Origin of the sequence: Burkholderia savannae, from assembly GCF_001524445.2 — a bacterium.
GTDB classification, from domain to species: Bacteria; Pseudomonadota; Gammaproteobacteria; order Burkholderiales; family Burkholderiaceae; genus Burkholderia; species Burkholderia savannae.
The window spans coordinates 3885621-3941287 of sequence record NZ_CP013417.1 but is presented as its reverse complement, the minus strand read 5'-3'; the positions used below and the strand labels follow the sequence as shown (position 1 = coordinate 3941287).

Below are 55667 nucleotides of genomic sequence, written 5' to 3'. Positions count from 1 at the left end.
ACGAGCGACGGCAAGCAGATTTACGAGGAGGGCTGCCTGTCGGTGCCCGGCGTCTACGACGAAGTCGAGCGGCCGGACCGGGTGCGCGTGCGCGCGCTCGACGAGAAAGGCGAGCTGTTCGAGGTCGATTGCGAAGGGCTCCTCGCGGTGTGCATCCAGCACGAGATGGATCACCTGATGGGCCGCGTGTTCGTCCAGTATCTGTCGCCGCTCAAGCAGAACCGGATCAAGACGAAGATGAAGAAACTCGAACGCGCGATGTGACGCGCGCGGCTGCTTCCCGATTCATTTGCACATGACACATTCACTGCGAGTCATTTTCGCCGGCACGCCGGAATTCGCCGCGGCGGCCCTCGCCGCGATCCATCACGCCGGCTTCCCGGTGCCGCTCGTGCTGACGCAGCCCGATCGCCCGGCCGGGCGCGGGATGAAGCTGCAGGCAAGCGCGGTGAAGCGCTATGCGCTCGAGCACGGCATCGCGGTCGCGCAGCCGCCGTCGCTGCGCCGCGCGGGCAAGTATCCGGCCGAAGCCGCCGCCGCGCTCGATTTGCTGCGCGCGACGCCGCACGACGTGATGGTTGTCGCCGCATACGGCCTTTTGCTGCCGCAGGAAGTGCTCGACCTGCCGCGCCACGGCTGCATCAACATCCACGCGTCGCTGCTGCCGCGCTGGCGCGGCGCGGCGCCGATCCATCGCGCGATCGAGGCGGGCGACGCCGAAACCGGCGTCACGCTGATGCAGATGGACGCGGGCCTCGACACGGGCGCGATGCTGCACGACGCGCGCGTCGCGATCGCGGCCGACGACACGACGGCGACGCTGCACGACAAGCTTGCGGCGTCGGGCGCGCGCCTCATCGTCGATGCGCTCGCCGAGCTCGAGCGCGCAGGCTCGCTCGTGTCCACGCCGCAGCCCGCCGGCGGCGTCACCTATGCCGAGAAGATCGGCAAGCACGAGGCGGCGCTCGACTGGCGCAAGCCGGCCGCCGTGCTCGCGCGGCAGGTGCGCGCATTCGACCCGTTCCCGGGCGGCGCGGGCACGCTCGACGGCGCGGCGCTCAAGCTGTGGGCGGCCGATGCGGTGCCGGCGCATGGCGGCGCGGCGCCCGGCACGATCGTCGAAGCGGGGCCGGACGGCGTCGTGATCGCATGCGGCGACGGCGCGCTGCGCGTCACGCAACTGCAGAAACCGGGCGGCAAGCGCTTGCCTGTGCGCGAGTTTCTCGCGGGCGCGCCGCTCGTGGCCGGGCAGCGCTTCGTATTGCCCGACGCCGCGTAATTTCGTCGCCCGAGAACATTCCATCGGAATCGCGCGCGCCGCGCAATCGGCCGAACGGCCAGGTCGCGCGGCGTCGGGCGCACGCGTAGAATTCTTTGACATCAGCATCGAGGGATCGGCATGTTCGGCATCACCCATCTTGGCTTGTTCGTGGCGGCAGTCTTCCTGTTGAACGTCACGCCGGGGCCCGATACCGCGTACATCGTCGGCCGCAGCGTCGCGCAAGGGCGCGGCGCGGGGCTCATGTCCGCGCTCGGCATTTCGGCCGGCTGCTGCGTGCATGTGCTCGCATGCGCATTTGGCCTGACGGCGGTGCTTGCCGCGTCGGCTACCGCGTTTACGGTCATCAAGATCGTCGGGGCGGCCTATCTCGTCTACCTCGGCGTGCGCCTCATTTTCTCGAAGCAGGAACCGGCGGCCGAGCAGTCCGCCGCGCGGCGCGGCGCGGACAAATCGCTGCGCCAGCTGTTCACGCAAGGGTTCCTGACCAACGTGCTGAATCCGAAGGTGGTGCTGTTCTTCGTGTCCTTCTTCCCACAGTTCGTGTCGGCGGACAGCGACCACAAGGTGCTCGCCTTCCTCACGCTCGGCGCGGTGTTCCTCGCGATGAGCACGGTGTGGTCGTGTACCGTGGCGTGGGTCGCGGGCACCGTCACGCGGCGCTTCGCCGGCAAGCCTGGTGTGAAGAAATGGCTCGACCGCGGCGTCGGCAGTGCGTTCGTGGGCCTCGGCGTCAAGCTCGCGACGTCGACGCGCTAAGGATTGAATTTTCTCGAAACGCTCTTATCTAACAAATCGCTTACAATCACGCGCCGCCGATGAGCGTGCGGCGCGATCCCCGCAGACGGATAAGGAGTGGGAAACATGTTCAATTGGGTCAAAACGGCGATGCTGATGGCCGCGATCACGGCCCTGTTCATCGTGATCGGCGGGATGATCGGCGGATCGCGCGGGATGATGATCGCGCTGCTGATCGCGCTCGGTATGAATTTCTTCTCGTACTGGTTCTCGGACAAGATGGTGCTGCGCATGTACAACGCGCAGGAAGTCGACGAGACCACGGCGCCGCAGTTCTATCGGATGGTGCGCGAGCTCGCGACGCGCGCGAATCTGCCGATGCCGCGCGTCTACCTGATCGACGAAGCCCAGCCGAACGCGTTCGCGACCGGCCGCAATCCCGAGCATGCGGCTGTTGCCGCGACGACAGGCATCCTGCGCGTGCTGTCCGAGCGCGAGATGCGCGGCGTGATGGCGCATGAGCTCGCACACGTGAAGCACCGCGACATCCTGATTTCGACGATCTCCGCGACGATGGCGGGCGCGATCTCGGCGCTCGCGAACTTCGCGATGTTTTTCGGCGGGCGTGACGAGAACGGGCGTCCGGCCAATCCGATCGCGGGCATCGCAGTCGCGCTCCTCGCGCCGATTGCTGGCGCGCTGATCCAGATGGCGATTTCGCGGGCGCGCGAGTTCGAGGCGGACCGCGGCGGCGCGCAGATTTCGGGCGATCCGCAGGCGCTTGCTTCGGCGCTCGACAAGATCCATCGCTATGCGTCGGGCATTCCGTTCCAGACGGCGGAACAGCATCCGGCCACCGCGCAGATGATGATCATGAATCCGTTGTCGGGGGGCGGGCTGCAGAACCTGTTCTCGACGCACCCGGCCACCGAGGAGCGGATCGCGCGGCTGATGGAAATGGCGCGCACCGGCCGCTTCGATTGACGACCGTCATCGCGCGGCGACGCACTCGCGAAGGGGCGTCGCGGCGGTAGCAATTCCTGACGCGCTTTCGCGCGTCGGACGATCGGGCAAACCCCGCATGCCTTGAGCTGCGGGGTTTGTCGTTTTCGGCGAGATGGCTGCTTGGTCGATGCCGCAAAGAGCGCCTTGCGAGCGGCCGAGGATTGTGTCGATACTGCGCCAACCGCGCCAACCGCGCCAACCGCGCCAACCGCGCCAACCGCGCCAACCGCGCCAACCGCGCCAACCGCGCCAACCGCGCCAACCGCGCCAACCGCGCCAACCGCGCCAACCGCGCCAACCGCGCCAACCGCGCCAACCGCGCCAACCGCGCCAACCGCGCCAACCGCGCCAACCGCGCCAACCGCGCCAACCGCGCCAACCGCGCCAACCGCACCAACCGCACCAACCGCACCAACCCGAGTCCCACTCCCCCGGCACGCTACAATATCCCGCTGACCGGCCCAGAGCCGGCCACCGGCACCTCCCTACCATCGCCCGGCGCCATCGCGCGCTGCGGACACTGCTGATCCGATGACCCAGACTCGCCCTTCTCGTTCCCGCGCATCCGGCGCGCCCGCTCGCGCCCCGCGCCTGTCGATGCTGCATCTCGTCCCCGATTCGCTCGGCTTCGCGCTCGACGGCGCCGCGCAAGCGGTCGACGCGGTCAGTCGCGGCGCGGCGCTGCCCGCCGCGCTCGCCGCCGTCCAGGCGTCGTTTGCCGACGGGGCGCAAGCGGCGGCGCGCGGCGCGATCCAGGACATCGCGTATCGCGCGGTGCGCCGTCGCGGCACGGCTGAATGGCTGATCGCGCAATTCGTCGCGAAGGCGCCGCATGCGCATGTGCATGCGCTTCTCGTCTGCGCGTTCGCGCTCCTCGTCGACGACGACGAACACGCCGCGTACGCGCCTTTCACCGTCGTCGATCAGGCGGTGAGCGCGATCGGCGCGCGCCGCGAGTGCTCGTTCGCGAAGGGGCTCGTCAACGCGGTGCTGCGCCGGTTCCTGCGCGAACGGGCCGCGTGGCTCGAGCGGATGCAGTCCGATCGCCGCGCACGCTGGAACTACGAGACGTGGTGGATCGACGCGGTCGAGCGCGCATGGCCCGACGCGTGGCAGCGCATTCTCGCCGCGGGCGACGCCCCCGGCCCGCTGACGCTGCGCGTGAACGCGCGCCGCATGACGGCCGACGCGTATCTCGATCTGCTGCGCGCCGAGCGGATCGACGCCGAGAGGATCGGCCGGCACGCAATACGACTCGCGTCGCCGCTGCCGGTCGAGCGCATTCCGGGCTTCGCGGACGGCGTCGTGTCGGTGCAGGATGCGGGCGCGCAGCTCGCGGCCGAATCGCTCGGCGCGCGCGACGGCATGCGCGTGCTCGACGCGTGCGCGGCGCCCGGTGGCAAGACGGGCCATCTTCTCGAGCTCGCGGACGTCGAAGTCGTCGCGCTCGAAAGCGATTCGGCGCGCGCGCCGCGCATCGGCGAAAATCTCGCGAGACTGTCGCTCGTGGCCGACGTGCGCGTCGGCGATGCGGGCGATCCCGCGCAATGGCACGACGGCCGCCCGTTCGACCGGATTCTCGCGGACGTGCCGTGTTCCGCGTCGGGCATCGTGCGCCGTCATCCGGACATTCGCTGGCTGCGCCGCGCGGCCGACATTCCCGCGCTCGTCGCCGAGCAGCGCCGCATTCTCGCCGCGCTCTGGCCGCTCCTGAAACCGGGCGGCGAGCTGCTGTATGCAACCTGCTCGATCTTTCCGGAAGAGGGCGAGCAGCAGGCGCGCTGGTTTGGAGACGCCCATCAAGATGCGGTACGATTGGACGCGCCCGGGCAGTTGCTGCCGCAGGGGGCGTCAGGCGGGGCGCCGGCCGTCGGGGGATCGGGCGAGCCCGGCCGGCATGTCGATCACGACGGATTTTTCTACGCGCGCTTTCAGAAACGGTGACGATCAAACGCTTCTTTCCACTCCGGCTCGCGGCCGTGCTCTGGGCCGCGCTGACGCTGTGTCTCGCTGCCGTTCCCTCCGCGCACGCCGATCCGATCGCCGTGCAGCGCGCGTCGCTGCAGTCGGACGGCAACGGCTGGAGTCTCGACGCGCGTTTCGACTTCGAGCTCAACAGCAGCCTGGAGGATGCGGTCAACAAAGCCATCCCGCTTTATTTCACGACCGATTTCGAACTGAGCCGCGCGCGCTGGTATTGGTTCGACGAGCAGCCGGTGTCGGTGTCGCAGACGATCCGTCTGTCGTTTCAGCCGCTCACGCGCGAATATCGCGTGTCGACGGGCGGCTTGCAGCTCGGCTTTCCGACGCTGAAGGAGGCGCTCGCGGTGGTCAAGCACGTGACGTCCTGGCATGTGATCGACAAGAGCCAGGTGCGCCCGGGCGAAACGTACACGGCGTCGGTGCGGATGCAGCTCGACACCGCGCTGATGCCGAAGCCGTTCCAGGTCGACGCGGTGAACAACCGCGACTGGAACCTCGTTTCCGATTGGAAGCGCTTCACTTTCACGGCGGCCGAACGTGCTAAGTAAAATGCGCGTCCGCCGCGCGACGAGCGGAAAGAGCCTCCTCATACGCGTGATCGTGTCGACCGTCGCGATCACGGCGATTCTGTTGCTCGTGCTGCTCGCGGCCGCGAGCGCGAACACCGAGTTCTTCGATCGCTACTACTCGTGGCTCTACTCGGCGAACATCATCGTCGCGCTCGTGTTCATGCTCGTCGTGCTCGGGCTCGTCGGGATGATCGTCGCGCGGCTGAGGAAAGGCAAGTTCGGCACGCGGCTGCTCGCGAAGCTCGCGGTGTTCTTCACGCTCGTCGGCGTCGTGCCGGGCGGGATCATCTATATCGTGTCGTATCAGTTCGTGTCGCGCAGCATCGAGTCGTGGTTCGACGTGAACGTCGAGACGGCGCTCACCGCGGGCCTGAATCTCGGCCGCGGGATGCTCGACACGTCGCTCGCGGATTTGCAGACGAAGGCGCGCCTGATGGCCGAGCAGCTCGCGAGCGCCGACACCAACACGAACGGCACGACGCTCACGCTTCTGCGGCTGCGCGAGCAGATCGGCGTGCAGGACGCGACGATCGTCGAGCCGGGGCGCAGCACGGGCGCGTCGCCCGACGTGCACATCGTCGCGCAGGCGTCGGGCAACTTCGCCGCGCTGATCCCGGACGACATGCCGACGCCGCTGATGCTGAGCCAGGCGCGCGAGCATGGCGGCTATGCGGCGATCGAAGGCGAAGTGGACGGCGATCCGCACGCGCACGGCTCGAAAGGCGCGCTGCGCCTGCGCGTCGTGCAGCGCATTCCCGATTCGTCGACGTCGCTGCTGCAGCCCGACGAGCGCTTCCTGCAGCTCACGCAGCCGGTGTCGCCGACGCTTGCGCGCAACGCCGACGCGGTGCAACGCGCGTATCGCGAATATCAGGAGAAGGCGCTTGGCCGCAGCGGGCTGCGCAAGATGTACATCGGCACGCTCACGCTCGCGCTCTTCCTCGCGACGTTCATCGCGATGATGATCGCGCTCGCGCTCGGCAACCAGCTCGCGCGGCCGTTGTTCCTGCTCGCGCAGGGCACGAAGGAGGTCGCGGAAGGCGATTACACGCCGAAGCGCGAAATCAAGACGCGCGACGAGCTCGGCTTCCTCACGCAGTCGTTCAACGCGATGACGCGGCAGTTGTCGGAGGCGCGCCTCGCGGTCGAGAAGAACCGCGTCGCGCTCGAGCATTCGAAGACCTACCTCGAGAGCATTCTCGCGAACCTGACGGCGGGCGTGTTCGTGCTCGACCGCCAGTTCCGCCTGACGACCGCGAACCGCGGCGCCGAGCGGATTTTCCGTCAGCCGTTCAATTCGCTGATCGGCACGACGCTCGATCAGGTCGGCGTCGTCGCGGAATTCGGCGCGATGGTGAGAAAGGCGTTCGCCGATCGCGAGGCGGCGGGCCGGGGCAGCGGCGAGGATCGCGGCCACTGGCAGCAGCAGTTCGCGGTCGAGGTGCCGGGCGAGGCCGATCCGCTGACGCTGCTCGTGCGCGGCACGCGGCTCGTGTCGACGGCGGCCGCTCCGGGGCAGCCCGACGATCCGCAGACGTCCGGCTACGTCGTCGTGTTCGACGACATCTCCGACGTGATCTCCGCGCAGCGTTCGGTCGCATGGGGCGAGGTGGCGCGGCGGCTTGCGCACGAGATCAAGAATCCGCTCACGCCGATCCAGCTGTCGGCCGAGCGCCTGCAGATGAAGCTTTCCGACAAGCTCGCGCCGCCCGACGCCGACGTGCTCAAGCGCGGCGCGACGACGATCGTCAATCAGGTGGCCGCGATGAAGCGGATGGTCGACGATTTCCGCGATTACGCGCGCACGCCGCCCGCGGTGCTCGTCAATCTGCAGCTCAACGATCTGGTGAGCGAAGTATTGACGCTCTACGGCGTCGGCGAAGGCAAGAACACGATCGTCGTCGAGCAGGCGCCGCTTCCCGTGATCCGCGGCGATGCGACGCAACTGCGTCAGGTGATCCACAATCTGCTGCAGAACGCGCAGGATTCGGTCGCCGACGTCGAGCATCCCCGTGTGTTGCTCGAAACCAAGACAGTAGAATATGGCGATCCCGACGCGGACGGCAAAACGCGGGTCGCGGTTCGGTTGACCGTCTCGGACAACGGTCCGGGTTTTCCGGCGCGCATCCTGACGCGCGCGTTCGAGCCTTACGTGACGACGAAGGCGAAGGGTACGGGGCTCGGTCTCGCGACGGTGAAGAAGATCGTCGACGAGCATGGCGCGCGGATCGATTTGCGCAATCGCATGCACGGCGACGTCGTGGAAGGCGCGCAGGTCTCGATCCTGTTCCTGCAACTCGCGGACGATGCGGCGGGCGCCGGGGGCGGAGCGAACGGCGGCACGGCACCCGCCAAGACAAGAGCAACTGTGCAGACAAAGGCAGCGTAAATGGCAACCATCCTGGTGGTAGATGATGAAATGGGCATCCGGGAATTGCTCTCGGAGATCCTCAGCGACGAAGGGCATGTCGTCGACGTAGCGGAGAACGCGCAGGCCGCGCGCGACTACCGGCTGCGGCATGCGCCCGATCTCGTGCTGCTCGACATCTGGATGCCCGATACCGACGGCGTCACGTTGCTGAAGGAGTGGGCGAGCCAAGGACAATTGACGATGCCCGTCATCATGATGTCGGGGCACGCGACGATCGACACGGCCGTCGAGGCGACGAAGATCGGCGCGCTCGATTTCCTCGAGAAGCCGATCACGCTGCAGAAGCTGCTGAAGTCGGTCGAGCACGGCCTCGCGCGCGGCGCGGCGCCGCTGCCCGCGAGCACGGCGGCGAAGCCGGCGGCGGGGCCGTCGTCGGTCGCGTCCGCGGCCGCGCTGCCGACGTTCAACGACGACGCGTCCGCGGCGTTCGAGGGCCAGACGACAGCCGCGATTCCGTTCGACATTCCGCTGCGCGAGGCGCGCGACGCGTTCGAGCGCGCGTACTTCGAATATCACCTCGCGCGCGAGAACGGCAGCATGACGCGCGTCGCGGAGAAGACGGGCCTCGAGCGCACGCACTTGTACCGGAAGCTGAAGCAGCTCGGCGTCGAGCTCGGCAAGAAGCCGGCCGAAGGCGCGGTATAAATTTTTGCGCAAAGGGCTTGATCGGTGTTTTGCGCATTGCTATAATCTTTTTTCTTCGTGGCCCGGTAGCTCAGTTGGTAGAGCAGCGGATTGAAAATCCGCGTGTCGGTGGTTCGATTCCGCCCCAGGCCACCAGCAGTATTCCACCCCAAGAATCGCCAGATTCTTGGGGTTTTTCGTTTGTGGAGCGGCATGTCCGGCCTTCGGCCGATTTTGGGGCGGCGTGATAAAATCTCCGTCGACTCAAAGACTTAGAGGGCTTGAGGGCGCGCCCGAGCGGCGCCGCAAGTCCTTTTTTGTTTCGGCGCCCGAGCACGGCGCGAGAGCGTGCGCCGCCGCAGCGCGGCGCGATGAGCGACATAAGCGCCGCGCCGTTTCGGGCCGCGCGCTGCTGCCTATACTGGGTGGGCCGGCACTGCCGGCGCGCGTCGGGCCGCCGGCGCGCTCGCTCATCATTCACGGAGTATCACGGTGATTCGGACAGACGCTAAGAACGGCGCGCTCGTATTGTTTTCCGGCGGCCAGGATTCGGCCACGTGCGTTGCCTGGGCGCTCGAGCGCTATCAGAGCGTCGAGACGCTCGGCTTCGATTACGGCCAGCGTCATCGCGTCGAGCTCGAGTGCCGCGAGGGCGTGCGCGACGCGCTGAAGCGGCGTTTTCCGCAGTGGGCGCACAAGCTCGGCGACGATCACATGATCGATCTGTCGGTGCTGGGCGCGATCAGCGACACCGCGATGACGCGCGCGATCGAGATCGAGACGGCGTCGAACGGCCTGCCGAACACGTTCGTGCCGGGCCGCAATCTGCTGTTCGTGACGATCGGCGCGGCGATCGCGTATCGGCGCGGGCTGCGCGCGCTCGTCGGCGGCATGTGCGAGACCGATTTCTCCGGTTACCCGGATTGCCGCGACGACACGATGAAGGCGCTGCAGGTCGCGCTCAATCTCGGCATGGATGCGCGCTTCGTGCTGGAGACGCCGCTGATGTGGCTCGACAAGGCCGATACATGGCGGCTTGCCGAGCAGCTCGGCGGCCAGCCGCTCGTCGAGTTGATTCGCGTCGAGACGCACACGTGCTATGTCGGCGAGCGCTCGGAGCTGCACGACTGGGGTTTCGGCTGCGGCGAGTGCCCGGCGTGCAAGCTGCGCAAGCGCGGCTACGAGGCGTATCTGCGCGGCGAAAGCGTGACGGAGGCGCCCGTCTGAGGCGCGCGGCGCTCGCGTGGGTGCGCGGGTGCCGGTGGGATTCATCGAGTAACGGAAGGCGAACGGCGCAAGCTGGAACGAAGCGGCATGACGTACACGGTCAAGGAAATCTTCTATACGTTGCAGGGCGAGGGCGCGAACGCCGGCCGTCCGGCCGTGTTCTGCCGGTTTGCCGGCTGCAATCTGTGGACGGGGCGCGAAGAGGATCGCGACGGCGCGGTGTGCCGTTTCTGCGACACCGATTTCGTCGGCGCCGACGGCGAGAACGGCGGCAAGTTCAAGGATGCGGAATCGCTCGCGGCGAAGATCGCGTCGCTGTGGCCGCCAGGCGAGGCGCATCGCTTCGTCGTCTGTACGGGCGGCGAGCCGATGTTGCAGCTCGATCAGCCGCTCGTCGACGCGCTTCACGCGGCGGGCTTCACGATCGCGATCGAGACGAACGGTTCGCTGCCCGTGCTCGAATCGATCGACTGGGTCTGCGTGAGCCCGAAGGCGGACGCGCCCCTCGTCGTCACGAAGGGCAACGAATTGAAGGTGGTGGTGCCGCAGGACAACCAGCGCCTTGCCGATTACGCGAAGCTCGACTTCGACCATTTCCTCGTGCAGCCGATGGACGGCCCGTCGCGCGAGCTCAACACGAAGCTCGCGATCGACTGGTGCAAGCGCCATCCGCAGTGGCGGTTGTCGATGCAGACGCACAAGTACCTGAACATTCCTTGAGCCATACGCCTCATTCATCGTGCTGATTACCCGAAAACTCGAATTCGACGCGGGCCACCGCATTCCCGATCACCGCAGCCAGTGCCGCAATCTGCACGGGCATCGCTACGTGCTCGAAGTCACGCTGCGCGGCGATCTCGTCGAGACCGAGGGCGCGCCCGACCGCGGGATGGTGATGGATTTCGCCGACGTGAAGGCGCTCGCGATGGAGCACCTCGTCAGCAAGTGGGATCACGCGTTCCTCGTCTATGCGCGCGACGAGGTCGTGCGCTCGTTCCTCGAGAAGATGGCCGATCACAAGACGGTCGTTCTCGACCGGATTCCGACCGTCGAGAATCTCGCGGCGATCGCGTTCGACATCCTCGCGAACGTGTATGACGCGCATTACGGCGTGAATTTGCGGCTCGAGCGCGTGCGTCTGTACGAGACGCCGAACTGCTGGGCCGACGTCGAGCGCGAATCGCGCGCGTGATGCGGGCGGCGCGCGGCGCGATTGCGCCGTTGCGCGCGCTTCGACATGCATGCCGCACCGCGCGGCGGCCGATTGCGCCGCGCGTATCCTTTTCTTCGCCGAACCTGTCGGCTTCTCCGATTCCGCCGCGAGTCGCCCGGTCTTGCGCCGATATTCTCCGAATCCGCGTGCGGGCCGCGATCACGGTATGATCGACTCGTGAATCGTCCGCCGCGACGAACGAGCCGCGCCCCCGCCTGTTGCGGCGCAGCGCCCCGCCCGGCGGCCGCTTGCCCCCTCTTCCGAATCGCAGTCCGCTCGTGCGCAGCACGACAGGAGGCCGCCGATGAGCACGCTCACCAATTCCCTCAAGGCGCGCCTGCGCGACGGCGACGAGCCGCTGCTCGGCCTCTGGCTCACGCTCGCGAGCGCGGCGGCGACCGAGGCGCTCGCGCATGCAGGCTTCGACTGGCTGTGCATCGACATGGAGCATGCGCCGAACGATAGCCGCGACGTCGCCGCGCAGCTGCGCGCGCTCGCCGCCGCGCATTTGCCGAGCGAGCCCGTCGTGCGGGTGCCGGCGCGCGAGCCGTGGCTCGTCAAGCGGGCGCTCGACGCGGGCGCGCGCACGCTGATGTTTCCGAACGTCGAGACGGCCGACGAGGCCGCGCACGCGGTGCGGCTCACCCGCTTTCAGGCGCCCGATGCGCCGGACGGGCTGCGCGGCGTCGCGGGTATCGTCCGCGCGGCCGCGTACGGGATGCGGCGCGATTATGTGCAGACCGCGAACGCGCAGATCGCGACGATCGTGCAGATCGAATCGGCGCGCGGGATCGACGACGCCGAGCGGATCGCGGCGACGCCGGGCGTCGACTGCGTGTTCGTCGGGCCTGCCGATCTGTCGGCGAGCCTCGGGCATCTCGGCGATACGAAGCATCCGGACGTCGCGGCGGCGCTCGAACACGTGCTCGCGGCCGGACGGCGCGCCGGCGTGCCGGCCGGCATCTTCGCCGCCGACGCGGCGGGCGCGCGCCAGTATCTCGAAGCCGGCTTTCGCGTGATCGCGCTGTCGGCGGACGTCGTGTGGCTGCTGCGCGCGACGCGGCAGGCATTGCAGGAGGTGCGGGGATGAACGGGAAGCGTCGCGGCGCGCCGTGGTTCGCGCGCACGCGGCATGCGCATCGCGGCGCGGCGGTCGGCTCGCTCGTCGTCGCCGCGGCGTTCGGCGCGGCGTTCGGCGCGGCGGCGGGCGGCGCGTTCGCGCAGGCGTCGGGCGCGCAGAAGCGGCCGAATCCGGAGCGCGAGACGGAATCGGCGGTCGCCGACTACAACGCGGGCAATCTGCGCGCCGCGCTCGTGCAGTTTCACGACGCGGCGACGCGCGGCAACCGCCTCGCCGCGTTCGATTACGCGATGATGCTGATCACGGGCGAAGGCGTGACGGCGAACGTGCCGGAAGGGCTGCGCTGGCTCAAGCGCGCGGCCGACGCGGGCATGTCGCAGGCGCAGTACGTGTACGGCCGGATGCTCGACGACGGCGAGTTCGTCGCGCGCGATCCGGCGGCCGCGCACGGCTGGTTCCTGAAGGCCGCGCGGCAAGGGCACGTACAGGCGGAGCTCGCGCTCGCGAACCAGTTTCTCGACGGGCGCGGCACGCCGCGCGACAACCGCCAGGCGTTCGAATGGTACAAGCGCGCGGCCGATGCGGGCGAGCCGGTCTCGCAATACGTGACCGCGTCGTTCTACGAGCGCGGCGGCGACGGCGTCGTGCGCAATCTCAACATCGCGCGCGCGTACTACGCGGCGGCCGCCGCGCAAGGCGACGACGCCGCGGCGCTCAAGTACCGCGAGCTGACGGCCGTGCTGAAGGCGGGGCCGGGCGGCGCGTCGGCGCCGAAGGCGCCGGCTCCGTCGAATTGATCGCGCGGGGAACCGCGAATCGACAGAGCATTCGAACCGGCGAACGGCGAACGGCGAACGGCGAACGGCGAACGGCGAACGGCGAACGGCGAACGGCGAACGGCGAACGGCGAACCCGCGAACCCGCGAACGACGAACCGAGAACCGAGAACCGAGAACCGAGAACCGAGAACCGAGAACCGAGAACCGAGAACCGAGAACCGAGAACCGAGAACCGAGGTCCGCTCGACTTCGAGGCTTACCCGTTCGACATCGCGACACGCCGACGGCAACGGCACGCCGTCCAGCGGCCGTACATCGCCTCGAGCCGCCCCATTCACCGCGCCGAGCGCCGCGCCCAGCGCCAGCCCGAACCGAAGCGGCACATAAAAAAGCGGCGCATCGCGCGCCGCTTCGATCAGCTTTTCATCAGCCGTTTCTGCCGTCCGACGCTCATGATGAGCCCGACGGCGATGCCGAGCGTCGTGAGCGCGGTGCCGCCGTAGCTCATGAACGGCAGCGGCACGCCGACGACGGGCAACACGCCGCTCACCATCCCGATGTTGACGAACGCGTAGACGAAGAACGCGAGCGTGAGCGAGCCGGCGAGCAGCCGCCCGAACAGCGTCGCGCCCTGCGCGGCGATGTAGAGCCCGCGCACGATCAGCGCCATGTAGAGCGTGAGCAGCACGAGCCCGCCGACGAGCCCGAATTCCTCGGAAAACACCGCGAAGATGAAGTCGGTGTGCTTTTCCGGAATGAATTCGAGGTGCGCCTGCGTGCCCTTCAGATAGCCCTTGCCGAGCGGGCCGCCCGAGCCGATCGCGATTACCGCCTGGATCGTGTGGAAGCCCTTGCCGAGCGGGTCGGACGTCGGGTCGAGCAGTGTGCAGACGCGGTGCTTCTGGTAGTCGTGCATCAGCGGCCAGACGACGTCGGGCTGGCAGATGCGCTCCTCGAACACGGCGATCGAGCCGACCGCGATCACGCCGGCAACGAGCACCGGCACGATCAGCTTGAACGACAACCCCGCCAGATAGATCACGAAGAGGCCCGCCGCGAATACGAGGACGGCGGTGCCGAGGTCCGGCTGCTTCGCGATCAGCCCGACGGGCACCATCAGGATCACGAACGCGACGACGAAGTCGTACCAGCGCAGGCTGCTTTCGCGGCGCTGGTAGTACCACGCGAGCATCAGCGGGGTCGCGATCTTGAGGATCTCGGACGGCTGGATCACGACGCCGACGTTCAGCCAGCGCTTCGCCCCCTTCTTCGTCATCCCGAATAGCGCGACCGCGACGAGAAGCGCGACGCCCAACGAATAGAGCGGCACCGCGAAGCGCATCAGCGTCTGCTGCGGGATGTTCGCGATCACCCACATCAGCACGAACGTCAGCATGATGTTGCGCAGCTGGTCCTCGACGCGGCCGGGCATGTCGATGCTCGCGCTGTAGAGCGTGACGATGCCGACGCACAGCAGCAGGAACACGATGAGCGCGAGCGGCCGGTCGAAGCCCTCGAACATCTGCTTGATCTTGTCGAGCGAGGCGCGCTTGTCGAATTGCATGCCTGTCTCCGTTACTCGTCGATGCCGCCCGCCGCCGGCTTGGCGGCGGTGGCGGCGCGGTTGTCGTCCCTCGGGGACTTCCGTTGGTCGGCTGGCGCGGCGGCGGTGGTCGCGGCGTCGCTCGCCGGCGCGCGGCGCGGCTTGCGCGGCGGCAGCCGGCGGGGCGCGGGCGGCGCGCTCGCGGCGCTGCCGGCCGTGGCGGCCGCGCTCGACGCACCGCCGACGGCGCTTGCTGCGCCCATCGCGCCCGTTGTGCGTCCGCTCGCGCTCCCTTGGCCGACATCCGTCCCGCTCGCGCCCGACGTCGAGTCCGCCCCGCTCGCCGCCGCGGGCGCCGGCAGCGGCAGCGCCCTGAAACCGGCCGCGACGCCGACGGGCCTCGTCGCGTCGCCGATCACGGGCGCGTTGACGGGCTCGGTCGCCGACGCGGCCGCCGCGACGGCCGCCGCTTCCGTCGCCGGATTCTTGCGGTCGAGCAGATGGAAATCGAGCACCCGCCGCGCGATCGGGCCCGCGGACTGCGCGCCCCAGCCGCCGTTCTCGACGATCAGCGCGATGGCGATCTGCGGATGGTCGACGGGCGCGTATGCGATGAAGAGCGCGTGGTCGCGCAGATGTTCGGCGAGCAGGTGCCCGCGGTAGTTGCCGCCCTGCAGCGAGAACACCTGCGCGGTGCCGGTCTTGCCCGCAGCGAGATACGGCGCGCCGCGGAACACCTTGTACGCGGTGCCGGACGGGCTCTCGACCACGTTCTCCATCCCGCGCTTCACGACGTCGAGATCGTTCTGCTTGAGCGGGATCACGCCGCTTTCCTTCGGCACGGTCAGGTGCCGCGCGCGCGAGATCGGGTTCTCGATCTCCTTCACGAGGTGCGGCTTCATGATGACGCCGTTGTTCGCGAGCGTCGCCGTCGCGTGCGCGAGCTGCAGGATCGTGAACGAGTTGTAGCCCTGGCCGATCCCGAGGCTGATCGTCTCGCCGTCGAACCACTTCTGCTGCGCGGCCTTCTTGAACGTCTTCTTCTTCCATTCGGGCGACGGCAGAATTCCGCGCGCCTCGCCCTGGACATCGATGCCCGTCAGCTGGCCGAAGCCGAACGGCTTCATGAAGTTCGCGATCGCGGTCACGCCGAGATCGCGCGCGAGCATGTAGAAGTATGTGTCGTTCGACACCATGATTGCCTTGTTCATGTCGACCCAGCCCTGGCCCGAGCGCACGTCGTTACGGAACGTGTGGCCGCCGAACGTGAAGTAGCCGGGGTCCTGGAAGCCCCAGCCGGGCGTGCGCTTGCCGAGCGAGAGGCCCGCGAGCGCCATGAACGGCTTGTACGTCGAGCCGGGCGGATAGGTGCCGTGCAGCGGGCGGTTCAGCAGCGGCTTGTCGGGCGAGTTGTTGAGCTCGTCCCAGGTCTGCTGGTCGATGCCGTCGACGAACGAATTCGGATCGAAGCTCGGCGACGACACGAACGCGAGCACGTCGCCCGTCTTCGGCTCGATCGCGACGAGCGCGCCGCGCTTGCCGGCGAACGCCTGCTCGGCGACCTGCTGCAGCCCGATGTCGATCGACAGCACGAGGTTGCTGCCGGGCGTCGCCTGCGTGCGCGACAGCGTGCGCACGGGCCGCCCGCCTGCCGTCACCTCGACTTCCTCGAAGCCCGTGATTCCGTGCAGTTCCGTCTCGTAGCTCTGCTCGACGCCCACCTTGCCGATGTAGTCGGTGCCCTTGTAGTTGTTCGCGTCGCGGCGCGGATCGTAGGTTTCCGGATCGCTGTCGTTCTCGTCGCTCATCGCGTCGATCTTGTCCTGGTCGCGCTTCGAGATCCGGCCGATGTAGCCGATCACGTGCGCGGCCGTCGGGCCGAGCGGATATTGGCGGAACAGGCGCGCGCGCACGTCGACGCCCGGGAAGCGCCAGCGCTGCGCGGTGAAGCGCGCGACTTCGTCGTCGCTCAGGCGCGTGCGGATCGGCAGGCTCTCGAAGTTCTTCGAGTCTTCCTGCAGCTTCTTGAAGCGGCGGCGGTCGCGCGCGTCGATCTGCACGACTTCGGAGAGCGCGTTGATCGTGTTTTCGAGCGTGTCCGTGAGCTTCGACGGCGTGATTTCGAGCGTGTACGCGGAGTAGTTCTTCGCGAGCACGACGCCGTTGCGGTCGGTGATGATTCCGCGGTTCGGGACGATCGGCGCGACCGAGATCCGGTTCTCCTCGGCCTGCAGCGCGTACTTGCCGTGCTGCCAGACTTGCAGGTAGAAGAATCGCGCGGCGAGCAAGCCGAAGCAGACGAACACGAACACGCCCGCCGCCGCGACGCGCAGGCGGAACTTCGAGAGCTGCTGTTGAGTGTCCTTGAATTCGGTCATGCGATTACGGATGAAGGGGCGCGCTTTCGCCTCCGCGCCGGCGCGCCGGACATTGCCGAACACGGCCGGCGCGGTGCGCCCGCCAGGCCTGCGCGAGCCGCCGGGCCGGCGCGCTGCGGCCGCGGTGCGCAGGCGGCGAGCGGGCGGGCGGTTGGTCGGCGGGCGTTCAACGCGAAAATCCTGGCGGCGCGGCGCGTCAGATCGGCCGCGTGTCGTCCGGGTCGACCGGGCGGCGCTGCGGCATCAGCAGCAGCTGGCTCGCGATCGGCCACAGCGCAGCTTCGACGAAGCCGTCGACGAGATAGCTCCAGCCGGGGAACGCGGCGCCCATCAGCAGCCGGATCACGAACGGCACGAGCTGCGCGATCACGAGCAGCGGCGCGACGTAGAAGATCTGCACGCCAAGCGGCAGCCACAGCACGCGCCGGTGGATCGTGATCGCGCCGTACGACAGCAGCGTGTACGCGAGCGCGTGCTCGCCGAGCAGGCCCGCGTCGTGGACGTCCATCAGGATGCCGAGCATGAACGCGACGCCCATGCCGACCTTGCGCGGCTGATGGATGTTCCAGAACAGCACGACGAGCGCGACGAAATCGGGCACGCCCGGAATCCGCCCCCACGGCATCAGGTTCAGCAGGAACGCGGCCGCGAGGCTGAAGACGATGAAGTACGGGTTGACGGGCTGCAGGATGTACTGAGGGCGGCTCATCGCGGCGCTCCTTGCGACGGCGCGGCCGCGGGTTTGAGCGGCGCGGCGGGCTGCGCCGCGCCGGCCGGGCGATTCTGGGCGGCCGCGGGCGGCGGCACCGCAGGCTTCGCGCCCTTGTCCGTGCCCTTGCCCTTGTCCGCGCTTTTATCGGCGGCCTTCGCGTTCTTGTCCGCGCCCTTCGCCGCCTTCTTGCCCTTCGCCGGCTTCGCGTCGCTCGCGGCGTCGTCGGTGGCGGGCCGCGGCGGGATGTCGTTGCGGTAGTGCAGCACGAGCATCTCGCGCGCGCCGCGCACCGCCGCGATCGGCGCGCAGACGACGTGCGCGAAGGCCGTATCGGCGAGCTTGTCGACGCGCACCACCTTCGCGACCGGCAGCCCGGGCGGATAGACGCCGTCGAGGCCGCTCGTCACGAGCTCGTCGCCGGCGAGCAGATCGGCGCTCGTCGGCACGAAGCGCAGATCGAGCGCATCGCCCTTCGGGGTGCCGTAGATCACGCTGCGCAGGCCCGTGCGCAGCACCTGGACGGGAATCGCGAGGTCGCGATCGGTGACGAGCGTGACTTCCGACTGCAGCGGGAACACGCGCGTGACCTGGCCGATCACGCCGTCCTCGTTGACGACGGGCGCGCCGTCCTGGATGCCCGCCTGCGAGCCGTGGCCGATGATGATCTTCTGCGAGAACGGATCGCCCGTGTCGTACTGGATCTCGACGGGCGTCGCCTGCGCGGCGATCTGCTGGCGCAGCTCGAGCACCGCGCGCAGGTGCGCGTTGTCGGCGGCGAGCTGGCCCGCCTGGTTCGCCTGCAGCGACAGCTTCAGGTTGCGGTCGCGCAATTGCTGATTCTCGTGCCGCAGCGCCGAGCTCGTCGTCGCGAGCTCGGTGGCGCCGACGAACAGATCGCGCGGCACGAGCGCCGCGCGCTGCAGCGGATAAAGCACGGTGCCGAGTACGCCGCGGACGATTTCGAGCGTGTTGAAGCGCGCGTCCGAGACGAGGAGCGCGATCGCCAGGACGACGAAGAAGATCAGCCGCGCCAGTGCGGACGGACCTTGTTTGAAGAGGGGCGGCGGACTGTATTCCATGGTCGGCGCCGGGCGCGTGATCGATTTAGATGTTGCTCAGACGCGCGAACGGCGCGGCGGTTCGTTCTAAACGAGCGAGCCTGCCACGCCGCACGAGCGACATACGGATGCCTAGACGATCACTCGTACGAGAAGATGCTGCCGAGCTTGTCCATCCGTTCGAGCGCCATCCCCGAGCCGCGCACGACGCAGGTGAGCGGGTCCTCGGCGACGAGCACGGGCAGGCCGGTTTCCTCGGCGAGCAGGCGGTCGAGGTCGCGCAACAGCGCGCCGCCGCCCGTCAGCATCATCCCGCGTTCGGCGATGTCGGCGCCGAGTTCCGGCGGCGTCTGTTCGAGCGCGATCTTCACCGACGACACGATCTGGTTCAGCGGATCGGTCAGCGCTTCGAGGATTTCGTTGCTGGAGATCGTGAAGCTGCGCGGAATGCCTTCCGACAGGTTGCGGCCCTTCACTTCCATTTCCTTGACTTCGGAGCCCGGGAACGCGGAGCCGATCTCCTTCTTGATCGCCTCGGCGGTCTGCTCGCCGATCAGCATCCCGTAGTTGCGGCGGATGTAGTTGACGATCGCTTCGTCGAACTTGTCGCCGCCGACGCGCACCGAGCCCTTGTACACGATGCCGCCGAGCGAGATCACGCCGACTTCGGTCGTGCCGCCGCCGATATCGACGACCATCGAGCCGGTGGCTTCCGACACCGGCAGGCCGGCGCCGATCGCGGCCGCCATCGGCTCCTCGATCAGGTAGACCTGCGACGCGCCCGCGCCGTGGGCCGCTTCCTTGATCGCGCGGCGCTCGACCTGCGTCGAGCCGCACGGCACGCAGATGATGATGCGCGGCGACGGCGAGAACATGCGCGACTCGTGCGCAGTCTTGATGAACTGCTTGATCATCTGCTCGGTGACGGTGAAGTCGGCGATCACGCCGTCTTTCATCGGACGAATCGCCTCGATGTTGCCCGGCACCTTGCCCAGCATCTGCTTCGCTTCCTTGCCGACTGCTTGAATCGTTTTCTTGCCGTTCGGGCCGCCTTCCTGGCGGATCGACACGACGGACGGCTCATCGAGCACGATGCCCTTGCCGCGCATGTAGATCAGGGTGTTTGCGGTGCCGAGATCGATCGCGAGATCGTTGGAGAAATAGCTGCGCAAAAAACCGAACATTCAGAATCCTGTTTCGCTCTGGGGCCGGCCCCATGCGGACATGGCGCGAAGGGCGGCAGCGGAAAAATAACAGCCTCGGATCGGGCGGGAGCGGCCGCCTGAAAACCGCGAAGCTGCGAATGAAATCTTCCGGGACCGGCGCGAGGCCCGCGCGGCTTCGTCAAAGCGGCGGCGGCGCGGCAAGGGCAGTCCGGGTCTGGGTCGAACGCGTAATGATACCTTATAATTTCGCTGTATTTGAACCGAAACAGGCTGTATTTTCGCCGCTTCGCCCCCGATTTTTGAGGGTTCGATCGAGCCTTCCAACCCCTGACGCAACGCAAGTTTCACGCTGCGCCAAGCCCTTGTTTTCCGGTGACCGCATGGCTTTGACCCTGACCGATGTGAAACGCATCGCGCACCTCGCGCGGCTCGAAATGGCCGACGCCGACGCCGAGCACACGCTGGCCCAGCTCAACGAGTTCTTCGGCCTCGTCGAGCAGATGCAGGCTGTCGACACGACGGGCATCGCGCCGCTCGCGCACCCGATCGAGCAGATCCAGGCCGTCGCGCAGCGGCTGCGCGACGACGCCGTCACGGAGCGCGTGAATCGCGACGACAATCAGCGCCCGGCCCCGGCCGTCCAGGACGGCCTGTACCTCGTGCCGAAGGTGATCGAGTAAACGCTCGAATTCGGGCCGCATCCGTCGCCGCAACCGCAACCGCAATCGCGCCTTCGGCCCGGCCGCCCGATTCGCCAGCTTGTTCGCCCGGGCGCGCGCTTCTCGCCGCGCGCCGAAGAATCCAGGAAACCCACGCAATGCACGCAAAAAGCCTGACCGAACTGCGCGCCGCGCTCGACGCCAAGGAATGCTCGGCCGTCGAGCTGGCGCAGCACTATTTGAAACGGATCGACGCCGCGCGCGATCTGAACGCGTTCGTCCACGTCGACGCGGATCTCACGCTCGCGCAGGCGAAGGCCGCCGACGCCGCGCTCGCGCAGGGCGCGGCCGGCCCGCTGACGGGGCTGCCGATCGCGCACAAGGACGTGTTCGTCACGCGCGGCTGGCGCTCGACCGCCGGCTCGAAGATGCTCGCGAACTACACGAGCCCGTTCGACGCGACCGTCGTCGAGCGCCTCGCGAAGGCGGGCATGGTCACGCTCGGCAAGACCAACATGGACGAGTTCGCGATGGGCTCGTCGAACGAGAACTCGGCGTTCGGCCCGGTGAAGAACCCGTGGGACACGAGCGCGGTGCCGGGCGGCAGCTCGGGCGGCAGCTCGGCCGCTGTCGCCGCGCGCCTCGCGCCCGCCGCGACGGGCACCGACACGGGCGGCTCGATCCGCCAGCCGGCGTCGTTCGCCGGCGTGACGGGCATCAAGCCGACGTACGGGCGCGTGTCGCGCTACGGAATGATCGCGTTCGCGTCGTCGCTCGATCAGGGCGGCCCGATGGCGCAGACGGCCGCCGACTGCGCGCTCATGCTGAACGCGATGGCGGGCTTCGACGAGCGCGACTCGACGAGCCTCGAGCGCGATGGCGAGGATTTCGCGCGCCACCTCGGCAAGACCTGGTCGGCCGGCGGCGATGCGGGCAAGCCGCTCGCCGGCCTGCGCATCGGCCTGCCGAACGAGTATTTCGGCGCGGGTCTCGCCGACGACGTGCGCGCGGCGATCGACGCGGCGCTCAAGGCTTACGAAGCGCTCGGCGCGACGCTCGTGCCGGTGTCGCTGCCGAAGACGGAGCTGTCGATTCCCGTCTATTACGTGATCGCGCCCGCCGAGGCGTCGTCGAACCTGTCGCGCTTCGACGGCGTGCGCTACGGCCACCGCGCGGCGGAATACCGCGACCTGCTCGACATGTACAAGAAGTCGCGCGCGCAAGGCTTCGGCCCTGAGGTGAAGCGCCGGATTCTGGTCGGCGCGTACGTGCTGTCGCACGGCTACTACGATGCGTATTACCTGCAGGCGCAGAAGATCCGGCGCATCATCGCTCAGGATTTCCAGGAAGCGTTCAAGTCCTGCGACGTGATCATGGGCCCGGCGTCGCCGACCGTCGCATGGGACATCGGCGCGAAGGGCGACGACCCCGTCCAGATGTATCTCGCGGACATCTACACGCTGTCGGTGAGCCTCGCGGGCCTGCCCGGCATGAGCGTGCCGTGCGGCTTCGGCGCGAACGCGAAGCGTCCGGTCGGTCTGCAGATCATCGGCAACTATTTCGACGAGGCCCGGATGCTGCAGGTGGCCGACGCGTTCCAGCGCGCGACCGACTGGCATAAACAGAAACCGGCAGGAGTGTGAGCATGACCCAGTGGGAAGTCGTTATCGGCCTCGAGACGCACGCGCAGCTGTCGACCGTCTCGAAGATTTTCTCGGGCGCGTCGACGCAGTTCGGCGCGGAACCGAACACGCAGGCTTGCCCGGTCGACCTCGCGCTGCCGGGCGTGCTGCCCGTGCTGAACCGCGGCGCGGTCGAGCGGGCGATCCGCTTCGGCCTCGCGATCGGCGCGACGGTCGCGCCGCGCAGCATCTTCGCGCGGAAGAATTACTTCTACCCGGATCTGCCGAAGGGCTATCAGATCAGCCAGTACGAGATCCCGGTCGTGCAGGGCGGCCAGATCACGATCCAGGTGCCCGCCAACGAAAAGGCCGGCAAGGACGCGTATTCGAAGACGGTCAACCTGACCCGCGCGCATCTGGAAGAAGATGCGGGCAAGTCGCTGCACGAGGACTTCGCGGGGATGACGGGCATCGACCTGAACCGCGCGGGCACGCCGCTGCTCGAAATCGTCACCGAGCCGGAAATGAGGAGCGCGGCTGAAGCGGTCGCGTATGCGAAGGCGCTGCACGGCCTCGTCGTGTGGCTCGGCATTTGCGACGGCAACATGCAGGAAGGGTCGTTTCGCTGCGACGCGAACGTGTCGGTGCGCCCGGTCGGCCAGGAGAAGTTCGGCACGCGCGCCGAGATCAAGAACCTGAACTCGTTCCGCTTCCTCGAGGAAGCGATCAACTTCGAGGTGCGCCGCCAGATCGAGCTGATCGAGGACGGCGGCGAAGTCGTGCAGGAAACGCGCCTGTACGACCCGGACAAGCGCGAGACGCGCTCGATGCGCAGCAAGGAAGACGCGCACGACTACCGCTACTTCCCCGATCCGGACCTGATGCCGCTCGTGATCGGCGCGGACTGGGTCGAGCGCGTGAGGGGCGAGATGCCCGAGCTGCCGGCCGCGATGCAGCAGCGCTTCGTCGAGCAGTACGGCGTGTCCGCCTATGACGCGGGCGTGCTGACGTCGAGCAAGGCGATGGCCGCGTACTTCGAGGCGGTGGTCGCGAAGGCCGGCGCGGCGAACGCGAAGATCGCCGCGAACTGGCTGATGGGCGACGTGTCGTCGCAGTTGAACCGCGACGGCATCGAAATCGATGCGTGCCCGGTGTCGGCCGCGCAGCTCGCGCTCGTGCTGCAGCGGATCGCCGACGGCACGATCTCGAACAAGATCGCGAAGGAAATCTTCGTGACGATCTGGGACGAGAAGGCGGCCGACGAAGGCGCGGCCGACCGCATCATCGACGCGAAGGGCCTGAAGCAGATTTCCGACACGGGCGCGCTCGAGGCGATCATCGACGAGGTGCTCGCCGCGAACGCGAAATCGGTCGAGGAATTCCGCGCGGGCAAGGAAAAGGCGTTCAACGCGCTCGTCGGCCAGGCGATGAAGGCGACGAAGGGCAAGGCGAACCCGCAGCAGGTCAACGAGCTCCTGAAAAAGAAGCTCGGCTGAGCGGGCGGCGCCGGATTGAAGCCGAACTGAAGCAAGCGGGCCGCCGCCGAACCGGCGTTCGGGGCGGCCCGCTCGCGTTTCGCGAAGCGCCGGGCCGCGCTTCGTGCAACACGAAAGGAGGTGCCGATGGCCAAGCAACCGTCGCTTGACGACTACTGCGTGCCGTATCACACGCGCGAAAAAGAAGCCGCCGCATTCGCGCTCGACGCGTTCGATCCGGCCGCGAAGCCGTTTTCGAGCGGGGCGAAGGAAACCGACCGCGAGCGGCTCTCCGCCGTCGCGTTGCAGCTCGACGCGCTGCAGGAGCGCCTGCATACGCAGCGGCACAAGCGGATGCTGCTCGTGCTGCAAGGGATGGACACGAGCGGCAAGGACGGCACCGTGCGCGCGGTGTTCCACGAAGTCGATCCGCTCGGGCTGCGCATCGTGTCGTTCAAGGCGCCGACGTCGGTCGAGCTCGCGCACGATTTCCTGTGGCGCGTCCACGCGCAGGTGCCCGCCGCGGGCGAGCTGACGATCTTCAATCGCAGCCATTACGAGGATGTCCTCGTGCCCCGCGTGACGGGCGCGATCGACAAGGCCGAGTGCGAGCGGCGCTACAAGCAGATCCGGCAGTTCGAGGAGATGCTCGCCGAATCCGGCACGCGGGTCGTCAAATGCTTCCTGCACATCTCGAAGGACGAGCAGCGCGCTCGGCTGCAGGCGCGCATCGACGATCCGAACAAGCACTGGAAGTTCGATATTTCGGATCTCGAAGCGCGCAAGCACTGGGACGCGTATCAGGCCGCGTACCGCGACGCGCTCGTCGCGACGTCGGCCGAGCATGCGCCGTGGTACGTGATTCCGGCCGATTCGAAGACGCATCGCAACGTGATGATCGCCGAGCTGCTGCAGCGCGAGCTGACCGCGATGAAGCTCGAATATCCGCCCGCGAAGCCCGAGCTCGCCGGCATCAGAATCCAATAAACCGCAACGAAATCACTGGACGGAATTCACCATGCTGCGTGTCATCACCGCGAATCTGAACGGCATCCGCTCGGCCGCGAAAAAGGGCTTCTTCGACTGGCTTGGCGAGCAGAACGCGGATTGCGTCTGCGTGCAGGAAATCAAGGTGTCGGCGGACGATCTGCCCGCCGAGTTCGTCGGGCCGCACGGCTTCAGGAGCTACTTCCACCACGCGGAGAAGAAGGGCTACAGCGGCGCGGGCCTTTACTCGCGCCGCGAGCCCGACGACGTGATCATCGGCTACGGCAGCAGCGAGTTCGATTCGGAGGGCCGCTATGTCGAGGCGCGCTTCGGCAAGCTGTCGGTGGTGTCGGTGTACGTGCCGTCCGGTTCGAGCGGCGACGAGCGCCAGCAGGCGAAGTACCGCTTCATGGACGAGTTCATGCCGCACCTCGCCGAGCTGAAGGCGAAGCGCGAAGTGATCCTGTGCGGCGACGTGAACATCGTCCACAAGGAAATCGACATCAAGAACTGGAAGAGCAATCAGAAGAACTCCGGCTGCCTGCCGGAGGAGCGCGCGTGGCTCACGCAGCTGTTCGACGAAGTCGGCTATGTCGACGTGTTCCGCACGCTCGATTCGCGGCCCGAGCAGTACACGTGGTGGAGCAATCGCGGCCAGGCGTACGCGAAGAACGTCGGGTGGCGGATCGATTACCAGATCGCGACGCCGGGCATTGCCGGCACGGCGAAAAGCACGTCGATCTTCCGCGACGTCAAGTTCAGCGATCACGCGCCGCTCACGGTCGATTACGACTACAAGTGACGCGGCGGGCGGTCGCGCCGGCTCGCTTCTGCGAGAGCGGGCCGGGCGATCGTCGCGAGCGGGTGGCGACGACGGAAAGAAAAACAGGCCGCGCGTGCGGCCCGTTTTTTTGCGGCTTGCGTTGTGGTGAGATGGGGGCGATGCTGCACGACGCACGACGCACGACGCACGACGCACGACGCACGACGCACGACGCACGACGCACGACGCACGACGCACGACGCACGACGCACGACGCACGACGCACGACGCACGACGCACCGCGCCCGGCGTCTCGAACGGCGCGCGACGCGCCGGATCGATTCCGCTACGCGCCGGCGCGCCGGTCGGGCGAGCAGCCGCTCGTCACGCCGCGAGCTTCGGCTTGATCGACCCGATGTCGATCACGAAGCGGTACTTCACGTCGCTCTTCAGCATCCGCTCGTACGCTGCGTTGAGCTGCGACATCGGAATCACTTCGATGTCCGACGTGATTCCATGCCGCGCGCAGAAATCGAGCATCTCCTGCGTCTCGGCGATGCCGCCGATCAGCGAGCCCGCGAGGCGGCGGCGCTTGTAGATCAGGTTGAAGACCCGCGGCGACGGATGATCGTGCTCCGGCGCGCCGACGAGCGTCATCGTGCCGTCGCGCTTCAGCAGGTGGAGGAACGGATTCAGATCGTGCTGCGCGGCGACCGTGTTCAAAATGAAGTCGAAGCTGTTCAGATGCGCATTCATCTGCGCTTCGTTCTTCGAAATGACGACTTCGTGCGCGCCGAGCCGCTTGCCGTCCTCGATCTTCGGCGGCGATGTCGTGAACAGCACGACGTGCGCGCCCATCGCGCGCGCGAGCTTCACGCCCATGTGGCCAAGGCCGCCCAGGCCGACGATGCCGACCTTCTTGCCGGGCCCCGCGCCCCACTGGCGCAGCGGCGAATACGTGGTGATCCCCGCGCAGAGGAGCGGCGCCGCGCCCGCCGGATCGAGCGTGTCGGGCACGCGCAGCACGAACGCCTCGTCGACGACGACCTGCGTCGAGTAGCCGCCGTACGTGATGTCGCCCGTCGCGCGGTCGCGGCCGTTGTACGTGCCGACGAAACCGTTCTCGCAATACTGCTCGAGCCCTTCCGCGCAGCTCGGGCACGTGCGGCACGAATCGACGAGGCAGCCGACGCCGACGAGCTCGCCCGCCTTGAAGCGCGTGACCTGCGGGCCGACGGCCGTCACGCGGCCGACGATCTCATGGCCCGGCACCACCGGGTACGTCGTGTTCTTCCATTCGTTGCGGGCCTGGTGGAGATCGGAATGGCAGACGCCGCAGTAGAGGATCTTGATCTGCACGTCGAGATCGCGCAGCGCGCGGCGCTGGAATTCGAACGGCGCGAGCGGCGTCGTGGCGCTCGTTGCCGCGTAAGCGTAAGTCGTGCTCATGAAGGCTCCTGACTCGAAAAGACACGCGCCGCGCGCGGCCGCGGAATGCGGCGGCGCAGCGGCACGGGGCACATCGTAAGCACGGGGGTACGCGCGCGGAATACCTGAAGATCTCGAACGTTTGCCTATTTCTCTCGAATGCCGGGCAAAGTGCGGAAAAAAGGCTTGTCCGGTGCTAGATTGCAAGCCTGATTCTCTTGCAGTCCGAAGGAAGTCCGATGAGCTTCGAACCCCTTTTCCACGACGGCGGCGCGCATCTGCGGCGTCGCATCCTCGCGCTGTTCGACCGGCTCGCGCCGAACGAAGGCTATACGCACGCCGCGATCGACGGCGTGCGCTTCATTCGCTCGAACCGGCCGGTGCCGCGAATGCCGGTGCTGTACGAGCCGAGCATCGTCGTCGTCTGCCAGGGGCGCAAGCGCGGCTATGTCGGCGAGCAGACCTTCGTCTACGACGCGCAGCAGTATCTGGTGCTGTCGGTGCCGCTGCCGTTCGAATGCGAGACGTTCGCGACGCCGGAGGAGCCGTTCCTCGCGCTGTCGATTCGCATCGATCTCGCGGTGATCGCCGAGCTCGCGATCCTGCTCGACGAGACGCACGGCGCGTCGATCAGCGAGCCGCGCGGCGTTTACTCGACGCCGCTCGACGCGCCGCTCGCGGACGCGGTGCTGCGCCTGCTCGAGACGCTCGCGTCGCCCGCCGACACGCGCGTGCTCGGCCCGGCGATCATGCGCGAGATCGGCTACCGCGTGTTGACGGGCGCGCAAGGCGACGCGATTCGCGCGGCGCTCGCGCAGCAACATCACTTCGGCCGCGTCGCGAAGGCGCTGCGGCGGATTCACGCGGATCTGAGCGGCGAGCTCGACGTGGAGACGCTCGCGAGCGAAGCGGGGATGAGCGTCGCCGTGTTTCATGCGCAGTTCAAGAGCGTGACGGCGAGCTCGCCGATGCAGTACGTGAAGGCGACGCGGCTTCATCATGCGCGGCTGATGATGGTGCAGGACGGATTGAGCGCGGGCGCGGCGGCGGCGCGGGTGGGCTATGCGAGCGCGTCGCAGTTCAGCCGCGAGTTCAAGCGGCTGTTCGGACGCAGCCCGAGCGACGAAGTGCGCTGGGTGCAGGCGGGCGGCCGGCAGCCGATCGCGCTCGAGGCGGGGGAATGACGGAGGGGCGTGACGGGCGGCGCGAACGCGCTGGGGGACTCGCGCAAGCGGCTCGACCAAGGCGGTCTGCCGGCCCGGGCTGCGGGCGCAAACCGCGGAGCCGACCGCGGGCGCGACGCGGTGCGGGAGAGTTCGTGAGGCGCGTTGCCCGGCCTTCGCCGATCAGCCGCGGCCGTTCAACTTTCGCGGTTCAACCTTTGCCGTCTGGCGATTCACCGTTCGGCGATTCATCGCCTAGCGATTTCCCGCCGCGGTGCCGCGCTGCTTCGCGCCGTCCGCGCCCGCGGCGTTCGCGTCGGCATGCTTGTCGAGCGCTTTCTTGTAGAGCGGCATCAGGTCCGCAAGGCGCTTGCGCAGATCGTTGCGGCGTCGCGTATCGTACGGATGCGCGTAGATGAAGCCGTTTTCCTTGTCGGCGCGCGTCGCGACCGCGAGCTTGTCCCACAGCGTGATCGCCGCGCGCGGATCGAAGCCCGCGCGCGCGGCGATGTCGCCGCCGATCACGTCGGCTTCGGTTTCGTCGGTCGGATCGTAGCGGACCGATGCGAAGCGCTCGACGACGCCGAGCGGCGCGGGCAGCGGGTCCGACAGTCCGAAGAGCGGCGGCAGCGGCGTCGCGCCGGTGCCGAGCGACGCGGCCTGCTGCTCGCCGAGGCTCGAGCGCGCGTGCTCGCGCAGCGCGTGCGCGATCTCGTGCGCGAACAGCACGCCGAGTTCGTCGTCGGTGAGGCGCAGCCGGTCGAGCAGCCCGCTGTCGACGAGCACCTTGCCGCCCGGCAGGCAGAACGCGCGAATCGAGCGCGAGCGCAGCACCTCGATTTCCCAGCCCCAGCCCTTCACGCGCTCGCTCCACTTGACCGCATACGGCGCGAGCCGCGTGACGATCGCGCGCAGCCGCTTCACGCGCGCGCTGTTCGGCGGCAGCAGGCGGTCGCGCTGCGCGGCGTCCTGCACGGTCTGCCGGTATTCGTTGTCGGTCAGCTGCTCGAGCAGCGGCGACGGAATCAGGCTGCGGAACACGATCGCATTGCCGTAGCGCACCTGCTGATCGCCGAGCCCGTACGGCTGCGGGCTGCCGGCTGCGGGCGCCGCGGCCGGAGCCGCGGGCGTGGCGACGAGCGGCGCGCTCGGCGGCGGCGCGGACGGCGCGCCGTTGTCGGCGACGATGACCGGCTCGGCCATGCACAGCTCGAGCCCGAGCGCCGGGCCGGCTACGCCGAGCGCGACGCCGCCCGCGAACGTGAGCGCGGCGCGGGCGGCGCGCAGCTTAGCCTGCACGGGCGGCCTCGTTGCGGGGCATGCTGCCGTTCCACGGCGCGATCTTGAACAGCAGCAGCATGCCGGGGATGCCGAGCGCCGCGCAGACGAGGAAATAGTCGAACCAGCCGATCTGCGACACGATGAAGCCGCTCGACGCCGACGCGAGCGTGCGCGGCACCGACGCGAGGCTCGTGAACAGCGCGAATTGCGTCGCCGTGTAGCGCGGGTCCGTCGTGCTCGCGATGTACGCGGTGAACGCGGCGAGCGTGAGGCCCGTGGAAAATGTCTCGAAGCCGTAGATGGCCGCCATCAGCACGGCGTCCGGGCCCGCCTTCGCGAGCCACGCGAAGCCGAGCGTCGACACGATCTGCAGGACCCCGAAGATCCACAGCCCGCGCGCGATGCCGATCTTCACGAGCCACACGCCGCCGATGATGCCGCCCGCGAGGCTCGCCCAGAACGCGGTCGTTTTCGCGATCACGCCGATCTGCGTCTTGTTGAAGCCGAGGTCGAGGAAGAACGACGTCGACAGCGTCGTCGCCATCGTGTCGCCGAGCTTGTAGAGGAAGATGAAGCCGAGCACGAGCAGCGCGCCGCGCCAGCCGTCGCGGCCGATGAATTCGCGAAACGGCAGGACCACCGCGTCCGACAGGCTCTTCGGCGGCGCGCCGTGCACGTCGGGTTCGCGCACGACGAGCGTCATCAAGATGCCGGGCAGCATGAACGCGGCCGTGAGCGCGAACACGGCGTCCCACGGCAGGTGATCGGACAGGATCAGCGACAGCGAGCCGGGAATCAGCGCCGCGACCTTGTACGCGTTCACGTGCACCGCGTTGCCCAGGCCCTGCTCGGTATCGCGCAGCAATTCGCGGCGGTATGCGTCGATCACGATATCGGCGCTCGCGCCGAAGAACGCGACGAGCGTCGTCAGCGCGGCGACCGTCCAGATCGATTCGCGCGGCGACACGAAGCCGAGCGCCGCGATCGCAACGGCGACGAGCAACTGCGTGACGAGCATCCAGCCGCGCCGCCGCCCCGGCCGCCAGCCGGGCAGGCGCGGGATGAAGCGGTCCATCAGCGGCGCCCACAGGAACTTCCACGTGTAGGGGAACTGAATGAGCGCGAAGAGGCCGATCTCCTTCAGGTTCACGCCTTCCGAGCGCAGCCAGGCTTGCACCAGGTAGACGAGGGTGAAGAGCGGCAGTCCCGACGTGAAGCCGAGAAAGACGCAGATCAGCATGTGCGTGTTCAGAAACGCGCGCCAGCCCGGGTGGTCCTCGTGGGCGTTGAGGGCGGGCGCGTCGTGCGGTGGTTTGGTCATCGAACTAAATACTAGGGTTGTCTCCGCTTGACGCGGTAGACCGCAAGACTACCACGCCAGTTCACTCCCCATCGAATCGGCTGCCCTTCGTGCAGCACCGCGCGGTCGAGAATCTCGACGCCGACTTCGGGCGCGAGCGCCTCGAAATCCTTGATCGTCAGCACCCGCACGTTCGGTGTGTTGTGCCACTGGTAAGGCAGCGATTTCGATACCGGCATGCGGCCGCGCAGCACCGACAGCCGGTGCGCCCAATAGCCGAAGTTCGGGAACGACACGATGCATTCGCGGCCGACGCGCGCGGTCTCGCGCAAGATCGCGGCCGTCTGGTGGATCGTCTGCAGCGTCTGCGACAGGATCGCGAAATCGAAGCTGTGATCCTCGAAGAGGCGCAGGCCGTCCTCGAGATTCTGCTGGATCACGTTGATGCCGTTCTTCACGCTCGCGAGCACGCCGGCATCGTTGATCTCGACGCCGTAGCCCGATACTTCGAGCTCCTCGGAGAGGAGCGACAGCAGCGACCCGTCGCCGCAGCCGAGATCGAGCACTGTCGAGCGCGGCTCGACCCAGCGCGCGATCGCGCGAAAGTCCGCGCGTGCGGACAGCGTGTTCAGCGCCTGTTGGTTCATGCGCCCACCTCCTCGGCAATTCGTTCGTAATAGGCGCGCACCAGGTTGTGATAGCGCGCGTCGTCGAGCAGGAACGCGTCGTGCCCGTGCGGCGCATCGATCTCCGCGTACGACACCGCGCGCCGGTTGTCGAGCAGCGCCTTCACGATCTCGCGCGAGCGCGCGGGCGCGAAGCGCCAGTCGGTCGTGAAGCCCGCGACGAGATACTTCGCCTTGGTATGCGCGAGCGCCGCCGTCAGGTTGCCGTCGAACGCCTTCGCCGGATCGAAGTAGTCGAGCGCGCGCGTGATGAGCAGGTACGTGTTCGCGTCGAAGTAGTCGGCGAACTTGTCGCCCTGGTAGCGCAGGTACGACTCGACTTCGAACTCGACGTCGAAGTTGAAGTTGTACGCGTCGAGCGCGCCGTCCGAGCGGCGCAGCGCCCGGCCGAATTTCTCGGCCATGTCGTCGTCGGACAGATACGTGATGTGGCCGATCATCCGCGCGACGCGCAGGCCCCGCCGCGGCTTCACGCCATGCGCGTAGTAGTCGCCGCCGTGGAAATCGGGGTCCGACAGGATCGCCGAGCGCGCGACCTCGTTGAACGCGATGTTCTGCGCGGACAGCTTCGGCGTCGACGCGATGTCGATGCAATGCGCGACCCGCTCCGGATACAGGAGGCTCCACGCGAGCGCCTGCATTCCGCCGAGGCTGCCGCCCATCACCGCGGCGAAGCGCTCGATGCCGAACGCGTCGGCGACGCGCGCCTGCGCATGCACCCAGTCCTCGACCGTCACGACCGGAAAGCGCGCGCCGTACGGCGTGCCCGTTGCGGGATCGATGCTCATCGGCCCGGTCGAGCCGAAACACGAGCCGAGATTGTTGACGCCGATCACGAAGAAGCGGGTCGTGTCGAGCGGTTTGCCGGGGCCGACCATGTTGTCCCACCAGCCGGTGTTGCGCGGATCGTCCGCGTAGACGCCCGCGACGTGGTGCGACGCGTTGAGCGCGTGGCAGACGAGCACCGCGTTCGAGCGCGCGGCGTTGAGCTCGCCGTAGGTCTCGACGACGAGCTGATAGTTGCCGAGCACGCTGCCGCTTTGCAGGCGCAGCGGTTCGGCGAAATGCATGGTTTGTGGAGCGACGATGCCGATCGATTCCATTCGTTCCGCCTTATGACTGGGCGGCTAAATGGTTGTCGGGCGTGCGCGGGAAGCGGGGAGCCGGCTGACGACCTCTTTAGCCGCATTTGTACTGAACCGCCGGGACGGAGCCCCGGCCGGTTCGCGCGCCCGCAATCGAGTCAGCAAATCGGCGCGCTTTCCGAGCATCGCCGCGAAGCGACGACAACAACAATCGCGCAAGTATAACGGAAAAACTTCGGCGTCGCGGCGAGGGCGTGCCGAGCGCCAGGCGTTTGGCTTCGGGCGCGGAAGCGCGGTAATGCCCGCCGTTTCCCTCGTGCTCGCCGCGTCCTCCATGTTCTCCATGTTCTCCATGTTCGCGGCGGCTTCGCGCCTGCGCCGCTGCAGCGCTACTGCAGGATCAGCCGCAACTGCGCGTCGGCGTGTTCGCCCGGCGCTTTCGTGAAGCCGCTCTTCGCATAGCGGTGCCAGCGGCCGAGCACATAGCTGACGACGAGGCTCGCGCGCAGCGCCGGATCGTAGTCGTCCGGCAGCGGCACGGAGGGCGGCGGCGCGGCGGCAGCGGCGGCGTCGGCGCGCGCGCTCGCTTCGAGAAGCGCGACGCGCAGGCTCTGCTTGATCGACGCCTCGATCCGCTCGAGCATCTGATTGACGCGCTCGGCGAGGCGCTCGTGCTCGCCGACGAGCGCCTCGCCCGTCAGCACGCGGGTCATGCCGGGATTCTTCGCCGAAAAATTGAGCAGCATCAGCGCGATCGAGCGCGCCTGCAGCACGCCGTTCGGCTCGTTCGCGGCGATCTGGTTGACGAGCCCGAAGAACGTCTCCTCGATGAATTCGATGAGGCCTTCGAACATCTGCGCCTTGCTCGCGAAATGCCGGTAGAGCGCGGCCTCCGACACGTCGAGACGCGCGGCGAGCGCCGCGGTCGTGATCTTCTCGCTCTTCGGCGATTCGAGCATCGACGCGAGCGTCTGCAGAATGTGCACGCGACGCTCGCCCGGCTTCAGGCGCACGCGGGTGCGGGAGGCGGGATTGCGTTCGTCTTCCGCCGCTGCGGTTACTGCCGGGTCCTGCGGGTGAGTCGGCTGCATTTTCGTCGCCCCGATCGAGTGCCCAATCGCAGCGATTTTAGCGAACCAATGCGACGATCGACATAGTGCGGCCGCCCGTAGCTTGGCAGATGACCGGGCAGGTGCCCCGTGATCCAGACCGTTCGGATGCCGAGCCGCTTGTAGCGCTTCAGGTGGCCGCGCGTATCCTCGACGAGGATCGCGTCGGACAGGCGCACGTGCGCGGCGCGCATCGCCCGGCGCAGCATCGTCGCGTCGGGCTTCGCGCGCCACGCGCGGCGGTCGCGCATGTGCTCGATCGCGATCACGCGCTCGAACAGGCGCTCGATCCTCAGCTCGCGCAGCACCGCGCGCGCGTACGCCTCGGGCGCGTTCGTCAGCACGATCTTGCGGCCGGGCAGCGCCGCGACGAGCCGCGCGAGCCCGCGCTCGGCGCGCACCATCGACGGCAGGTCGGCGAACGTGTGGACGACCTTCAGGAAATCGTGCGGATCGATCGAATGATGGCGCGCGAGGCCGAGGAGCGCCGCGCCGTAGCGGCGCGAGTAGTAGGTGCGCAGGTGATCGGCGTGCGCGCGCTCGACTTTCAGCGTGTCGGCGATGTATTGCGTCATCGCCTGGTTGATCACCGGGAAGATCGCGTGCGACGCGTGATGCAGCGTGTTGTCGAGATCGAAGAGCCAGACGGGGCTGCCCGCGTGCGGACGGGCGCGCCGCGCGCGACGGCGTCCGGGCGTCTGCTCGCCGGCTGGCGGCAAGGCCGCGCGGGGCGGCTGACGGCGCGCGCTCAATGCGAGCGGATCATCGTGCCGAACGGCTGCTCGGTCAGGATCTCGAGCAGCACCGAGTGCTCGATGCGGCCGTCGACGATGTGGACCGACTTCACGCCGCTCTTCGCCGCGTCGAGCGCGGACGAGATCTTCGGCAGCATGCCGCCCGAAATCGTGCCGTCTTCGAAGAGGGCGTCGATCTCGCGCGCGGACAGGTCGGTCAGCAGGTTGCCTTCCTTGTCCATCACGCCGGGGATGTTCGTCATCATCACGAGCTTCTCGGCGTTCAGCACGGTCGCGAGCTTGCCGGCGACGAGGTCGGCGTTGATGTTGTACGACAGGCCGTCCTCGCCGAAGCCGATCGGCGAGATCACCGGGATGAACGCGTCGTCCTGCAGCGCCCTCACGACGGCCGGGTTGATCGCCTCGACCTCGCCGACCTGGCCGATATCGACGTACTCGCCCGGGTTGTCGCGGTCCGGCATCATCAGCTTGCGCGCGTGGATGAGGCCGCCGTCCTTGCCCGTCAGGCCGACCGCATGGCCGCCGAAGTGGTTGATCAGCGTGACGATGTCCTGCTGCACCTCGCCGCCCAGCACCCATTCGACGACTTCCATCGTCTCTTCGTCGGTGACGCGCATCCCCTGAATGAACGTGCCCTGCTTGCCGATCTTCTTGAGCGCCTGGTCGATCTGCGGGCCGCCGCCGTGCACGATCACCGGATTGATGCCGACGAGCTTGAGCAGGATCACGTCGCGCGCGAAGCCTTGCTTGAGCCGCTCTTCCGTCATCGCGTTGCCGCCGTATTTGATCACCACGGTCTTGCCGTGGTAGCGGCGAATGTACGGCAGCGCTTCGGCGAGAATTTCGGCTTTCAGGACGGGGGAGATCTGCGAGAGGTCGATCGGCTCGGACATGGCGGCGGCTCTGGTGCGAAACGGTTGAAACAGGCGGAATTGTACAGGAGTGGCGCACCGCAGCATGGGGTTTTTGGCCGTTCGGACGATGGGCGGCGCGGGTGCCGCAAGCATGCGCCGTCGCCGGAAAAGTGACGTTTTCCTGCGCGATCCGCATGCAAATTCCGCGCGCGGCGCTTATGCTTGGCACGTGGTGCTCGGCTGCCCGCCGCGAGGCGGTGGCCGGGCAGCCGCCTCGCGGCGGCGAACCGGCTGTGCCGGCCGCCGGCGCTCGCTTTTTGTCCCTTTCTGCCCTTTCCGGCTTGACCCGGCCTATTCGAGATGACCGAGCCCGCCGCTACGTCCGGCCTGATCAGCAAGCGTTGCCCGCGCTGCGGCAGCGCGTTCGACTGCGGCGCCCGCACGCGTCCGTTCACCTGCTGGTGCGCGGCGATGCCGAGCCTGCCGCCCGGCGCGCAGCCCGCGACGGGCGCGCGCTGCCTGTGCCCGGAATGTCTCGCCGACGAGATCGCCCGGCGCGTCGCCGCGGGCGCGGGGAGCGCGGGGGCCGGCCGGCCCGAGCGCGAAGACTGAGAAGGTAAACTGCGCGGATGCAACGAATCACCACCACCGGACGCGTCAACCTGAGCCATCTGTTCTGGCTGCGCAATCTCGCGATCATCGGCCAACTCGTTACGATCGCCGTCGTACAGACCTATTTCGGCGTCCATTTGCCGTTACCGGCGATGCTGATGGTAATCGCGCTCGAAATCGTCTTCAACGCGCTGACGTGGGTGCGCGTGCTGCGTGCGCGGCCCGAGACCAATTTCGAGCTGCTCGGCCAGCTATGGGTCGACCTGGGCGCGTTGTCGGCGCTCCTGTTCCTGTCCGGCGGGACGACGAACCCGTTCGTGTCGCTGTATTTGCCGTCACTCGCGATCGCGGCCGCGGTGCTGCCGTGGCACCTGATGATCTGGCTCGCGGCGTTCGCGGTCGCGTGCTATCTCGCGCTCGGCTTCGATTCGGTGCCGCTCAACCTGGATAATCCCGCGAATCTGTTCGATTATTTCCGGGCGGGCATGTGGGTGAACTTCATGGTGAGCGTCGGGCTCATCGCGTGGTTCGTCGCGCGGATGTCGAGCGCGCTGCGCCAGCGCGACGCGGCGCTCGGCGAGGCGCAGCAGGCGCTGCTGCGCGACGAGCGCGCGGTCGCGCTCGGCGTGCAGGCGGCCACGGTCGCGCACGAGATGGGCACGCCGCTGTCGACGATCGCGATGCTGACCGAGGAGCTGCGCGAGGCCGCCCGCACGGATGCGGGGCTCGCGCGCTACGATGCGGACCTGAAGGTGCTCGAGGAGCAGATGTCGCAATGCACGTCGGCGCTCGCGCGCCTCAGGAGCCGCGCGTCGGAGCGGCCGAGCAGCGAGCCGGTCGGCGAATGGCTCGACACGTTCGTCGAGCACTGGCGGCTGCGCCATCCGCACGTGCTGTTCGAGCAGTTGGGGCCGCAGCCCGCGGGCGTCGCGCTCGACGATACGGTCGCGGTCGGCCAGATCCTGACCATCCTGCTCGACAATGCCGCGCGCGCGAGCCGCGATCGCGTTACGCTGGCGGCAACGATCGCGCATGACGGCGCACGCGACGAAATCGAGTTCGAAGTCTGCGACAACGGGCCGGGCATCCCGGCCGCGTTGCGCGACGCGCTCGGCGCGGCGCCCGTCGACAGCACGCAGGGCGGCCACGGGGTTGGCCTGTATCTGGCGTTCAGCGCGGCGGCGCGCCTCAGCGGCTCGATCGAGCTCGCCGACGCGCAGCCGCGAGGCACGCGGGCGATCCTGCGGCTGCCGGTCGCGCGCCAGGTGGCGGCCGAGATGGCGAACGGTAACGGATAGACAAGACGGAGTGATGCAAATGAGCGACAAGAATTTCCTCGTGATCGACGACAACGAAGTGTTTGCCGGCACGCTGGCGCGCGGGCTCGAGCGCCGCGGCTACACGGTGCGGCAGGCGCACAACAAGGACGAGGCGCTCAAGCTCGCGGGCGCCGAGAAATTCCAGTTCATCACGGTCGATCTGCACCTCGGCGACGATTCGGGCCTGAGCCTCATCGCGCCGCTGTGCGATCTGCAGCCCGACGCGCGAATCCTCGTGCTGACGGGCTACGCGAGCATCGCGACCGCGGTGCAGGCGGTGAAGGACGGCGCGGACAACTATCTCGCGAAGCCGGCGAACGTCGAATCGATCCTCGCCGCGCTGCAGACGAACGCGAGCGAAGTGCAGGCCGAAGAGGCGCTCGAGAATCCGGTCGTGCTGTCGGTCGACCGGCTCGAATGGGAGCATATCCAGCGCGTGCTCGCGGAGAACAACAACAACATCTCGGCGACCGCGCGCGCACTCAACATGCACCGCCGCACGCTGCAGCGCAAGCTCGCGAAGAAGCCGGTGCGGCAGTAAGAGCGGGGCGCGCGCCGCGGACGCCGGGCGTCGCGCGGCGCTTGCACCGCGCGTTGCGGTGGCGGCGAGGCGCGCCGGGCAATCGGCTTGGCAGTCGGCTTGGTAGTCGGCTGGTAGTCGGCTGGTAGTCGGTCGGCGGTCGGCATGCAATCGGCCGGCGGTCGGTCCGTGGTCGGTCCGTGGTCGGTCCGTGGTCGGTCCGTGGTCGGCGCGGCCGGCTTCGAGCGATCGACGCGAAAGATTCGCAGCCGGCGGCGGGCGATAGATGCCGAGCCGCAAGCGGCCGAGATCGATGCCGCGCCGCGCGCCGAAACGAAAAACGGGCAGCCCCGCAAGGGACCGCCCGTTTTTTTCGGTCGGCAAAGCCGCTTCGCGTTACAGCACGTAGCGCGACAGATCCTCGTCCTTCGACACCTCGCCGAGCGCACGGTCGACGTACGCCGCATCGATCGTCACGCTCTGGCCGGCGTGGTTGCCCGCCGCGAACGACACTTCCTCGAGCAACTTCTCGATCACCGTGTACAGGCGCCGCGCGCCGATGTTCTCGGTCTTCTCGTTGACCGCGTATGCGATCTCGGCGAGCCGGCGGATGCCGTCGTCGGCGAACTCGAGCTTGACGTCCTCGGTCGCGAGGAGCGCCTGATACTGCTTGACGAGGCTTGCGTCGGTCGCGACGAGAATCGCTTCGAAATCCTTCACCGACAGCGATTCGAGCTCGACGCGGATCGGGAAGCGCCCTTGCAGCTCGGGGATCAAGTCGCTCGGCTTCGCGAGATGGAACGCGCCGCTCGCGATGAACAGGATGTGATCGGTCTTCACCATCCCGTACTTCGTGTTGATCGTCGTGCCCTCGACGAGCGGCAGCAGATCGCGCTGCACGCCCTGCCGCGACACCTCGCCGCCGCCGCCTTCGTGGTTTCTCGACGTGATCTTGTCGATCTCGTCGAGGAACACGATGCCGTTCTGCTCGACGTTCTGCACGGCCTTCGTCTTCACTTCCTCGTCGTTGAGCATCTTCGCCGCTTCCTCGTCGGTGAGCAGCTTCAGCGCTTCCTTGATCTTCACCTTGCGGCGCTGCTTCTTGCCGCCGCCCAGGTTCGAGAACATCGAGCGGATCTGCTCGGTCATCTCTTCCATGCCCGGCGGCGCCATGATGTCCATGCCGACGCTCGGCTGCTCGATGTCGAGCTCGATTTCCTTGTCGTCGAGCTGGCCTTCGCGCAGGCGCTTGCGGAACGTCTGGCGGGTTGCGTTGTTGTCGTCGTTCGCGTGCTCGGCGTTCGCGCCGAAGCCGACCGCTCGCGGTTGCGGCAGCAGGGTGTCGAGGATGCGGTCCTCGGCCTGGTCGGTCGCCTTGCTGCGCACCTTGCGCATCTCCGCTTCGCGCGTCTGCTTGACCGAGATCTCGATCAGATCGCGCACGATGCTGTCGACGTCGCGGCCGACATAGCCGACTTCGGTGAACTTCGTCGCTTCGATCTTGATGAACGGCGCGTCGGCGAGCTTCGCGAGGCGGCGCGCGATCTCGGTCTTGCCGACGCCCGTCGGCCCGATCATCAGAATGTTCTTCGGCGTGATTTCCTGGCGCAGCGGCTCGGCGACCTGCTGGCGGCGCCAGCGGTTGCGCAGCGCGACCGCGACGGCCTTCTTCGCGTTGTCCTGGCCGATGATGTGCTTGTCGAGTTCCGAGACGATCTCGGCAGGGGTCATGGTGCTCATTGCTTCGTCCTTACTCGATAGTCTCGATGACGCGATTGTGGTTCGTGTAGATGCACATGTCGCCCGCGATCTCGAGCGATTTTTCGACGATCTCGCGCGGGGACAGATCGGTGTTCTCCGCGAGCGCGCGCGCGGCGGCCTGCGCGTAGGCGCCGCCCGAGCCGATCGCGCAGATCCCGCCTTCCGGGTCGAGCACGTCGCCGTTGCCGGTGATGACGAGCGTCGTGCTCGCATCGGCCGCGATCAGCATCGCTTCGAGGCGGCGCAACATGCGGTCGGTGCGCCAGTCCTTCGCGAGCTCGACGGCGGCGCGCGTCAGGTTGCCCTGGTGCTTTTCGAGCTTTGCCTCGAAGCGGTCGAGGAGCGAGAAGGCGTCGGCCGTGCCGCCCGCGAAGCCGATGAGCACCTGGTTGTTGTAGATGCGGCGCACCTTGCGCGCACCGCCCTTCATCACGATATTGCCGAGCGTGACCTGGCCGTCGCCGCCGAGCGCGACCTTGTCGCCGCGCCGCACGGAGACGATCGTGGTGCCGTGAAATTGCTCCATCTGTAATCCTCGAGAAAGACGGGGGATGCGGGGCGCGCGGGCGCCGCCGCGTGATGCGGCGCGCGCAAGCCGTGGCGTGGCCTGCCGGCTCGACGCGCATGGACTTCATTTTAGGGCGGGCGCCGCGATATCAAGAGCGGCGTGCGTCGAGCGCCGTCGCGAGGGGGAAGCGGGCGGCAGCGGAAAAACAAAAGCGCGCGGCAGGCCGCGCGCTTTGTGCAAAGCGTGTGAGGCGCGGAAGGCGGGCCGCGCCGGGAAGGTCAGTCGCCGAACAGCTTCTGACGCAGCTCGCGGCGCTCTTGCGCCTCGAGCGACAGCGTGGCCGTCGGACGCGCGAGCAGACGCGGAATGCCGATCGGCTCGCCCGTCTCTTCGCACCAGCCGTATTCGCCCGATTCGATGCGGGCGAGCGACTGCTGGACCTTCTTGAGAAGCTTGCGTTCGCGGTCGCGCGTGCGCAGTTCGAGCGCGTGCTCTTCCTCGATCGTCGCGCGATCGGCGGGGTCCGGCACGATCACCGTTTCGCGCAGATTCTCGGTCGTCTGGCCCGCATTGCGGAGAATTTCCGCCTGCAATTGTTCGAGCCGATTTTTGAAGAAGGCGAGCTGATCCTCATTCATGTAATCCTTGTCGCTCATCTTCAGGATTTCGGCTTCGGTCAAGAGTTTCTTCGTCATCTGCTTGCTTCTTCAATGTGCGGCGAATCTGTAGATATTGCCCGCACTTTGGGATTACCCGCAACAGCCCTTGCAATTGTTTGCCATTCGCTGCGGCGGGGCCGAAAGCCTCCGGATACCGGGCCCATTTCGTTCAGGACTCCCCTTGGGAGGACCGGATTGCGCGCGACCGGCGGGCGGCCATCCCCGGCGCTCCACCGAGCCGCCCACGCTCATGCAAGGATCGGGCCTGCCGCCGCCCTTCTCTCTCCAGCGGGCAGGTATTGTAACTGAATCGCAAGTCCTCGCCGTATCGGGTCGATCCCCTGCCGGTCAAGCGGTATCCTGAAAATATAACCCGCAAATCAGGAAAAAGCGATGACGACTGCACGCCGGCGCGCGGGCGGCGCGGCGGTCTTCGCCGCGGGTGCGGGACGCGACGCGCGCGGGCTCGGCAGCGGCGTGCGATCGGACGGCGAGTGTCGGGCGGCGAGTGTCGGGTGGGGCGACGATGAGCGGTGAGCGGCGAGCGCGCGGGGCCGCGTCGCCGTCGCCCCGCGCGCAATCGCGCCGGCGCGCCCGGACCGAGCCGCGCGCCGGCCGCGCGTGGGCGCGTTACGCGAGGCAGGCGTCGAGGCCGTCGGTGATGAGGTCGCGCGGCAGGTCGACGCCGATGAACACCATCTTGTTGGTCTTCTTCTCGGCCGGCAGCCACTTCGCGGCGAGATCGCTGCCCATCATCTGGTGCACGCCCTGGAACACGACCTTGCGGTCGACGCCCTTCATGTACAGCACGCCCTTGTAGCGCAGCATCCGCTCGCCATAGATCTGCAAGATCCCGCCGAGGAAGTCCTCGAGCTTGTTCGGATCGAACGGGCGATCGTTGCGGTACACGAACGACTTGATCTTGTCGTCGTGGTGCGCATGATGATGATCCTGATGGCCGTGCTCGTGATCGTGCTCGCAATGGCCGTGATCGTGGTCGCAATGCGCGTGATCGTGCTCGTGATCGTGGTGATGCGCGTGCTCGTGCTCGTCTTCCGCCAGGAAGTCCGGATCGATCTCGAGCTTCGCGTTCAGGTTGAAGCCGCGCAGGTCGAAGATCTCCTTGATGTCCGCGTCGCCGAAGTTCACGACCTTGATCGCCGCCCTCGGGTTCATGTGCAGCAGGCGGTGCTTAAGCTCCGAGGCCGTCTCGTCGTCGACGAGGTCTGCCTTCGTGATGAAGAGGCGATCGGCGAAACCGACCTGGCGCTGCACGACTTCGTGCTCGTCGAGCTGCATGTCGGCGTGCTTCGCGTCGACGAGCGTGATGACCGCGTCGAGCAGGAATTCGTCGGCGATCTCGCTGTCGATGAAGAACGTCTGCGCGACGGGGCCCGGGTTCGCGAGGCCCGTCGTCTCGATCACCACGCGGTCGAAGTCGAACTTGCCGTCGCGCTTCTTCGCGGCGAGGTCGGCGAGCGCGCGCGCGAGGTCGCCGCGGATCGTGCAGCAGATGCAGCCGTTGCTCATCTGGATGATCTGCTCGTTCGAATCCTGGACGAGGATCTCGTTGTCGATGTTCTCCTCGCCGAACTCGTTTTCGATCACGGCGATTTTCATGCCGTGCTGTTCGTTCAGGATGCGCTTGAGCAGCGTCGTCTTGCCGCTGCCGAGGAAGCCGGTGAGGATGGTGACGGGAATGGCCATGTCGTCGGTCGCCTGTGGTTCGTGAAACGGGGTCAAAACAGTGGGAAAACAGCGCGCCCGGCAACTTCCCGGGCGCTCGATCAATTATTGAAACATATCTGTCAAGCCCCCGCTGCCGGCCGGATGGCCGGCGCGGCGCGGGCGCGCACTGCGCCGCCCGTTCAGATCGGGGCGATCACGCGATTTGCAACAGCAGGCCCTTCAGATATTCCCCTTCGGGGAACGCGGTCAGAAGCGGATGGTCGACGCCCGCGCCGAGCCGCTTCAGGATGCGCGCGTCGACCTTCGCGTCGGCCGCCGCGCCCGCGACGATCTTCTGGAACAGCTCCATGTCGATCGCGCCCGAGCACGAATAGGTGAACAGCAGGCCGCCCGGGCGCAGCAGCTTGAAGCCGCTCAGGTTGATGTCCTTGTACGCGCGCGCGGCGCGCTCGACGCTGTCGCGCGTCGGCGCGAACTTCGGCGGGTCGAGCACGACGAGGTCGAAGCGCTCGCCTTCGTCGACGAGGCGGCGCAGCGTCTTGAATGCGTCGGCGTCGAGCCACTCGGCGCGCGCGGCGTCGAAGCCGTTCGCGGCGACGTTGCGCTGCGCGAGCGCGAGCGCGTCGCCCGACGAGTCGATCGACACGACCCGCTTCGCGCCGCCCTTGAGCGCCGCGAGCGAGAAGCCGCCCGTGTAGCAGAAGCAGTTCAGCACGTCGCGCTCGCGCGCGTACTGCGCGACGAGCGCGCGGTTGTCGCGCTGATCGACATAGAAGCCCGTCTTGTGGCCGTTGCGGACGTCGACGTGGTACAGCACGCCGTTCTCGTTCGCGATCAGCGTGTCGGGCGGCGGATCGCCCGCGAGCACGCCCGTCGTCTGCTCGAGGCCTTCCTTTTCGCGGATCGACACGTCCGAGCGCTCGTAGACGTTCGGGCAGCCGGTCGCGGCGACGAGCGCCGCGACGATCGCGCCCTTCCAGTGCTCGACGCCCGCCGCCATGAACTGGCAGACGAGCTGGCCGCGGCCCGCGCCCTCGCCGGAGGCCGGCGGCTCCGCTGCGTGGGCGGCAGCGCGTTGCGCGGGAACCTGCGCGGCGACGTAGTAATCGACGACGAGCCCCGGCAGCCCGTCCGCCTCGCCGAACACGAGCCGCACCGCGCCCGTGCCGGCGATCATCGTGTTGCGATGCGCAACCGCGCGCTGCACGCGCCGCTTGAAGAACGCATGGTCGATCGGCTCGTTCTCGTCGAAGCTCCACACGCGCAGCCGGATCTGCGAATGCGGGCTGTACGCGGCGCGCGCGAGGAAGCGGCCGTCGTGCGAGCGCACGACGACGGTCGCGCCGGGCGCGGGCTTGCCGTCGACGCGGTCGATCGCATTCGCGTAGATCCACGGATGGCGGCGCAGCAGGGATTTGTCTTTCGACGGCTTGAGCGTAACGGTATGCATGTCGGGATCGAAAAAGCCGCATCGGACGCGGCGAAGGGTGATTCGGTGATTGGGTGATTCGGTGAGCGCGGCGGCGCGCGTCAGTCGCGCTTCTTCGCGCGCGGATGCGCGCTGTCGTAAATCTTCGCCAGATGCTGGAAGTCGAGCGACGTATAGACCTGCGTCGCCGAGATGCTCGCGTGGCCGAGCAGCTCCTGCACCGCGCGCAGGTCGCCGCTCGATTGCAGCACGTGCGTCGCGAACGAGTGGCGCAGCACGTGCGGATGGACGTTCGCCGGAATGCCCGCCGCGAGCGCCGCGCGCTTCACGCGCTCGCGCACGACGCCGGGCGACATCCGGTTGCCGCGCACCGACAGGAAAAGCGGGCGCGGATCGTGTTTCACGAACTCGCCGCGCACCGCGAGCCATGCGTTCAGCGCGTCGATCGCCTTGCGGCCGACGGGCACCTTGCGCTCCTTGCCGCCCTTGCCGTGCACGGTGACTTCCGCTTCGGCGAGGTCGAGCCAGCCTTCGGAGCGATAGTCGCTGTCCTTCGCGTATTCGATGTCCAGACCGATCAGCTCGGCGAGCCGCAGCCCGGACGAATAGAACAGCTCGAGGATCGCGTGGTCGCGCAGGCTCTCGGCGGTGCCGGCCGTCGGCGCGTCCATCAGCGCGGCCGCATCGTCGACGGACAGCGCCTTCGGCAGCGTCTTCGCGCGCTTCGGCGCGCGGACCGCCGCGACCGGATTCGCGTTCATCTCGACGTGCTGCGCGAACCAGCGGTAGAACGCGCGCCACGCGGACAGCCGGTGCGAGATCGAGCGCGCGGACAGGCCGCCCGCATGCGCGCGCACGACCGCGCCGCGCATGTCGACGGCCGTCAGGCTTTCGAGCGGGCGGCCGTTCGCGAGTTTCTTCAGCTCGTCGAGCTCGTGTGCGTACGCGCGCAGCGTGTGGTCCGACAGCTTCCTGACGTGCCGCAGGTTCGACAGGTAATCGGCGGTCGGGTCGGCGATCATGGCGCGTGTCGGGCGGGCGAGTGGCGATGCGCGCTGCGCGGCCGTCAGTGCGGCAGGAGGCGCGTGAGCGCCGCGCCGGCGAGCGCGCCGATCTGCGTGAGGAAATCGGTGCCCATGCCGTCGTGGAAGCGGCGCGGATCGGGCGAGCCCAGCACGAGGAGGCCGAACGCGCTCGCGCTCGCGCCCTCGCCCGCGGCGGGCGTGCGCAGCGCGATCAGCGCGACCGATTCGGCGGCGCCGCTCGCGGCGGGCGCTTCGCCGTCGCCCGCGGCCGGCGCGGGGGCGACGGGCGCGAGCCACTGCGCGGCCTCGAAGCCGGTGTTCGCGCCGCAATATGGGGTCGCCAGACTGTTCGTGAACAGGCGCACTTCCTCGCCGGCGTTGCGCGCGAAATCGGCTTGCGCATAGGTGTCGGCGACGTCCCAGAGCCTGAGCGCCGTCTGCGGGACGTCGAACACGTCGGCCAGGCCGCTCGCGATCGCGCGCGGCAGCGCGTACGGATCGCGCTCGGCGATCACGCGCGCGGTCCAGCGGTTGAACTTCGCGGCAAGCCCGTCGTTCTCGTGGCCATAGCGCAGCAGCTCGGCGAGCCGGCGTTCGAGATGCTTGTTCTTGTCACGCAGCATCTCCATCTGCCGCTCCTGTAGCGACACCGCGGCCTTGCCGTGCGGATTCGCGAGCTTGATCGTCGCGAGCAGCTCCGCGTGCTTGGCGAAGAATTCGGGATTGGCGAGCAGGTAGTCGGCGACTTCGCGATCGTTCATGGCGCTTCGTTGGGCTTCGGCAAATGAAAGGTCAGACAACAGGAGATCGGACGGGCAGGTCGATCACGCCTTCGAAGACGGTCGTCGCGGGGCCGGCCATCAACAGCGGCGCGCTTTCGTCGCGCGCGCCGTCCCACGAAATCGTCAGCGTGCCGCCATGCGTATGGACCGTGACGGGCGAATCGAGTTGCCCGCGCCGGATGCCCGCCGCGACCGCCGCGCACGCGCCCGTGCCGCACGCGAGCGTCTCGCCCGCGCCGCGCTCGTAGACGCGCAGGTTCACTTCGCGGCGCGACACGATCTGCATGAAGCCCGCGTTCACGCGTTGCGCAAAGCGCGGATGGCGCTCAATCGCGGGGCCGTCGACGCCGACCGGGAACGCCTCGGCGTCGTCGACGATCTGCACCGCGTGCGGATTGCCCATCGACACGACCGAGATCCAGCGCGTCGCACCGTTCACGGGCAGCGGCCAGAGCGTGTCGGCGCCTTCGCGGCGGCCGTCGAGGCCGCTTGCGTCGAACGGCACGCGGGCCGGTTCGAACACGGGCGCGCCCATGTCGACGACGACCTCGCCGTTGGCCTGCATCGTCAACGTGATCACGCCGTGCTTCACTTCGACGCGCACGCTCGCCTTGTCGGTGAGTCCGTGGTCGCGGACGAACTTGACGAAGCAGCGCGCGCCGTTGCCGCAGTGCTCGACCTCGCCGCCGTCGCAATTGAAGATCCGGTACTTGAAGTCGGCGCCTTCGACGGTCGGCTTTTCGACGAGCAGCAGTTGATCAGCGCCGATCCCGAAGTGGCGGTCGGCGAGCGCGCGCACCTGCGCGTCGGAGAGCGGGGGCAGCGCGCGGGTGTAGCCGTCGAGCACGACGAAGTCGTTGCCCGCGCCGTGCATCTTGGTGAACGAGAGTTTCATGGGCGCTATTGTATGCCGGGGGTACGCCGCGGCGGCGGAGTCAATAGAAGCCCGGCTCGCCGGGCGGGCGCGTCTTGAAGCGCTTGTGCACCCAGTAGTACTGCTCGGGCATGAGCGGAATCTGCTCCTCGAGGAACGCGTTCATCCGGCGCGCGTCGAGATCGTCGTCGCCCGTCGGATAATTTTCCCAAGGTTTGAAGACTTTCAGCCGATAACCCTGGTAATTGGGCAGCACTTCGCCGATGAACGGCACCACCTGCGCATGGCCCGTCTTCGCGAGCCGGCCGACCGCGGTCAGCGTGCACGCGGGCACGCCGAAGAACGGCACGAACGTCGAGTTGCGCAGGCCGTAGTCCATGTCGGCGCCGAGCATCACCGGCTTGCGGTCGCGCAGCCAGCGCAGCACGACGCGCGCGCTGTCGGCGCGGCTCGCCAGCTCCGCGCCGAAGCGGCTGCGGCCGGCCTTGGCCGCAGCCTCGATCTGCGGGTTCTTCATCGGCGTGTAGAGTGAGCCGCACATGCGGCCGAGCGCGAGATTGATCGCCATCGAGCCGGCTTCGATGCCGACGAAGTGGAAGCCGAGCAACAGCGTCGGCGGCATGTCGGGGTCGCTGAGATCGATCTCGCTGTCGACTGTGAACAGCTTGCGGTAGGTCTCTTCCGACGCGAACCATTGATAGCTGCGCTCGACGTAGCTGCGGATCGCGTGCCGGAAGTGCCGGCCGGCCACTTCTTCGCGGCGCGCGTCGCTCCAATTCGGGAAGCAAAGTTTCAAATTGATGTGTACGATGCGCTTTCGCCGGCTGGGGATCTGATAGAGCAGCCAGCCAAGGCCGTCGCCCAGGCGCGCGGTCAAGCCGTAGGGCAGGATCGCGAGGAATTTGAGAAACGCGACGGCGAGCTGTGTGCCGAGACGGCCTAGCATGCGAATCCTCCGTCGATCCGGACGGCCGGCGCGATGAAAGCAGGGTTGAAGGACAGCGGAAGGAGCAGCACGATCGACGCTCTGTAACAATTCGAGAAAGCCGCTATAATACGGGCTTCGCCGAGTTAACTGACAACTTGCGGGGCGAAGCCGGCGGGCGCTATGAGCGCTCACGGTGCAGGAAATCCGCTAAAGCGTCGCCGCTTCGGGCCTCTGGAAGCTGGCTACGTGAACTTCAACCGTAACCACAACAGGAGCCTGAGAACGTGGCAAACGATTATCTCTTTACGTCCGAATCCGTATCCGAAGGCCATCCGGACAAGGTCGCGGACCAAATCTCCGACGCGATCCTCGACGCCATCCTCGCGCAGGACAAGTACTCCCGTGTCGCAGCCGAGACGCTGTGCAACACCGGCCTCGTCGTGCTGGCCGGTGAAATCACCACGACCGCGAACATCGACTACATCCAGATCGCACGCGACACGATCAAGCGCATCGGCTACGACAACACCGATTACGGCATCGACTACCGCGGCTGCGCGGTGCTCGTCGCGTACGACAAGCAATCGCCCGACATCGCGCAGGGCGTCGACCGCGCGCATGACGACAACCTCGATCAAGGCGCCGGCGACCAGGGCCTGATGTTCGGCTACGCGTGCGACGAAACGCCCGAGCTGATGCCGCTGCCGATCCACCTGTCGCACCGCCTCGTCGAGCGCCAGGCGAACCTGCGCCGCGACGGCCGCCTGCCGTGGCTGCGTCCGGACGCGAAGTCGCAGGTGACGGTTCGCTATGTCGACGGCAAGCCGCACTCGATCGATACCGTCGTGCTGTCGACGCAGCACGCGCCGGACATCGAACTGCCCGCGCTGCGCGAAGCGGTGATCGAGGAGATCATCAAGCCGACGCTGCCCGCCGACCTGATCAAGGGCGACATCAAGTTCCTCGTGAACCCGACCGGCCGCTTCGTGATCGGCGGGCCGCAAGGCGATTGCGGGCTGACGGGCCGCAAGATCATCGTCGACACGTACGGCGGCGCAGCGCCGCACGGCGGCGGCGCGTTCTCGGGCAAGGACCCGTCGAAGGTCGACCGCTCGGCCGCTTACGCGGGCCGCTACGTCGCGAAGAACATCGTCGCCGCGGGCCTCGCGTCGCGCGCGCTGATCCAGGTGTCGTACGCGATCGGCGTGGCAGAGCCGACCTCGGTGATGGTCAACACGTTCGGCACGGGCCGCGTGTCTGACGAGACGATCACGAAGCTCGTGCGCGAGCATTTCGATCTGCGTCCGAAGGGCATCATCCAGATGCTCGACCTGCTGCGTCCGATCTACGAGAAGACCGCCGCCTACGGCCACTTCGGCCGCGAAGAGCCGGAGTTCTCGTGGGAAGCCGCCGACAAGGCGCTCGCGCTCGCCGAAGCGGCTGGCGTCGAGCCGGCCGTGCAGGTCGCCTGACGCAACGCACGTTCCCGACGGCAAACGAAAACCCCGGCCTTGGCCGGGGTTTTTTATTTCGGTTCTGCATCGGCTTCGCGCGCGTTGCGCGCCGGTGCCGTTCGCGTTCGCCGGGCATGCACGATGCGCGCGGGCGCGGCGAATTGCCGCGCGCGTGTCGCGCTCAGCGCGCGGCGAACACGAACCAGCCGGTGCTCGCCGCGAGGCGGCGCGGCCGGTTGATCCGGCGCGGCGCGGCGCTCGCGCGATGCAGCGACGGCGCGCGCAGCCGCAGCGACGGCTTTTGCAGCAGCGAGCGCAGCGCGATGCGCCGCGCCGCAGCATGGGCGCTCATCAGCGACAGGAATGCATGCAGCCATGCGCGCAGACCATCGAGCCGCGGCTGGTGCTGGCGTGCGCGCTCGGCGAGCACGCTCGCCCGCGCGCTGTGGTGGCGCAACGCGCGCACGATTCGCGGCGGCGCCGACGGCGTGCTCTTCGGGGTGCGGTGAAGACGGGAAGTCAGTCGGAAAGGCATGACGAAAGTAATTCGCTCGTAGATTGCGTCCATTTCAGGGCGCGAATGTCAAAACGGCCGTTGTGCGGCAAGGGTCGAACCCATCGTACCGAAGGCATCGGTGCGCCGCTGCCCGCGAAAACTAGCAGGTGCGTCGAGACTACAGGCGATTCGTGACGCCAGAAAGTCGCGCTAACCCTTGTGCGTCGGGCACATCGCATCCGGGCAGCCGTAGTTAGTGACGTGCGCGCGCCCGACAGTTCCTTTGCGTTACATCAAATTCGCCGCAGCGATTGCGCGCTGTTTTTCACTTCGCGGCATCGTTGCCGAGCATGTCGCACAGGCCGGCTTTACAATCGATCGTTGATAACAATCATGTCGAACTTCCCATGTCTTCCTTGCACCCGGAGTTGATTCACACGCAGGTCCAGACGCTGCGCGCGCGCGGCTTCGTTGTCGCACCGGGGCTCGTCGCGCCCGAGCGGTGCGCGCAGTTGAAGGCGATCGCCGAGCGTCAGCTGCACGAGGCGGCGCAGCCGCTCGAATTCGAAGCGGACTTGCGCTATCCGGGCGCGCCCGAATCGCGACACGCGCCGGGCGGCCACACGGTGCGGCGCCTGCTCGACGCGTACGCGCGCGACGAAGCGTTCGCCGAGCGCGCGACGGCGCCCGAGATCGCCGCGTGGATGCGCGCGTACTTCGGCGAAACGCCGGTGCTCTCGCGCGCGCATCACAATTGCGTGATGACGAAGCATCCGGCGTACGGCAGCCTGACCGGTTGGCATCGCGATGTCCGTTACTGGTCGTTCGAGCGCCCGGATCTCGTGTCCGTGTGGCTCGCGCTCGGGCCGGAGACGAACGAGAACGGCGCGCTGTGGCTCGTGCCGGGCTCGCATGGCGAGGAATTCGGGCCGGAGCGCTTCGACGAAGCGAAGTTCTTCCGCAGCGACGTGCCGGGGAACCGGCGACTGATCGAGCAGGCGGTGTGCCCGGAGCTCGCCGCGGGCGACGTGGTGTTCTTTCATTGCAACACGCTGCATTCAGCGGGGCAGAACCGCACCGATCAGGTGAAGTTCTCGCTCGTGTTCACGTACCACGGCGACAGCAACCGGCCGATGCCGGGCTCGCGCTCGGCGTCGACGCCGGAAGTGCGCTTCTAGTTCGTCGCGCGCGCCGGCGGGATGCGGCGCGATTCGCGATGCGTCGCGTGTCGCGCTTCGTTCGATGCGCGATGAAACGTGCGCGACTTCGCGGCGCGCGCAAGCCGACGATGATCGAAAGAAGCGGGCGGCACGCATGCGCGCCGCCCGCTTTGTTTTTGGGGGGCGAGACGAAATGCGCGGGCGCGTCAGCGCCTGCCGCTCGGCATCGACACGCCGATCAGCCCGATGAGCGTTGCGACGACGCCGCCTGCGATCAGCATGATCGTTTTCGTCGAAGGCGAGCCGGTGAAGAAGCGCGCGACGCCGTCGTTGATCGAATGGAACGACTGGCCGCCGAAATACAGCAGCACGACGCCGCCGACGATGAGCGCAACGGAAATCGCTCGGGTCATGAAAATCCTCGCTGAAACGGATGGTGAAGACGCCGCAGTGTAGGGGAGCGCCGCCGCTGCGTCCATCGCGGCGCGTGTTGCTGCACGATTCGCGATCGTTGGCTAACATGGCCCGCTGAGGTTCGTCCGGCCGGGTCGCACCGGCCTCGTTCAACGTCTCGATGGGAATTCAGATGGCCTACGAAGCAGCTTCCGAACGCTATGCGGACATGCAGTATCGCGTATGCGGAAAATCCGGGCTCAAACTGCCGGCGCTTTCGCTCGGCTTGTGGCACAACTTCGGCGACACGACGCCGATCTCGACGCAGCGCGAGATCCTGCGCACCGCATTCGATCTCGGCATCACGCATTTCGATCTCGCGAACAACTACGGACCGCCTTACGGCAGCGCGGAAATCAACTTCGGGCGTCTGTTGCGCGAGGATTTCAAGCCGTATCGCGACGAGCTGCTGATCTCGACGAAGGCCGGCTGGGACATGTGGCCCGGCCCGTACGGCAGCGGCGGCGGCTCGCGCAAGTACGTGCTCGCGAGTCTCGATCAGAGCCTGCAGCGCATGGGGCTCGACTACGTCGACATTTTCTACTCGCACCGCTTCGACGCGCACACGCCGCTCGAGGAAACCGCAAGCGCGCTGGCCGCGGCCGTGCAGCAGGGCAAGGCGCTCTACGTCGGGATCTCGTCGTATTCGGCGGCGAAGACGCGCGAGATCGCGAAACTGCTCGCCGAATACAAGGTGCCGCTCCTGATTCACCAGCCCGCGTACAACATGCTCAATCGGTGGGTCGAGCGCGAGCTGCTCGACGCGCTCGACGAGACGGGCTCCGGCTGCATCGCGTTCACGCCGCTCGCGCAAGGGCTCCTGACGTCGAAGTATCTGAACGGCGTGCCGGCCGATGCGCGGGTCAACAAGCCGGGCGGCGGATCGCTGAAGGCGGATCACCTGAGCGCGGAGAACCTCGGGCACGTGCGCAAGCTGAACGAGATCGCGCAGCGGCGCGGCCAGAGTCTCGCGCAGATGGCGCTCGCTTGGGTGCTGCGCGATTCGCGCGTGAGTTCCGCGCTGATCGGCGCGAGCCGCGCGGAGCAGGTGCGCGAGAACGTCGCGGCGCTCGGCAAGCTCGCGTTCAGTGACGATGAGATCGCCGAGATCGACCGCCATGCGACGGAAGGCGGGATCAACTTGTGGGAAAAGCCGTCCACCGATCAGGCGATCTGATCGGTAGTCATCCTGACGATGCGCCTGCCGCCCGCTTTCGGCGCGCCGAAAGCGGTGCGAGCGCGACAGCTAGATCAGCGCAGGGAGCCCTTCGACGAGCAGCACGGCCACGGCCACGCCGAGCATCGCGCCGAGCACGCGCAGCACGTTGTGACGGAATTCGGTCGCGCACGGGACCGCGCCGAGGAACAGCGCGCCGGCGAGCGCCATCGGGATCAGCAGGATGAAGTCGCCAATCGTGAAATAAGTCGACATGCGTGTCTCCTTTCTTATCCGATCCGGCCGCCTGTTGGGCGGCCGGTTGTTTCGAGTATAGGAAACGGCCGGCGTTTTTTGGTTATCCGAAGCTTCGCAGCGCGACGAAAAAGCGCAGATTGCTCCGTTTGTCGCAAACAATCCGACGATATGCTTTCGTAATTGCTTTCTGAATGCTTTCTTATGTTGCGATGCCATGAGAAAGGCGCCCGCATGCTGCAGTGCGGGTGCTTGTCTTCATGCCGTCGTCACGCGTGCGCGGGGCGCCGGAACACGAGCGCAAGCCCGGCGAGAATCGCGACCGCGCCGACCATCTCGAAGGGCGCGCGGCGATTGCCGCGCCACGCCGTATTCATCGGCGCGGTCACGACCGGTACGAGGTAGAAGAGACTCGTCACGTTGACGAGATCGCCGTGTTGCATCAGCCGCCAGAACAGCAATTGCGTGAACACCGAGATCAGGACGCCGAACCACGCGAGCGGCCGCGAGAGCGACGAGCTCGCTTCGGACGAGAGCGGCTCGAACGGCGCGATCAGCGCACAAAGCCCACGGCCGGCTGCGTTCCGCTGCGGCGGCGCGTCGATCGGCGCCGCGCGCGCGTTTTTGCCGCAGCGCGCCCGTCGGGATCGCGAGCAACGCGCAGAGCTCGGCATGCAGTGCCGGATGCTGGCGTGTCGCCGCCAGCGATGCCGCGGTGGACGACGAGGCTCAGGCCGATCGGAGTGAGCGCGAGCCCCGCGAGACGCACGCCCGATGCTCGGCGTTGGAGCGCGACGAGCGTGAGGATCGGCTGCACGCCGAGTATCGTCGCGAGTATGCCGGGCGCGAGCCCGCGTTCGCGTGCGAGTAGACAGGATCGAATAGTCGCTCGTGAGCAGCAGCCTTGTTGCGACGGTCGCGAGCCGCGCGCCGGGCGGCGACAGCCAGCGGCGTCGCGCGAGCGACAGCAGGAGCAGCAGGAGCAGCAGGAGCAGCAGGAGCAGCAGGAGCAACACGAGCAACACGAGCGCGAAGCCCGCGATCAGGAAAGCGAACGCGCACGCATGCCGCAGGCCGAGTCCGTCGAAGATCGCTCCGCTGCTCCAAGGCAGCACGAACAGCGACGTCGCTCCATGTGCCGCAAGCGCGGGTCTGATTGAGGCCATCTGAAGCCCACTTGTCGATCGAATCGGTACGCTCCGGTTGCGTGCGCACGCGAACACGCCGCGCGCCAATGCACGGAACGGTTCGATCAGCGGCGAACGGCGAGCGAAAGAGGTTGCGCGGCGTTTAGCCGAGCAACGCAGCCGGAGGCGGCGGCACGCCGACGAGCGGCGGAGCGGCAGGCGGACGATGCGCGCACGCGCGCGGCAGCCGTGCGATAGACGGCTTCGATACGGCGCGGGCGGGCAACGAGGGCTTCATCGCAAAGCCTGCGAGCGAAAATTGCGATAGCGTCAAAGGTAACGTGCCGACGCGTGGTTTGGCATCGCGTCGGCGATGTCGTGCGCTCAGGCGGCCCCGGCGCGTTCGCGCGCACGCAGCCACGCCGCAGCAAGAATGCCGAGCGCGAGCAGCACGCCGACGAGCGACGCGACGCCCGGCCAACCGAGCGCGCTCCAGAAGCGTCCGCCGAGCGAACCGACGACGCTCGAGCCGAGGTAGTACGCGAGCAGGTAGAGCGCCGCGGCCTGGCCCTTGCCGTGCTGCGCGAGCCGGCCGACCCAGCCGCTCGCGACCGCGTGGCCCGCGAAGAAGCCGAACGTCACGCACGCGATGCCCGCGGCGATCGCGGCGACAGGATGCAGCAGCGTCAGCGCGACGCCCGCGAGCATCACGGCGAGGCTCGCGATCAGCACGCGGCCGCGGCCGAGCGTATCGGCGAGCCGCCCCGACGACGGCGATGCGACGACACCCACCAGATAGACGACGAAGATCGCGCTGATCGTCGCTTGCCCCATCGAATACGGCGGCGCGAGCAGCCGGTAGCCGATGTAGTTGTAGAGCGTGACGAAGCTGCCCATCAGCACGAACGCCATCGCGAACAGCACGGGCAGCTCACGCCCCTTGCCGAGATGATGCGCGAGCGATGCGCGGTGATGCGCGAGGTTCAGGCCGCGGTGCGGCGTGAAGTGTCGCGACGGCGGCAACAGCGCTCGGAACGCGAGCATCGACGCGAGGCCGAGCACGCCGATCGCGCCGACCGCGATGCGCCACGAGAACAGGTCGGTGAGGATGCCCGTGATCACGCGGCCCGCCATCCCGCCGATCGCCGTGCCGCCGACGTAGAGCCCCATCGCGAGCCCGAGGCCGTCCGGATGCACTTCTTCCGCGAGATACGCCATCGCGACGGCGGGCACGCCGCCGAGCGCGAGCCCCGTCAGCGCGCGCAGGATCAGCAACTGATGCCAGTGCGGCGCGAACGCGGCGGCGAGCGTGAGAAGCGACGATGCGGTGAGCGACGCCGTCATCAGCTTGTGGCGGCTGAGCGCTTCGGACACGAAGCCCGCGACGAACACCGCGGCCGCGAGCGCGGCCGTGGCGAACGACAGCGCGAGACTGCTTTGCGCGGGGCTCACGCCGAACGTCTTGGAGAACTCGGGCAGGAGCGGCTGCACGTAGTAGAGGAGCGAGAACGTCGCGTAGCCGGCGAACAGCAGCGCGACGCTCGCGCGCCAGTAGTTGCGCGAGCCGCGTTCGAGATACGGCGCGGGCGATGCGCACGGCGCGTTCGCGGCGGCGCGCGCGTCGGCCTGACACGCGCCGGCGGCGGGCCGCGGCGCGCCGGATGATACAGTCACGCTGAGTCTCCGTCTGAAGCAAACCTCAACGATACGCCGGTTGCGCACCCGGCGTCGTTTCGTCAGACGACGCGTTGGCTTTTGGCCGCACTTCCGAATGAATCATCGGATGTCGGCCATGTGCGTCAGGGTATGATGGAGCGACGCTGCCGCAAAAGCGGCGCGTCGCGGCGACGGGATCGACGCATCCCGCGAATTGGCGGCGCTCTTGCCGCCAGCTCGCGCCTTCGCGATTCCATGAGCGGTGAACAATGGGATACGCGCCGCCGTCGTCGCGCGGATGCGCAATTCGGGTATTTCCGGCCGGGCAGCACGCGGCCGGCTTTGAAAGCGGGGAAACATCATGCATGTCGGTTCGATTGTCTGCACCACCCACATTGCCGTGCCGAAGGGCGCGCGCGGCATCGTCCAGCGCATCTTGGGGGACATGGCGATGGTGACCTGGTACGCGGGCGTGCCGGGCGAATCCAAGGAGCTCAATACCGAGCCGTTCTTTCTCGAGGATCTGATCGACACCGGCGAATCCGTGCTCCCCGCGGGCGCGGCGCTGCACTGACCGCTCGTCTTTCGGCCTCGCGCGCGGCACAATGCGGGGCATGAACGACGCCACTTCCGATTCCAACGCAGCCGGCGCAAGCGCCGGCTTGCCTTTTGCAGGCCTCACGCCCGAGCGCGTGCTCGACGCGCTCGACAGCGTGCTGATCCCCGCCGGCTCGCGCACCGACGGGCGCCTGCTCGCGCTCAACAGCTACGAAAACCGCGTCTATCAGGCGGGCATCGAGGACGGCCCGCCGATCGTCGCGAAGTTCTATCGTCCGCATCGCTGGTCGAGC

At 67.7% G+C, this 55667-nt stretch carries 55 protein-coding genes, 1 tRNA gene and 1 pseudogene (2 of these 57 cut by a window edge); 29 read left to right on the top strand and 28 right to left on the bottom strand.

What is annotated here, in order from left to right; translation table 11 throughout:
* The 15 genes from def to WS78_RS19245 all read left to right on the top strand — a co-directional run.
* Nucleotides 1-264 carry the 3' portion of a peptide deformylase gene (gene def / locus WS78_RS19320; protein WP_038748590.1) on the top strand. Its footprint begins 240 nt before the window's first position, so the window shows 264 of its 504 coding nt (coding positions 241-504); its start codon lies beyond the left edge, outside the window; its stop codon occupies nt 262-264.
* Between the two features lie 31 nt (nt 265-295).
* Nucleotides 296-1279 carry a methionyl-tRNA formyltransferase gene (gene fmt, locus WS78_RS19315; protein WP_038748589.1) on the top strand — a complete coding sequence of 328 codons (984 nt, stop codon included), beginning with the start codon at nt 296-298 and terminating at the stop codon, nt 1277-1279.
* Nucleotides 1280-1399: 120 nt separating this feature from the next.
* Nucleotides 1400-2038, top strand: a complete 639-nt coding sequence (locus WS78_RS19310) for a LysE family translocator (protein WP_038748588.1) — start codon at nt 1400-1402, stop codon at nt 2036-2038.
* Between the two features lie 105 nt (nt 2039-2143).
* Complete coding sequence (gene htpX, locus WS78_RS19305; RefSeq protein ID WP_038748587.1) at nt 2144-3001, top strand: zinc metalloprotease HtpX; 858 nt, start codon at nt 2144-2146, stop codon at nt 2999-3001.
* 182 nt (nt 3002-3183) lie between these two features.
* Complete coding sequence (locus WS78_RS37665; protein ID WP_226377170.1) at nt 3184-3549, top strand: hypothetical protein; 366 nt, start codon at nt 3184-3186, stop codon at nt 3547-3549.
* A gap of 4 nt (nt 3550-3553) precedes the next feature.
* Nucleotides 3554-4966 (top strand): 16S rRNA (cytosine(967)-C(5))-methyltransferase RsmB, encoded by a 1413-nt coding sequence (gene rsmB / locus WS78_RS19295; protein WP_059583740.1) that lies wholly within the window; start codon nt 3554-3556, stop codon nt 4964-4966.
* Nucleotides 4963-5553, top strand: coding sequence for a DUF4390 domain-containing protein (locus WS78_RS19290; RefSeq protein ID WP_038748585.1), 591 nt, complete (start codon nt 4963-4965; stop codon nt 5551-5553). Before rsmB ends, WS78_RS19290 begins: the two co-directional genes overlap by 4 nt.
* Nucleotide 5554: 1 nt before the next feature.
* Nucleotides 5555-7963 (top strand): sensor histidine kinase EsaS, encoded by a 2409-nt coding sequence (esaS, locus tag WS78_RS19285; RefSeq protein WP_038748584.1) that lies wholly within the window; start codon nt 5555-5557, stop codon nt 7961-7963.
* Nucleotides 7964-8650 (top strand): response regulator transcription factor EsaR, encoded by a 687-nt coding sequence (gene esaR / locus WS78_RS19280; protein WP_038748583.1) that lies wholly within the window; start codon nt 7964-7966, stop codon nt 8648-8650.
* A 59-nt stretch (nt 8651-8709) separates the two neighbouring features.
* A tRNA-Phe gene (locus tag WS78_RS19275) sits at nt 8710-8785 on the top strand.
* 336 nt (nt 8786-9121) lie between these two features.
* Nucleotides 9122-9856 carry a 7-cyano-7-deazaguanine synthase QueC gene (gene queC, locus WS78_RS19265; RefSeq protein ID WP_059583743.1) on the top strand — a complete coding sequence of 245 codons (735 nt, stop codon included), beginning with the start codon at nt 9122-9124 and terminating at the stop codon, nt 9854-9856.
* A gap of 87 nt (nt 9857-9943) precedes the next feature.
* The gene (queE, locus tag WS78_RS19260) at nt 9944-10576 is read left to right on the top strand and encodes a 7-carboxy-7-deazaguanine synthase (protein WP_038748640.1); all 633 of its coding nucleotides are present in this window, start codon (nt 9944-9946) and stop codon (nt 10574-10576) included.
* Between the two features lie 19 nt (nt 10577-10595).
* The gene (gene queD / locus WS78_RS19255; RefSeq protein ID WP_038748581.1) at nt 10596-11048 is read left to right on the top strand and encodes a 6-carboxytetrahydropterin synthase QueD; all 453 of its coding nucleotides are present in this window, start codon (nt 10596-10598) and stop codon (nt 11046-11048) included.
* 325 nt (nt 11049-11373) lie between these two features.
* Complete coding sequence (locus tag WS78_RS19250) at nt 11374-12159, top strand: HpcH/HpaI aldolase family protein (protein WP_038748580.1); 786 nt, start codon at nt 11374-11376, stop codon at nt 12157-12159.
* The gene (locus tag WS78_RS19245; RefSeq protein ID WP_059583744.1) at nt 12156-12947 is read left to right on the top strand and encodes a tetratricopeptide repeat protein; all 792 of its coding nucleotides are present in this window, start codon (nt 12156-12158) and stop codon (nt 12945-12947) included. Before WS78_RS19250 ends, WS78_RS19245 begins: the two co-directional genes overlap by 4 nt.
* Before the next feature lie 397 nt (nt 12948-13344).
* On the opposite strand, the gene rodA is transcribed toward WS78_RS19245, so the two are convergent.
* The 5 genes from rodA to WS78_RS19210 all read right to left on the bottom strand — a co-directional run bounded on the left by rodA (nt 13345) and on the right by WS78_RS19210 (nt 19804).
* Complete coding sequence (rodA, locus tag WS78_RS19230; RefSeq protein WP_059583746.1) at nt 13345-14493, bottom strand: rod shape-determining protein RodA; 1149 nt, start codon at nt 14491-14493, stop codon at nt 13345-13347.
* 11 nt (nt 14494-14504) lie between these two features.
* Entirely contained in the window at nt 14505-16850 is a 2346-nt protein-coding gene (gene mrdA, locus WS78_RS19225) for a penicillin-binding protein 2 (protein WP_059583749.1), read from the bottom strand.
* Between the two features lie 196 nt (nt 16851-17046).
* Nucleotides 17047-17559: a rod shape-determining protein MreD gene (gene mreD, locus WS78_RS19220; protein ID WP_038748576.1), complete on the bottom strand. Its 513-nt coding sequence runs from the start codon at nt 17557-17559 to the stop codon at nt 17047-17049.
* On the bottom strand, nt 17556-18641 hold the full coding sequence (gene mreC, locus WS78_RS19215) for a rod shape-determining protein MreC (protein WP_059583753.1): 1086 nt from the start codon (nt 18639-18641) through the stop codon (nt 17556-17558). Before mreC ends, mreD begins: the two co-directional genes overlap by 4 nt.
* Nucleotides 18642-18760: 119 nt before the next feature.
* A complete protein-coding gene (locus WS78_RS19210) occupies nt 18761-19804 on the bottom strand; it encodes a rod shape-determining protein (RefSeq protein WP_004189550.1) in 1044 nt (347 codons plus the stop codon).
* Nucleotides 19805-20166: 362 nt separating this feature from the next.
* Here WS78_RS19210 and gatC point away from each other — a divergent pair, with 362 nt between their 5' ends.
* The 5 genes from gatC to WS78_RS19185 all read left to right on the top strand — a co-directional run bounded on the left by gatC (nt 20167) and on the right by WS78_RS19185 (nt 25331).
* Nucleotides 20167-20466 (top strand): Asp-tRNA(Asn)/Glu-tRNA(Gln) amidotransferase subunit GatC, encoded by a 300-nt coding sequence (gene gatC / locus WS78_RS19205; protein ID WP_038748574.1) that lies wholly within the window; start codon nt 20167-20169, stop codon nt 20464-20466.
* 137 nt (nt 20467-20603) lie between these two features.
* Complete coding sequence (gene gatA, locus WS78_RS19200; RefSeq protein ID WP_038748573.1) at nt 20604-22088, top strand: Asp-tRNA(Asn)/Glu-tRNA(Gln) amidotransferase subunit GatA; 1485 nt, start codon at nt 20604-20606, stop codon at nt 22086-22088.
* Between the two features lie 2 nt (nt 22089-22090).
* Nucleotides 22091-23563, top strand: coding sequence for an Asp-tRNA(Asn)/Glu-tRNA(Gln) amidotransferase subunit GatB (gene gatB, locus WS78_RS19195; protein ID WP_038748572.1), 1473 nt, complete (start codon nt 22091-22093; stop codon nt 23561-23563).
* Between the two features lie 126 nt (nt 23564-23689).
* Nucleotides 23690-24529, top strand: a complete 840-nt coding sequence (locus WS78_RS19190) for a PPK2 family polyphosphate kinase (RefSeq protein WP_038748571.1) — start codon at nt 23690-23692, stop codon at nt 24527-24529.
* A gap of 31 nt (nt 24530-24560) precedes the next feature.
* Entirely contained in the window at nt 24561-25331 is a 771-nt protein-coding gene (locus WS78_RS19185) for an exodeoxyribonuclease III (RefSeq protein WP_059583756.1), read from the top strand.
* Nucleotides 25332-25676: 345 nt separating this feature from the next.
* Here WS78_RS19185 and WS78_RS19175 read toward each other — a convergent pair whose 3' ends face one another.
* Entirely contained in the window at nt 25677-26741 is a 1065-nt protein-coding gene (locus WS78_RS19175) for an NAD(P)-dependent alcohol dehydrogenase (protein ID WP_059583761.1), read from the bottom strand.
* A gap of 218 nt (nt 26742-26959) precedes the next feature.
* Here WS78_RS19175 and WS78_RS19170 point away from each other — a divergent pair, with 218 nt between their 5' ends.
* Nucleotides 26960-27904 carry an AraC family transcriptional regulator gene (locus WS78_RS19170; RefSeq protein WP_059583764.1) on the top strand — a complete coding sequence of 315 codons (945 nt, stop codon included), beginning with the start codon at nt 26960-26962 and terminating at the stop codon, nt 27902-27904.
* Between the two features lie 234 nt (nt 27905-28138).
* On the opposite strand, the gene WS78_RS19165 is transcribed toward WS78_RS19170, so the two are convergent.
* The 7 genes from WS78_RS19165 to argB all read right to left on the bottom strand — a co-directional run bounded on the left by WS78_RS19165 (nt 28139) and on the right by argB (nt 34992).
* A complete protein-coding gene (locus WS78_RS19165; RefSeq protein WP_059583767.1) occupies nt 28139-29182 on the bottom strand; it encodes a M48 family metallopeptidase in 1044 nt (347 codons plus the stop codon).
* Nucleotides 29172-30485, bottom strand: coding sequence for an AmpG family muropeptide MFS transporter (locus WS78_RS19160; protein ID WP_038748566.1), 1314 nt, complete (start codon nt 30483-30485; stop codon nt 29172-29174). Before WS78_RS19160 ends, WS78_RS19165 begins: the two co-directional genes overlap by 11 nt.
* An 11-nt stretch (nt 30486-30496) precedes the next feature.
* Nucleotides 30497-31111: a methionine biosynthesis protein MetW gene (metW, locus tag WS78_RS19155; protein WP_038748565.1), complete on the bottom strand. Its 615-nt coding sequence runs from the start codon at nt 31109-31111 to the stop codon at nt 30497-30499.
* The gene (gene metX / locus WS78_RS19150) at nt 31108-32253 is read right to left on the bottom strand and encodes a homoserine O-succinyltransferase MetX (protein ID WP_038748564.1); all 1146 of its coding nucleotides are present in this window, start codon (nt 32251-32253) and stop codon (nt 31108-31110) included. Before metX ends, metW begins: the two co-directional genes overlap by 4 nt.
* Before the next feature lie 371 nt (nt 32254-32624).
* Complete coding sequence (gene slmA / locus WS78_RS19145) at nt 32625-33326, bottom strand: nucleoid occlusion factor SlmA (protein ID WP_059583770.1); 702 nt, start codon at nt 33324-33326, stop codon at nt 32625-32627.
* Nucleotides 33293-34096: a pyrimidine 5'-nucleotidase gene (locus tag WS78_RS19140; RefSeq protein ID WP_082717313.1), complete on the bottom strand. Its 804-nt coding sequence runs from the start codon at nt 34094-34096 to the stop codon at nt 33293-33295. Before WS78_RS19140 ends, slmA begins: the two co-directional genes overlap by 34 nt.
* Nucleotides 34093-34992, bottom strand: a complete 900-nt coding sequence (gene argB / locus WS78_RS19135; protein ID WP_038748561.1) for an acetylglutamate kinase — start codon at nt 34990-34992, stop codon at nt 34093-34095. The genes WS78_RS19140 and argB overlap by 4 nt, the downstream gene beginning before the upstream one ends.
* Nucleotides 34993-35313: 321 nt before the next feature.
* Here argB and WS78_RS19125 point away from each other — a divergent pair, with 321 nt between their 5' ends.
* Genes WS78_RS19125 through WS78_RS19115 form a run of 3 tightly spaced genes read left to right on the top strand, consistent with a single transcriptional unit; the run spans nt 35314 to nt 37425 of the window.
* Nucleotides 35314-35565 carry a cysteine-rich CWC family protein gene (locus WS78_RS19125; RefSeq protein WP_059583775.1) on the top strand — a complete coding sequence of 84 codons (252 nt, stop codon included), beginning with the start codon at nt 35314-35316 and terminating at the stop codon, nt 35563-35565.
* A 17-nt stretch (nt 35566-35582) separates the two neighbouring features.
* Nucleotides 35583-36863: an ATP-binding protein gene (locus tag WS78_RS19120; protein WP_038748559.1), complete on the top strand. Its 1281-nt coding sequence runs from the start codon at nt 35583-35585 to the stop codon at nt 36861-36863.
* A gap of 19 nt (nt 36864-36882) precedes the next feature.
* Complete coding sequence (locus WS78_RS19115; protein ID WP_038748639.1) at nt 36883-37425, top strand: response regulator transcription factor; 543 nt, start codon at nt 36883-36885, stop codon at nt 37423-37425.
* 375 nt (nt 37426-37800) lie between these two features.
* On the opposite strand, the gene hslU is transcribed toward WS78_RS19115, so the two are convergent.
* The 9 genes from hslU to WS78_RS19060 all read right to left on the bottom strand — a co-directional run bounded on the left by hslU (nt 37801) and on the right by WS78_RS19060 (nt 47077).
* Nucleotides 37801-39144, bottom strand: a complete 1344-nt coding sequence (gene hslU, locus WS78_RS19110; protein ID WP_038748558.1) for an ATP-dependent protease ATPase subunit HslU — start codon at nt 39142-39144, stop codon at nt 37801-37803.
* A 10-nt stretch (nt 39145-39154) separates the two neighbouring features.
* On the bottom strand, nt 39155-39691 hold the full coding sequence (gene hslV, locus WS78_RS19105; protein WP_038748557.1) for an ATP-dependent protease subunit HslV: 537 nt from the start codon (nt 39689-39691) through the stop codon (nt 39155-39157).
* 260 nt (nt 39692-39951) lie between these two features.
* Entirely contained in the window at nt 39952-40368 is a 417-nt protein-coding gene (gene dksA / locus WS78_RS19095) for an RNA polymerase-binding protein DksA (protein WP_006024133.1), read from the bottom strand.
* A 594-nt stretch (nt 40369-40962) separates the two neighbouring features.
* Nucleotides 40963-42039 carry a CobW family GTP-binding protein gene (locus WS78_RS19085; RefSeq protein WP_038748556.1) on the bottom strand — a complete coding sequence of 359 codons (1077 nt, stop codon included), beginning with the start codon at nt 42037-42039 and terminating at the stop codon, nt 40963-40965.
* Between the two features lie 175 nt (nt 42040-42214).
* Complete coding sequence (locus WS78_RS19080) at nt 42215-43471, bottom strand: class I SAM-dependent rRNA methyltransferase (protein ID WP_038748555.1); 1257 nt, start codon at nt 43469-43471, stop codon at nt 42215-42217.
* A gap of 80 nt (nt 43472-43551) precedes the next feature.
* Nucleotides 43552-44472, bottom strand: a complete 921-nt coding sequence (gene xerC / locus WS78_RS19075) for a tyrosine recombinase XerC (RefSeq protein ID WP_059583778.1) — start codon at nt 44470-44472, stop codon at nt 43552-43554.
* Between the two features lie 44 nt (nt 44473-44516).
* The gene (locus WS78_RS19070) at nt 44517-45236 is read right to left on the bottom strand and encodes a DUF484 family protein (protein ID WP_059583781.1); all 720 of its coding nucleotides are present in this window, start codon (nt 45234-45236) and stop codon (nt 44517-44519) included.
* 31 nt (nt 45237-45267) lie between these two features.
* Nucleotides 45268-46152: a diaminopimelate epimerase gene (gene dapF / locus WS78_RS19065; RefSeq protein WP_059583784.1), complete on the bottom strand. Its 885-nt coding sequence runs from the start codon at nt 46150-46152 to the stop codon at nt 45268-45270.
* A gap of 40 nt (nt 46153-46192) precedes the next feature.
* Complete coding sequence (locus tag WS78_RS19060; RefSeq protein WP_059583786.1) at nt 46193-47077, bottom strand: lipid A biosynthesis lauroyl acyltransferase; 885 nt, start codon at nt 47075-47077, stop codon at nt 46193-46195.
* A 266-nt stretch (nt 47078-47343) separates the two neighbouring features.
* Here WS78_RS19060 and metK point away from each other — a divergent pair, with 266 nt between their 5' ends.
* Nucleotides 47344-48531: a methionine adenosyltransferase gene (gene metK, locus WS78_RS19055; protein WP_038748550.1), complete on the top strand. Its 1188-nt coding sequence runs from the start codon at nt 47344-47346 to the stop codon at nt 48529-48531.
* A gap of 163 nt (nt 48532-48694) precedes the next feature.
* On the opposite strand, the gene WS78_RS19050 is transcribed toward metK, so the two are convergent.
* Complete coding sequence (locus WS78_RS19050; protein ID WP_038748638.1) at nt 48695-49048, bottom strand: hypothetical protein; 354 nt, start codon at nt 49046-49048, stop codon at nt 48695-48697.
* 368 nt (nt 49049-49416) lie between these two features.
* Between WS78_RS19050 and WS78_RS19045 the strand changes: the two genes are divergently transcribed.
* The gene (locus tag WS78_RS19045; RefSeq protein ID WP_038748549.1) at nt 49417-50187 is read left to right on the top strand and encodes a phytanoyl-CoA dioxygenase family protein; all 771 of its coding nucleotides are present in this window, start codon (nt 49417-49419) and stop codon (nt 50185-50187) included.
* Between the two features lie 188 nt (nt 50188-50375).
* Here WS78_RS19045 and WS78_RS19040 read toward each other — a convergent pair whose 3' ends face one another.
* Nucleotides 50376-50582: a DUF3185 family protein gene (locus WS78_RS19040; protein WP_038748548.1), complete on the bottom strand. Its 207-nt coding sequence runs from the start codon at nt 50580-50582 to the stop codon at nt 50376-50378.
* Nucleotides 50583-50755: 173 nt separating this feature from the next.
* On the opposite strand from WS78_RS19040, the gene mgrA reads away from it, so the two are divergent.
* Nucleotides 50756-51799, top strand: a complete 1044-nt coding sequence (mgrA, locus tag WS78_RS19035; protein WP_038748547.1) for an L-glyceraldehyde 3-phosphate reductase — start codon at nt 50756-50758, stop codon at nt 51797-51799.
* Between the two features lie 69 nt (nt 51800-51868).
* Here the strand turns inward: mgrA and WS78_RS19030 are convergent, their stop codons facing one another.
* From WS78_RS19030 to WS78_RS37155, 4 genes and pseudogenes are all read right to left on the bottom strand, one after another.
* Complete coding sequence (locus tag WS78_RS19030) at nt 51869-52054, bottom strand: hypothetical protein (protein ID WP_038748546.1); 186 nt, start codon at nt 52052-52054, stop codon at nt 51869-51871.
* Between the two features lie 248 nt (nt 52055-52302).
* A pseudogene (locus WS78_RS19025) lies at nt 52303-53199 on the bottom strand (EamA family transporter).
* Between the two features lie 345 nt (nt 53200-53544).
* Nucleotides 53545-54834 (bottom strand): MFS transporter, encoded by a 1290-nt coding sequence (locus WS78_RS19020; RefSeq protein WP_059583789.1) that lies wholly within the window; start codon nt 54832-54834, stop codon nt 53545-53547.
* A 102-nt stretch (nt 54835-54936) separates the two neighbouring features.
* On the bottom strand, nt 54937-55179 hold the full coding sequence (locus tag WS78_RS37155; protein WP_186448595.1) for a hypothetical protein: 243 nt from the start codon (nt 55177-55179) through the stop codon (nt 54937-54939).
* Between WS78_RS37155 and WS78_RS19015 the strand changes: the two genes are divergently transcribed.
* Together WS78_RS19015 and WS78_RS19010 are read left to right on the top strand one after the other, a co-directional pair.
* A complete protein-coding gene (locus WS78_RS19015; RefSeq protein WP_004198969.1) occupies nt 55178-55390 on the top strand; it encodes a hypothetical protein in 213 nt (70 codons plus the stop codon). The genes WS78_RS37155 and WS78_RS19015 overlap by 2 nt on opposite strands.
* A 40-nt stretch (nt 55391-55430) precedes the next feature.
* A protein-coding gene (locus WS78_RS19010; RefSeq protein ID WP_059583791.1) for a serine/threonine protein kinase crosses the window boundary here: on the top strand, nt 55431-55667 show its 5' portion. It continues 795 nt past the right edge of the window; the window shows 237 of its 1032 coding nt (coding positions 1-237); its start codon is at nt 55431-55433; the stop codon falls past the right edge of the window.

Bases quoted from the DNA above. Each gene is read 5' to 3' on its own strand.
- fmt (WP_038748589.1), top strand. From the start codon at position 296: ATGACACATTCACTGCGAGTCATTTTCGCCGGCACGCCGGAATTCGCC.
- WS78_RS19310 (WP_038748588.1), top strand. From the start codon at position 1,400: ATGTTCGGCATCACCCATCTTGGCTTGTTCGTGGCGGCAGTCTTCCTG.
- htpX (WP_038748587.1), top strand. From the start codon at position 2,144: ATGTTCAATTGGGTCAAAACGGCGATGCTGATGGCCGCGATCACGGCC.
- rsmB (WP_059583740.1), top strand. From the start codon at position 3,554: ATGACCCAGACTCGCCCTTCTCGTTCCCGCGCATCCGGCGCGCCCGCT.
- esaS (WP_038748584.1), top strand. From the start codon at position 5,555: ATGCGCGTCCGCCGCGCGACGAGCGGAAAGAGCCTCCTCATACGCGTG.
- esaR (WP_038748583.1), top strand. From the start codon at position 7,964: ATGGCAACCATCCTGGTGGTAGATGATGAAATGGGCATCCGGGAATTG.
- queE (WP_038748640.1), top strand. From the start codon at position 9,944: ATGACGTACACGGTCAAGGAAATCTTCTATACGTTGCAGGGCGAGGGC.
- WS78_RS19250 (WP_038748580.1), top strand. From the start codon at position 11,374: ATGAGCACGCTCACCAATTCCCTCAAGGCGCGCCTGCGCGACGGCGAC.
- WS78_RS19245 (WP_059583744.1), top strand. From the start codon at position 12,156: ATGAACGGGAAGCGTCGCGGCGCGCCGTGGTTCGCGCGCACGCGGCAT.
- rodA (WP_059583746.1), bottom strand. From the start codon at position 14,493: ATGCAATTCGACAAGCGCGCCTCGCTCGACAAGATCAAGCAGATGTTC.
- mrdA (WP_059583749.1), bottom strand. From the start codon at position 16,850: ATGACCGAATTCAAGGACACTCAACAGCAGCTCTCGAAGTTCCGCCTG.
- mreD (WP_038748576.1), bottom strand. From the start codon at position 17,559: ATGAGCCGCCCTCAGTACATCCTGCAGCCCGTCAACCCGTACTTCATC.
- mreC (WP_059583753.1), bottom strand. From the start codon at position 18,641: ATGGAATACAGTCCGCCGCCCCTCTTCAAACAAGGTCCGTCCGCACTG.
- WS78_RS19210 (WP_004189550.1), bottom strand. From the start codon at position 19,804: ATGTTCGGTTTTTTGCGCAGCTATTTCTCCAACGATCTCGCGATCGAT.
- gatC (WP_038748574.1), top strand. From the start codon at position 20,167: ATGGCTTTGACCCTGACCGATGTGAAACGCATCGCGCACCTCGCGCGG.
- gatA (WP_038748573.1), top strand. From the start codon at position 20,604: ATGCACGCAAAAAGCCTGACCGAACTGCGCGCCGCGCTCGACGCCAAG.
- gatB (WP_038748572.1), top strand. From the start codon at position 22,091: ATGACCCAGTGGGAAGTCGTTATCGGCCTCGAGACGCACGCGCAGCTG.
- WS78_RS19190 (WP_038748571.1), top strand. From the start codon at position 23,690: ATGGCCAAGCAACCGTCGCTTGACGACTACTGCGTGCCGTATCACACG.
- WS78_RS19185 (WP_059583756.1), top strand. From the start codon at position 24,561: ATGCTGCGTGTCATCACCGCGAATCTGAACGGCATCCGCTCGGCCGCG.
- WS78_RS19175 (WP_059583761.1), bottom strand. From the start codon at position 26,741: ATGAGCACGACTTACGCTTACGCGGCAACGAGCGCCACGACGCCGCTC.
- WS78_RS19170 (WP_059583764.1), top strand. From the start codon at position 26,960: ATGAGCTTCGAACCCCTTTTCCACGACGGCGGCGCGCATCTGCGGCGT.
- WS78_RS19160 (WP_038748566.1), bottom strand. From the start codon at position 30,485: ATGACCAAACCACCGCACGACGCGCCCGCCCTCAACGCCCACGAGGAC.
- metW (WP_038748565.1), bottom strand. From the start codon at position 31,111: ATGAACCAACAGGCGCTGAACACGCTGTCCGCACGCGCGGACTTTCGC.
- metX (WP_038748564.1), bottom strand. From the start codon at position 32,253: ATGGAATCGATCGGCATCGTCGCTCCACAAACCATGCATTTCGCCGAA.
- slmA (WP_059583770.1), bottom strand. From the start codon at position 33,326: ATGCAGCCGACTCACCCGCAGGACCCGGCAGTAACCGCAGCGGCGGAA.
- argB (WP_038748561.1), bottom strand. From the start codon at position 34,992: ATGTCCGAGCCGATCGACCTCTCGCAGATCTCCCCCGTCCTGAAAGCC.
- WS78_RS19125 (WP_059583775.1), top strand. From the start codon at position 35,314: ATGACCGAGCCCGCCGCTACGTCCGGCCTGATCAGCAAGCGTTGCCCG.
- WS78_RS19120 (WP_038748559.1), top strand. From the start codon at position 35,583: ATGCAACGAATCACCACCACCGGACGCGTCAACCTGAGCCATCTGTTC.
- WS78_RS19115 (WP_038748639.1), top strand. From the start codon at position 36,883: ATGAGCGACAAGAATTTCCTCGTGATCGACGACAACGAAGTGTTTGCC.
- hslU (WP_038748558.1), bottom strand. From the start codon at position 39,144: ATGAGCACCATGACCCCTGCCGAGATCGTCTCGGAACTCGACAAGCAC.
- hslV (WP_038748557.1), bottom strand. From the start codon at position 39,691: ATGGAGCAATTTCACGGCACCACGATCGTCTCCGTGCGGCGCGGCGAC.
- dksA (WP_006024133.1), bottom strand. From the start codon at position 40,368: ATGACGAAGAAACTCTTGACCGAAGCCGAAATCCTGAAGATGAGCGAC.
- WS78_RS19085 (WP_038748556.1), bottom strand. From the start codon at position 42,039: ATGGCCATTCCCGTCACCATCCTCACCGGCTTCCTCGGCAGCGGCAAG.
- WS78_RS19080 (WP_038748555.1), bottom strand. From the start codon at position 43,471: ATGCATACCGTTACGCTCAAGCCGTCGAAAGACAAATCCCTGCTGCGC.
- xerC (WP_059583778.1), bottom strand. From the start codon at position 44,472: ATGATCGCCGACCCGACCGCCGATTACCTGTCGAACCTGCGGCACGTC.
- WS78_RS19070 (WP_059583781.1), bottom strand. From the start codon at position 45,236: ATGAACGATCGCGAAGTCGCCGACTACCTGCTCGCCAATCCCGAATTC.
- dapF (WP_059583784.1), bottom strand. From the start codon at position 46,152: ATGAAACTCTCGTTCACCAAGATGCACGGCGCGGGCAACGACTTCGTC.
- WS78_RS19060 (WP_059583786.1), bottom strand. From the start codon at position 47,077: ATGCTAGGCCGTCTCGGCACACAGCTCGCCGTCGCGTTTCTCAAATTC.
- WS78_RS19050 (WP_038748638.1), bottom strand. From the start codon at position 49,048: ATGCCTTTCCGACTGACTTCCCGTCTTCACCGCACCCCGAAGAGCACG.
- WS78_RS19045 (WP_038748549.1), top strand. From the start codon at position 49,417: ATGTCTTCCTTGCACCCGGAGTTGATTCACACGCAGGTCCAGACGCTG.
- WS78_RS19040 (WP_038748548.1), bottom strand. From the start codon at position 50,582: ATGACCCGAGCGATTTCCGTTGCGCTCATCGTCGGCGGCGTCGTGCTG.
- mgrA (WP_038748547.1), top strand. From the start codon at position 50,756: ATGGCCTACGAAGCAGCTTCCGAACGCTATGCGGACATGCAGTATCGC.
- WS78_RS19030 (WP_038748546.1), bottom strand. From the start codon at position 52,054: ATGTCGACTTATTTCACGATTGGCGACTTCATCCTGCTGATCCCGATG.
- WS78_RS19015 (WP_004198969.1), top strand. From the start codon at position 55,178: ATGCATGTCGGTTCGATTGTCTGCACCACCCACATTGCCGTGCCGAAG.
- WS78_RS37155 (WP_186448595.1), bottom strand. From the start codon at position 55,179: ATGATGTTTCCCCGCTTTCAAAGCCGGCCGCGTGCTGCCCGGCCGGAA.